Source organism: Streptomyces sp. NPDC059224 (genome assembly GCF_042754285.1).
Lineage (GTDB): Bacteria > Actinomycetota > Actinomycetes > Streptomycetales > Streptomycetaceae > Streptomyces.
The window spans coordinates 1-56,120 of sequence record NZ_JBHZAN010000009.1; the positions used below are offsets into that span (position 1 = coordinate 1).

Below are 56,120 nucleotides of genomic sequence, written 5' to 3' on the forward strand. Positions count from 1 at the left end.
CCCTGGTTCTCACGCCGGGTAACGTCAACGACTCCACCATGTTCGTTTCGGTGATGGACGCGATCCGCATCCCACGTGCCGGGCGGGGTCGTCCCCGTACCCGCCCGGACAGAGTCTTGGGCGACAAGGCGTACTCATCCCGGGCTATTCGCGCGTGGTGCAGACGTCACGGCATCGCCGCCACCATCCCGGAACGTCGAGACCAGCAGGCCAATCGGCTCCGCCGGGGCTCCCGGGGAGGCCGTCCGCCCGTCTTCGACGCACAGGCGTACAGACACCGCAACGTCGTGGAGAGATGCGTCAACCGGCTCAAACAGTTCCGCGCCGTCGCAACCCACTTCGACAAACTCGCCACCCGCTACCAGGCCGGACTCGAACTCGCCTCGCTCATCCTGTGGCTCCGCCAACCAGCATCGTGATCATTGTCAGACACGGCCTAGTGGTGATCGCCGCTGGTCAGTTCCCTGAACTCCTCCCGGGTCGGCTTCGGGACGTGGGTGTCCGGGCCGTACATGCCCTTCGCCAGGCTCGCGCGGACCCGCTGGACGAGGGTGACCCTGCGGCGTACCCCGTTCGCGTCCTCGGCCGGGCCGATCTCGTAGGGCGGGTTCTGTTCGTGCTGGGTGAGGACGAACAGGCTGCCCTGGCTGAGGGGTTCGTGGACCTCGATGTACTCGCCGTGCGGAAGCATCTTGATGAGGCCGGTCTCCCTGCCGTGCAGCACCTTGTCGCGGTCCCGGAGCTGCAGGCCGAGACAGATCCGCTTGGTGGTGACGAAGGCGAGGACGGGGGCGACGAAGACGGAGATCCGCACGAACCAGGTGATCGCGTTGATGGAGAGATGGAGATGGGTGGCGACGACGTCGTTGCCGCCGCCGATCAGCAGGACGCCGTAGATGCTGAGCCAGGCCACGCCGAGGGCGGTGCGGACGGGGACGTTGCGCGGGCGGTCGAGGATGTGGTGCTCGCGCTTGTCGCCGGTGATCCACGCCTCGACGAACGGGTAGACCCCGATGGCCAGCAGGAAGAGCGGGAAGACCGAGAAGGGGATGAAGACGCCCAGCTCCAGGGTGTGGCCCCAGGCGTTGATCTCCCAGCCGGGCATGACGCGGATCAGTCCCTCGGAGAAGCCGAGGTACCAGTCGGGCTGCGCGCCCGTGGTGACCAGGTCCGGGCGGTAGGGCCCGAACGCCCACACCGGGTTGATGGTGGCGATGGCGCCGATGATCGCGAGGATGCCGAAGGTGAGGAAGAAGAAGCCCCCGGCCTTGGCCATGTAGACCGGCAGGAAGGGCATGCCGACGACGCTCTTCTGATCGCGTCCGGGGCCGGGGTACTGGGTGTGCTTGTGGTAGAAGACCAGGATCAGGTGGGCCACCACCAGCCCCAGCATGATCCCGGGCAGCAGCAGGACGTGGATCGGGAAGAACCGGGAGATGATGTCGTGGCCCGGGAACTCGCCGCCGAACAGGAAGAACGAGATGTACGAGCCGACGATCGGGACCGACAGGATCGCGCCGTCGGCGAACCGGACTCCGGTGCCCGAGAGCAGGTCGTCCGGGAGCGAGTAGCCGGTCAGGCCGGTGAGGATGGCGAGGAACAGCAGGGTCCACCCGAACAGCCAGTTGACCTCGCGCGGCTTGCGGAAGGCGCCGGTGAAGAACACCCGCATCATGTGGACGAACATCCCGGCCACGAAGACCAGCGCCGCCCAGTGGTGGATCTGCCGGATCAGCAGTCCGCCGCGCACGTCGAAGCTGATGTGCAGGGTCGACTCGTACGCCTTGGTCATGACGATGCCGTTCATCGGCTCGTAGGAGCCGTGGTAGACCACCTCGGCGCCGCTGGGCTCGAAGAACAGGGTGAGGTAGATGCCCGTCAGGATCAGGATGAGGAAGCTGTACAGGCAGACCTCGCCCAGCATGAAGGACCAGTGGTCCGGGAACACCTTGCGCATGTTGGCCTTGGCCAGGCCGTATATCCCAAGGCGCCCGTCGGCCCAGTCCGCGAGCCTCTCACCCTTGCCGGGCGGGTTCACCCTGCCGGCCGAAGTCCCCGCCCGTACCGAGCCGTTCACCGTTCGTGCCGCGTCGTCCATACGTCGCGTCGCCTCCCCGCCGGATCACCCCTCAGGGTGGCACGCCGCGGCGCTACAGCCAACGGGGCCGCGTAAAGTCGGCCGGCTCAGTCGCCCCGCACGACGCCCGCCGCCCGCGCCGCCGCCAGCCATCGCGGGAACTCGCCGACGAGACGGTCGTACAGCTCACCGTCCGGCACCTTCCCCGGGTCCGAACCGGCGTGGAAGAAACCCGCGTTGTCCACCACGCGCTTGCCCGGCACCGCCAGTTCGTCGAGCTTGCGCAGGAAGTCGAACTGCCTGCTGTGCGGGTCGCCGAAGCCGACGAACTGCCAGAACAACGGCAGCCTGGCCGCCTTGCACAGGTAGCGTTCGGCGGCGGGCTTGTTGATCGGGCCGCCGTCGGTCTGGAAGACGACCAGGGCGGGCGCGGTGGCGCCGCTGTCCAGGTAGTGGTCGATGAGGGCGTCCATGGCCAGGTGGTAGCTGGTCTTCCCCATGTGCCCGAGCCCGGCCGCGATCTTCTCGATACGGCCCTCGTGCCCGGCGAGTTCGATGTCGGCGACCGCGTCGACGTCGGTGGAGAAGAAGACGACGGGCACCCGCCCGTCGTCGTCCAGGTGCGCGGAGAGGCCGAGGACCCGGTCGGCGAGCCTCTGCACGCTGCCGTCCGCGTAGTACGGCTTCATGGAGCCGGAGTAGTCGACGACCAGGTAGACGGCGGCGCGCAGTCCGTCGAGACCGTGTTTGGCGAGGGAGACCCCGGCGGAGCGGTAGGCGCCGACCAGCGCGGGCGCGGTCTCCTCCACCTTGCTGAGACTGATCGCCGCCATGCCCTGTTCCCCCTCGCCCTGGTTCAGGAGGCCGAGGTTACTTGACCGCGGAGACGCGGCGGCGCCTGCCCAGTCGTCCGGTCGGGGACTGTGGGGCAGGCGCCGTCACTGTTCCGTACGCCGTTGTACGGGAGTTTCTTCGGGGGTCAGACCGTCAGCGAACGGTCCGTCGGCCGGATCGGGGCCGGGAGTTCGCTCGCTCCGGTCAGGAAGCGGTCGACGCCCTTGGCGGCCGAGCGGCCCTCCGCGATCGCCCACACGATCAGGGACTGGCCGCGGCCGGCGTCACCGGCGACGAAGACGCCGGGCACGTTGGTCTGGAACTCTGCGTCGCGGGCGACGTTGCCGCGCTCGTCGAGGTCGAGACCGAACTGCTCGACCAGGCCGTTGTCCCGGTCGGTGCCGGTGAAGCCCATGGCGAGTGTGACCAGCTGGGCCGGGATCCGGCGCTCGGTGCCCGGCTTCGGCGTCAGCCTGCCGTCGACGAACTCCACCTCGGTGAGGTGCAGCCACTGGACGTTGCCGTCCTCGTCGCCCTCGAAGTGGGTGGTGGAGACGGAGTAGACCCGCTCACCGCCCTCCTCGTGCGCCGAGGTGACCTTGTACAGCATCGGGAAGGTCGGCCACGGCTGGTGCGCCGCCCGGTCCTCGCCCGGCCTGGGCATGATCTCCAGCTGGGTGACGGAGGCCGCGCCCTGGCGGTGGGCGGTGCCCACGCAGTCCGCTCCGGTGTCGCCGCCGCCGATGACGACCACGTGCTTGCCCTCGGCCGAGATCGGGGAGGTGACGTAGTCGCCCTCCTGGACCTTGTTCGACAGCGGCAGGTACTCCATCGCCTGGTGGACGCCGTTCAGTTCGCGTCCCGGGACCGGCAGGTCACGGGCGGTCGTGGCGCCGGCGGCGATCACGACCGCGTCGTACCGCTTCTTCAGGTCGGTCGCCTTGAGGTCACGGCCGATCTCGATACCGGTACGGAAGCGGGTGCCCTCCGCGCGCATCTGCTCGATACGGCGGTTGATGTGCCGCTTCTCCATCTTGAACTCGGGGATGCCGTAGCGGAGCAGACCGCCGACGCGGTCGGCGCGCTCGTAGACGGCGACCGTGTGGCCGGCCCGGGTCAGCTGTTGGGCGGCGGCCAGACCCGCGGGGCCCGAGCCGATCACGGCGACGGTCTTGCCGGACAGGCGCTCGGGGGCCTGCGGGGCGACGGTGCCCGCGTCCCACGCCTTGTCGATGATCGAGACCTCGACGTTCTTGATGGTGACGGCCGGCTGGTTGATGCCGAGCACGCACGCCGACTCGCACGGGGCCGGGCAGAGGCGGCCGGTGAACTCCGGGAAGTTGTTGGTCGCGTGCAGGCGCTCCGAGGCGGCCGTCCAGTCCTCGCGGTAGGCGAAGTCGTTCCACTCGGGGATCAGGTTCCCGAGCGGACAGCCGTTGTGGCAGAACGGGATGCCGCAGTCCATGCACCGGCTGGCCTGCTTGCTGATGATCGGCAGCAGCGAGCCGGGGACGTAGACCTCGTTCCAGTCCTGGACGCGTTCGGTGACGGGACGGCTCCGGGCGACCTCGCGGCCGTGGTTCAGGAAGCCCTTCGGGTCAGCCATTGGTCGCCGCCTCCATCATCTTCTCGGTGATCTCGGTCTCGGAGAGACCCGCTCGCTCGGCGGCGTCCTTGGCGGCGAGCACTGCCTTGTACGTGCTGGGGATGATCTTGCTGAATCGCCGTACGGCCGTGTCCCAGTCGGCGAGCAGCTTCTCGGCGACCGTGGAGCCGGTCTCCTCCGCGTGCCGGCGCACCACGTCGTGCAGCCACTGCTTGTCCGTGTCGTCCAGGGCCTCGACGGCGTCCACGTTGCCGATGTTGACGTTGTCGTGGTCCAGGTCGATGACGTAGGCGATGCCACCGGACATGCCGGCCGCGAAGTTGCGGCCCGTCTCGCCCAGGACCACCGCGTGACCGCCGGTCATGTACTCGCAGCCGTGGTCGCCCACACCCTCCGAGACCACCAGCGCACCGGAGTTGCGGACGCAGAACCGCTCGCCGGTACGACCGCGCAGGAACAGCTCGCCGCCGGTCGCGCCGTACGCGATGGTGTTGCCCGCGATCGTGGAGAACTCGGCGAGATGGTCGGCGTTGCGGTCGGGGCGCACGATGATCCGGCCGCCGGAGAGGCCCTTGCCGACGTAGTCGTTGGCGTCGCCCTCCAGGCGGAGGGTGACACCGCGCGGCAGGAAGGCGCCGAAGGACTGGCCCGCCGAGCCGGTGAACGTGATGTCGATGGTGTCCTCGGGCAGGCCGGCGCCGCCGAACTTCTTCGTCACCTCGTGGCCGAGCATGGTGCCGACCGTGCGGTTGATGTTGCGGACCTTGATCTGGGCACGCACCGGCTGGGCGTCGGTGGCGCTGGAGGCGGCCAGGGCGTCCGAGGCGAGCTTGATCAGCTCGTTGTCCAGGGCCTTCTCCAGGCCGTGGTCCTGGGCGACGGTCTGGTGCAGGGACGCGCCCTCGGGCAGCTCGGGCACGTGGAAGAGCGGGGCCAGGTTAAGGCCCTGCGCCTTCCAGTGGTTCACGGCACGGGTGACGTCGAGCGACTCGGCGTGGCCGACGGCCTCCTCGATGGAACGGAAGCCCAGCTCGGCGAGGATCTCGCGGACCTCCTCGGCGATGAACCGGAAGAAGTTCACGATGTACTCGGCCTTGCCGGAGAAGCGGTCGCGCAGCACCGGGTTCTGGGTGGCGACGCCGACCGGGCAGGTGTCGAGGTGGCAGACCCGCATCATGATGCAGCCGGAGACGACGAGCGGCGCGGTGGCGAAACCGAACTCCTCGGCGCCGAGCAGCGCGGCGATGACCACGTCCCGGCCGGTCTTCAGCTGGCCGTCGGTCTGCACGACGATCCGGTCCCGCAGGCCGTTGAGCAGCAGGGTCTGCTGGGTCTCGGCCAGGCCCAGCTCCCAGGGGCCGCCCGCGTGCTTCAGCGAGGTCAGCGGGGAGGCGCCGGTGCCGCCGTCGTGGCCGGAGATGAGTACGACGTCCGCGTGGGCCTTCGACACGCCCGCGGCGACCGTGCCGACGCCGACCTCGGAGACCAGCTTGACGTGAATCCGCGCCTGCGGGTTCGCGTTCTTGAGGTCGTGGATCAGCTGGGCCAGGTCCTCGATGGAGTAGATGTCGTGGTGCGGCGGCGGGGAGATCAGGCCGACGCCCGGGGTGGAGTGCCGGGTCCTGGCGACCCACGGGTAGACCTTGTGGCCGGGCAGCTGGCCGCCCTCGCCGGGCTTGGCGCCCTGTGCCATCTTGATCTGGATGTCGTCGGCGTTGACCAGGTACTCGGAGGTCACGCCGAAGCGGCCGGAGGCGACCTGCTTGATGGCGCTGCGCCGTGCCGGGTCGTAGAGCCGGTCCGGGTCCTCGCCGCCCTCACCGGTGTTGGACTTGCCGCCCAGCTGGTTCATGGCGATGGCGAGGGTCTCGTGGGCCTCGCGCGAGATGGAGCCGTAGGACATGGCGCCGGTGGAGAAGCGCTTGACGATCTCGGAGACCGGCTCGACCTCGTCGACGGAGATCGACGGACGGTCGCTCTTGAAGCCGAAGAGCCCGCGGAGCGTCATCAGCCGCTCGGACTGCTCGTTCACCCGGTCCGTGTACTTCTTGAAGATGTCGTAGCGGTTGGCCCGCGTCGAGTGCTGGAGGCGGAAGACCGTCTCCGGGTCGAACAGGTGCGGCTCGCCCTCGCGGCGCCACTGGTACTCGCCGCCTATGTCCAGGGCGCGGTGGGCCGGCGCGATGCCGGAGGCCGGGTAGGCCTTGGCGTGGCGGGCGGCCACCTCCTTGGCGATGACGTCGATGCCGACGCCGCCGATCTTGGTGGCGGTGCCGTTGAAGTACTTCTCGACGAACGCGGTGTCCAGGCCGACGGCCTCGAAGACCTGGGCGCCCCGGTAGGAGGCGACCGTGGAGATGCCCATCTTGGACATGACCTTCAGGACGCCCTTGCCGAGGGCGTAGATCAGGTTCCGGATGGCCTGGTCGGACTCCATGTCCGGCAGGAAGGTGCCCGCGCGGGTCAGGTCCTCGACGGACTCCATGGCCAGGTACGGGTTGACGGCGGCGGCGCCGAACCCGATCAGCAGGGCGACGTGGTGGACCTCGCGGACGTCACCGGCCTCGACGAGCAGGCCCACCTGGGTGCGCTGCTTGGTGCGGATGAGGTGGTGGTGGACGGCCGCGGTGAGCAGCAGCGAGGGGATCGGCGCGTGCTCGGCGTCCGAGTGCCGGTCCGACAGGACGATCAGCCGGGCGCCGTTCTCGATGGCCGCGTCGGCCTCGGCGCAGATCTCCTCGATGCGCGCGGCGAGCGCGTCGCCGCCGCCGGAGACCCGGTACAGACCGGACAGGGTCGCGGCCTTGAAGCCGGGCATGTCGCCGTCGGCGTTGATGTGGATGAGCTTGGCCAGCTCGTCGTTGTCGATCACCGGGAAGGGCAGCACGACCGAGCGGCAGGAGGCGGCGTTGGGGTCGAGCAGGTTGCCCGACGGGCCGAGGGAGGACCGCAGCGAGGTGACGAGCTCTTCGCGGATGGCGTCCAGCGGCGGGTTGGTGACCTGCGCGAACAGCTGGGTGAAGTAGTCGAAGAGCAGGCGCGGGCGCTCGCTCAGCGCGGCGATCGGCGAGTCGGTGCCCATGGAGCCGATCGGCTCGGCACCGGCCTTGGCCATCGGCGCGAGGAGGACCCGCAGCTCCTCCTCGGTGTAGCCGAAGGTCTGCTGGCGGCGGGTGACCGAGGCGTGGGTGTGCACGATGTGCTCGCGCTCGGGCAGGTCGGAGAGCTCGATCTCGCCGGCCTCCAGCCACTCGGCGTAGGGCTGGGCGGCGGCGAGGCCGGCCTTGATCTCGTCGTCCTCGATGATGCGGTGCTCGGCGGTGTCGACGAGGAACATCCGGCCGGGCTGCAGCCGGCCCTTGCGGACGACCTTGGCGGGGTCGATGTCGAGGACGCCGACCTCGGAGCCGAGGACGACCAGGCCCTCGTCGGTGACCCAGTAGCGGCCCGGGCGCAGACCGTTGCGGTCGAGAACGGCACCGACCTGGGTGCCGTCGGTGAAGGTGACGCAGGCGGGGCCGTCCCAGGGCTCCATCATCGTGGAGTGGTAGCCGTAGAAGGCGCGGCGGGCCGGGTCCATGGAGTCGTGGTTCTCCCACGCCTCCGGGATCATCATCAGCACGGAGTGCGGCAGCGAACGCCCGCCCAGGTGCAGGAGTTCCAGCACCTCGTCGAAGGACGCCGAGTCGGAGGCGTCGGGCGTACAGATCGGGAAGACGCGGTCGAGCTTGTCCTGCGGGCCGAACAGGTCGGAGACCAGCTGGGACTCGCGGGCGACCATCCAGTTCCGGTTGCCCTTGACGGTGTTGATCTCACCGTTGTGGGCGACGAACCGGTAGGGGTGGGCGAGCGGCCACGACGGGAAGGTGTTGGTGGAGAACCGGGAGTGCACGAGCGCGATCGCGGACGCGAAGCGCCGGTCGGACAGGTCCGGGAAGAAGGGCTCCAGCTGGCCGGTGGTCAGCATGCCCTTGTAGACGATGGTCCGAGCGGACAGCGAGGGGAAGTAGACGCCCCCCTCGCGCTCGGCGCGCTTGCGCAGCACGAACGCCTTGCGGTCCAGCGCGATGCCCTCGCTGGCGTGGTCCGTGACGAAGATCTGCCGGAAGACCGGCATGGTGGAGCGGGCGGTGGCGCCGAGCAGCTGCGGGGCGACCGGGACCTCGCGCCAGCCGAGGACCGTCAGGCCCTCTTCCGCGGCGATCGTCTCGATCCGTGAGACGGCGTCCTGGGCTCCCTCCTCGGGCAGGAAGGCGATACCGACGGCGTACGAACCGGCCGCCGGCAGCTCGAATCCGGCCACCTCACGGAAGAAGGCGTCGGGCACCTGGGAGAGCAGGCCGGCGCCGTCACCGGAGTCCGGCTCGGAGCCGGTCGCGCCGCGGTGCTCCAGGTTGCGCAGAACCGTGAGCGCCTGGTCGACCAGCGCGTGGCTCGCCTCGCCGGTGAGGGTGGCCACAAAGCCGACGCCACAGGCGTCGCGCTCGTTGCGGGGGTCGTACATACCCTGCACAGCAGGGCGAGCATCCATGAACGACCAGTTCAGGCCATTCGTGGAGTGCTGGGACGGCTGGCGCGGCGTACGCATCGGCTCTCCCGTCGTCGTCAGTGGCATATAGCAGGTGCCGAGGGACGACGCTGGCCCTCTGCGTTTTTGTTGCGAAATTTCACGCAGGTTACATGATGGAGCGGTTCTCGGGAACTGGATACACCGTTCCAACATGCGGACGCCGTAGGGGTTTACGGCCGGGTACCGCTGATGCGGCGAAGGTGATGGGGGACCGATCCGGACAGATCCGTGTCCATTGGTCCGCGGGGGCGGGGGTGAGCGTCGCCGACACCCCACAGGTACCCGTCAGGCGTCCTTGCCTGCGGTGCTTACGGCTCATGCCCAGTGGTTAAGCATTCGAAACCAGCGAGTAACGGCTACTTATGCGGTCCCTCGCATAAGTAGCGGCAGATCTATCCTACGGCGGTCCCGAACAGGCTGCCCAGGGCGTATGTCACACCGGCCGCGGCGCCGCCCAGCGCGAGCTGCCGCAGACCGCTGAACCACCAGCTCCGCGCGGTCACCTTGGCCACCACGGCACCGCAGCCGAACAGCCCGGCGAACGCGAGCAGCAGGGCGGGCCAGAGCGCGGCGGCGCCGAGCAGGTAGGGCAGTACGGGCAGCAGCGCGCCCAGCGCGAACGAGCCGAAGGACGACACGGCGGCGACCAGCGGCGAGGGCAGGTCACCGGGGTCGATGCCGAGCTCCTCGCGGGCGTGTATCTCCAGGGCCTGCTCCGGGTCGGCGGACAGCTGCCGGGCGACCTCCCGGGCGAGCGGGGCCTCGACCCCTCTCGCCTCGTAGAGGGCGGCCAGCTCGGCCTCCTCGTCCTGCGGATGCCTGCGCAGCTCCCCGCGCTCCACGTCCAGCTCGGCCTCGACCAGCTCGCGCTGCGAGGCGACGGAGGTGTACTCGCCGGCGGCCATGGAGAAGGCGCCGGCGGCCAGTCCCGCGAGGCCGGTGATGACGATGGTCCGATGGCTGACGGCTCCGCCGGCGACACCGGTGATCAGAGCGAGGTTGGAGACGAGCCCGTCCATGGCACCGAAGACCGCGGGCCGCAGCCACCCTCCGTTCACGTCCCGGTGGGTGTGGTTGTCGCGGTGCGCCTCGTGCAGCGTCGCCTGGGTGTCGATGACGGCCATGCGGATCCCCCAAAGATCTCTGAAGAAGGTCTCGACAGCCTCGAACAAGCCGAGGCAAAGCTAAGTCTGGACTGATTCCATCTTTTGACAACCTCGACACTATGCCTCGCCATTCCCCGCCGCCAGCAAGGAAAGGCTGGGCTAAGCTGCAGGTTTGCTTCTCGACGCTCACCTGCGCGATGTTGCGCACACATGTCGACCGGGTGATGTGAAGGTGCAGCAGGCTGCGGTCAACCGCCGTTGGTGGGACACATCCGCAAACGGTCCCGCGCTCCGGCGCGGGACCCCTCCCGGAGAGGCCCGCCCATGTCATCGATGGTCTGCACCCCCTCGGTCCCCGCCCCCGAAGAGCGCGCCTCCCCGCTGCCCGACCGGGCCCGGGGCGCACTGCTGGGCCTGGCCGTGGGAGACGCGCTCGGGGCGCCGGCGGAGAACATGAAGCCCTCCGAGATCCGCGCCCGCTGGGGCCGCATCACGGGGTACGTCGCCGAGCGACCGGCCGGCACGGACGACACCGAGTACGCGATCTTCTCCGGCCTGCTCCTCGCCCGCCACGGCTCGGCGCTCACCACCGCCCACGTCGAGGCGGCCTGGCACGAATGGATCGCCGACCGCGCCGAGGGCCCGTTCAAGGGCGCCGGCTTCAGCGAGCGCGGCACCCTGGAGAACCTCCGCAGGGGCCTCGCCGCCCCCATCTCCGCCCAGCACCGGCACGCCTGGAGCGACGGCCTGGCCATGCGGGCGGCCCCCTTCGGCGTCTTCGCGGCGGGCCGGCCGGCCGAGGCGGCCCGGCTGGTCGCGATCGACGGTTCGGTGAGCCATGAGGGCGAGGGCATCTACGGCGGCCAGGCCGTCGCCGCGGGGGTGGCAGCGGCGACGGCGGGCGCACCGCCGACCGCGGTGGTGGCGGCCGCGTTGGCGGTGGTACCGGACGACTCGTGGACGGCACGCTCCCTGCGGCGGGCGGTCTCGGTGGCCCACCGGGGCGAACGCGCGGTCCGCTCGGCGGTCGTCATCGGCGGCTACCCGTGGACCGACCTGGCCCCGGAGGCGGTGGCCCTGGCCTTCGGCGCGTACGCCGCGGCGGACGGCGACTTCCGGGAGGCGGTGCTGACGGCCGTCAACATGGGCCGCGACGCGGACACGACGGCGGCGGTGGCCGGCGCGCTGGCGGGAGCCACCCAGGGAGAGGCGGCGATCCCGAGGGAGTGGGCGACGGCCATCGGCCCGGCCCGTGGCAGCTGCCTCCCCTCGATGGCGGGGCACCACGTACTGGAGGTGGCGGAACTGCTGACAAGCGCGGCGGAGTCACGCCCCGCGACGTCGGCACCGGCCTCCCGGCCGACCGGACCGCACCCCTGCACGCCCGCCTCCCCGCCGGCCGGCGGTGGCGGTGGCCGGGCGGGGGACCTGGAAGCCCGGGAGGCCCGGGAGCTGACCCCCGTACGGGACGGCATCAGCGAGGGACAGCGGTGAAGCGGCGCCGTATCGAGGGGCTCCTGCTGGGCCTCGCCGCGGGCGACGCGGCCGGCTGGCCCGCCGCGCGCCACCGCGCCGCCCGCATGCCGGAGTGGACCCGCCGTCTCACCCGGGAGCTCGACACCTTCGCCGAGCAGAACGCGACCACCACCCTCCCCGTCCCCATCGCCCTGAACCAGCCCCCCGAGCCGCTCCGCCTCGGTCCCTCCGACGACGCCGAGTGGGCAGTCTTCGCCGCGGAGGCCGTCCTGCGCGCCGGCGACGACACCGCTCTCGCCGACCTCAGCCGTGAGCTGCGCACCCGCGCCGCCATCGACCTCACCTGGACCGCCGTCGCCTCCGAGGTCGCCGTCGCGGCCGAACGCGCCCCGGAGATCGAGTCGGCGGTACTGCCCCTGCGGGCCCGGATCTCCGTCCGCGCCGGCCTCGGCAACCTCGCCACCGGCCTGCGCCCGCCCGCCACCGGCCACGACAACCCGCACTACTTCGACGACGCCGCCTGCGTCCGCGCCTGCGCGCTCGCCGTCGCCCACCCCGGCGACCCCCAACGCGCCGCCGACCTCGCCGAGTTCGACGCCCGCTACACCCAGGACGGCGACGGGGTGCACGGCGCCCGCGCGATGGCGGCGGCCATCGCGCTCGCCCTCGCCGGCGCCGAGGTGGAGACCTGCGTGGCCGCCGCGCTGACCGAACTCCCCGCGGCCACCGAGATCGGCCGCAACGCCCGCCACGCCCTGACCCTCACCGGCACCGCCGACACGGCGTTCGCCATCGTCCCCCTCCTCGAACACCAAATCGTCGACCACGTCTACAGCTACGGCATCGCCGCCGCCGAGACCGTCCCGGTCGCCCTGGCCCTCGCCACCGCCGCCCACGGCCGGATCGCCGAGGCCGTCCCCGCCGCCGCCTGTCTCTCCCGGGTCGCCGACTCGGCCCCCGCCCTGGCCGGCGCGCTCACCGGCGCCCTCGGCGGCGGCGACTCGATCCCGCCGCCCTGGCGGGACGCCTGCCGCACCCTCTCGGGCTGCGCCCTCCCCCGCCTCACCGGCACCGACCTCGTGGAACTCGCCGAACTCCTGGAAGCCACACAACCGGCCCGTCCAGGTGGATGATTCGGTTCATGACGCCCAAAGCACAAGAAAGCACCGGACCTTCGCTGGACGAACGGATCACCGGAGCCCTCGTCGGGGCCGCGGTCGGCGACGCCCTCGGCGGTCCCGTCGAGGGCTACTCCGCCGACCAGATCCTGGAACGCCACGGGGGCCGCGTGCACGGCATCGTCGGCCCCTGGAACGGCGACGCCTGGCGCACCGCCCGCCCCATCGCCCCGTACCACAAGGGTGACGGGCACGTCACCGACGACACCTTGATGACCCATGCGCTGGTACGGGTGTACGACCGCGTCCGCGACCACCTCGACGCGTACGCGATCGCCGACCACCTGGTCCCGGACCTGATGACCAACCCCCGCTGGATCCCGGAACTGGAGACCGAGACCATCCCGCTCCACCGGGTCTTCCTCGCCGAGAAGTGGCTGGCGGCCCGCCTGCACTACGGCCACGTCGACCCCCGCGAGGCCGGCACCGGCAACATCGTCAACTGCGGCGCGGCGATGTACATGGCCCCGGTCGGCCTGGTCAACGCGGCGAACCCGCGGGCCGCGTACGCCGAGGCGCTGGACATCGCCGGCGCCCACCAGTCGTCCTACGGCAGGGAGGCGGCGGGCGTCTTCGCGGCGGCGGTGGCGGCCGCCGCCGCGCCGGGGGCGACACCGGACTCCGTCGTCGCCGTGTGCCTGTCCCTGGCGAAGGACGGCACGCGAACGGCGATCGAGGAGGTCTGTGAAGCGGCCGCGCACCACAGCGACTTCGAGTCCGCTCTCACCCCCCTCCGGGAAGCGGTCACCCCCTACGACACGGTCGGTGCCGACTACCGTGCCCCCTCGCTGGGGGCCCGCCGCCCCTCCCGACTCCACGCGATCGAGGAACTCCCGGTCGCGCTCGGCATGTTGCTGGTGGCCGGCGGCGACTACCGGCACGCCGTCCTCGGCGCCGTCAACTACGGCCGGGACTGCGACTCGATCGCGACGATGGCCGGTGCCATCGCCGGTGCGCTGGGCTCCGCCGTGCCCGAGGAGTGGTCGAAGCCCGTCGCCGAGGCGAGCCGCCTCGACCTCTGGGAGCCGCCCCGCGCGCTGGCCGCCGTGACCAGGGAGATCTTCACCCGCGACACGGAACGCCGACGCGCCCACGAGGAGTCCTTCGCCCGCCTCGGAGGCCCGAGTTGCTCCGCCTGACCTGGGTCCAGCCGGAGGACCTGCTGGGCCACGAGATCCGCCAGGCCCGCCAGGACGGGCGGGAGCCCGGCGCCGTCGAGGCACGCTGGAGGGCGGCGGGGGGCGCGGAGGCGCCGGACCGGGCGGGGGCGTCGCCGCACCGGGCGTCCCGCTATCTGCGCCAGCTGGCGGAGGACCTGCTGGACGAACTCGCAGACCTGCCGAGCGGGTTGAACGAGCCGACGGATCTGGAGGAGATCAAGGCGCTGTGTCCGCAGTGGCCGTACGCGCACGGGGGAGGGTCCTGCCAACCGTCGTGCGGCTGCGGCCACGCGGGCGCTGATCGCGCAGTTCCCCGCACCCCTGACGGGGCGCCCGTCCCCTCCCCCCGCGCCTACCACGCCGCCTGGCTCGGCCGGGCCGTCGGGTGCCTGCTCGGCAAACCCGTCGAGAAACTCCCCCTCCACGCCATCCGCGACCTCGCCCGGGCCACCGCCAACTGGCCCCTCCACCACTACTTCACCGCACGTGGCGTCCCCGCCGGCCTCCTCGCCGCCCACCCCTGGAACCGCCGCTCGGCCGCCACCTCCCTCGCCGAGAACATCGACGGCATGCCCGAGGACGACGACCTCAACTACCCCCTCCTCAACCTCCTCCTGCTCCAGCGCCGCACCCGGGGCTTCACCACCACCGACGTGGCCGCCCTCTGGCTCGACGAACTGCCCGCCGGACGCACCTTCACCGCCGAGCGCATCGCCTACCGCAACCTCCTCACCGGCGTCGAACCCCCGCACACCGCCCGCCACCGCAACCCCTTCCGCGAGTGGATCGGCGCCCTGATCCGCGCCGACGTGCACGGCTGGACCAACCCCGGCGACCCGGCCGCCGCGGCCGAACAGGCCCATCGCGACGCCACCCTCACCCACACGGCCAACGGCGTCTACGCGGCCATGTTCACGGCGGCCACCATCGCCACCGCCGCCGGGGGAACCCGCGACGTCCACGCCTGCCTGCGCTCCGGCCGCACGGTGATCCCGCCCCGCTCCCGGCTGGCGCAGGCGATCGACCGGGCGATCCGGCTGGCCGAGTCCCACGAGGACTTCGAGACGGTCGTGGACGAACTCCACCGCACCCACTCCCCCACCCACCACTGGGTGCACGCCGTCCCCAACACCGCGCTGATCGCCGCCGCCCTCACCCACGCGGACGGCGACTTCACCGGCTCCGTCTGCCGGGCGGTGAGCGGCGGCTGGGACACCGACTCGAACGGCGCGACGGCCGGTTCCGTCGCCGGACTGCTCGCCGGCGACCCCGAGGCCCTTCCCGACCGCTGGACGACCCCGCTCAAGAACCGGCTCGCCACCTCCGTCGGCGGCTTCGACGGGACCGGCTTCGACACCCTCGCCCACCTCATCCACCTGGAGGCGACCCGCCCATGACCCATATCGCCGTACTCGGCAGCACGAACATGGACCTCGTCGCGTACGTCGAGAAGGCCCCGCAGCTCGGCGAGACCGTGACCGGACGGGACTTCCGTACCGTCCCCGGCGGCAAGGGCGCCAACCAGGCGATCGCCGCCGCCCGCGCCGGCGCCACCGTCTCGATGATCGGCGCGGTCGGCCACGACGCCTACGGCGTCCGGATGCGGGAGACCCTCGAACACTCCGGCGTGGACACCGACTCGCTGCGCACGATCGAGTGCGCCTCCGGCACCGCGCACATCGTCGTGGACGAGGAGGGCGGCAACGCGATCGTCGTGATCCCCGGCGCCAACGGCACCGTCGACCATCTCGCCCCCGGCGACGAGGGTGTCATCGCCTCCGCCGACATGCTCCTGCTCCAGCTGGAGATCCCGCTGCCCGCGGTCGTCGCCGGTGCCCAGGCCGCCCGCCGGCACGGCGTCCGGACCGTTCTCACACCGTCCCCCACCCGCGCCCTGCCCTCCGAACTCCTCGACAACATCGACCTGCTGGTGGCCAACGAGCGCGAGGCCGCCGTCCTCACCGACCGCGCCGACCCGCGCGACGCGGCCGCCGCCCTGCTCAATCTGGTGCCGCAGGTCGTCGTCACCCTCGGCGCGGCCGGCAGCCTCTACCTCACCCACGACGCCGCGCCCCTGGTCATCCCGGCACCCCGGGTGACAGCCGTCGACTCGACGGGCGCGGGCGACACCTTCGTCGGCGCCCTCGCGGTCGCCCTGGCCGAGGAGAAGCCGATCCGGGAGGCCCTGTCCTGGGCGGCGGCCGCGGCCGCGCTCGCCGTGCAACGGGAGGGGGCGTCCACGTCCATGCCGTACCGTCAGGAGATCGAGGCCCAGTACACCGCATGAGTACGACAACACAGCCCCAGCCCCTCTCCGGGCTGCGCGTCCTCGACCTCGCCACCCTCTTCGCCGGCCCCCTCGCCGCGACCCTGCTCGGTGACTTCGGCGCCGAGGTCGTCAAGGTCGAGCACCCCGCCAAACCCGACCCCTCCCGCGGGCACGGCCCGGCCAAGCAGGGCATCGGCCTGTGGTGGAAGCTGCTCGGCCGCAACAAGCGGACGATCACCCTCGACCTGTCCAAGCCGGGTGGCCGCGCCACGCTGCTCCGGCTCGCCGCCACCGCCGACGTGATCGTGGAGAACTTCCGGCCCGGCACCCTGGAGAAGTGGGACCTCGGCTGGGAGGAACTCTCCGCCGCCAACCCCCGGCTGATCCTGACCCGGGTCACCGCCTTCGGCCAGTTCGGTCCCTACGCCCACCGCCCCGGCTTCGGCACCCTCGCCGAGGCGATGAGCGGCTTCGCGGCGATCACCGGCGATCCGGACGCCCCGCCCACACTGCCGCCGTTCGGGCTCGCCGACTCCATCGCGGCGCTGGCGACCGCGTACGCCGTGATGACCGCGCTCGCCGCCCGGGACCGCACCGGCGAGGGCCAGGTCGTCGACATGGCGATCATCGAACCGATCCTCACCGTCCTCGGCCCCCAGCCCACCTGGTACGACCAGCTCGGCTACGTGCAGGAGCGCACCGGCAACCGCTCCGCCAACAACGCCCCGCGCAACACCTACCGTACGGCGGACGGGACCTGGGTCGCCGTCTCCACCTCGGCGCAGTCGATCGCGGAACGCGTGATGGGGCTGGTCGGGCGCCCGGACCTGATCGAGGAGCCGTGGTTCGCGACCGGCGCCGACCGGGCGGCGCACTCCGACGTCCTCGACGCGGCCGTCGGCGACTGGATCGCCGTCCGCTCCCGTGCCGAGGTGCTGGCCGAGTTCGAGAAGGCGGAGGCGGCGGTCGCCCCCGTCCAGGACGTACGGGACGTGATGGACGACCCGCAGTACCTGGCGCTGGACACGGTCACCACCGTCCCCGACCCCGAACTGGGTCCGCTGCGCATGCAGAACGTCCTCTTCCGGCTCTCCTCGACCCCCGGCGCGATCCGCTGGACCGGCCGGCCGCACGGTGCCGACACCGACGAGGTCCTCGCCGAACTCGGGCTGACCCCGGCCCAGCTGCTGGCCCTGCGCGAGGAGGGCGCCGTATGACCCCCGCCCCCTTCCCGCTGACCTGGCTGTACGTTCCCGGTGACCGCCCGCACGTCGTCGCCAAGGCGCTGGGCTCCGGCGCGGACGTGGTGGTGATCGACCTGGAGGACGCCGTCGCCCCCGACCGCAAGGACTGCGCCCGCGCCGCCACCGCCGACCTCCTGGCCCACCCGCAGCCGGCGCCGGTGCATGTCCGGATCAACGGCCTGGACACCCCCTGGGCCGAGGCCGACCTCCGGGCCCTGCTGGGCCTCCCGGGCCTGGCCGGCCTGCGCCTGCCCAAGGTGACCGGCCCCGACGACATCCACCACGTCGCGGCCCGGGCCGCCGGCCTCCCGCTCTACGCACTGCTCGAATCCGCCCTCGGCATCGAGCACGCCTACGCCATCGCCACCGCCCACCCCGCCCTGCGCGGCATCTCGCTCGGGGAGGCGGATCTCCAGGCCGACCTGGGCGTGTACGACGACATCGGCCTCGACTGGTCCCGTTCCCGGATCGTGGTCGCCGCCCGGGCCGCGGGCCTCGCCCCGCCTCCCCAGTCGGTCCACCCGGACACCCGTGACCTCAAGGGCCTCGCCACCTCGTGCGCCCGTGGCCGCGCCCTGGGGTTCCTGGGCCGCGCCGCCATCCACCCCCGCCAGCTCCCGATCATCGAACGCGCCTACCTGCCCACCCATGCCGAACTGGAACAGGCCGAGAAGATCATCAAGGCGGCGACCACGGAACAGGGCGCCCAGGCCCTCCCGGACGGCAGCTTCATCGACGCGGCGGTCGTCGCCACGGCCCGCAGAACCCTGTCCCTGCTGAACCGCCGCTGATCCCCGCCGGCTCCCGCCGCCGGCCCGCACGCGAAGAGGGCGCCCGGTTCGATCCGGGCGCCCTCTTCGTCGTGTCGTGGCAGGTCAGCTCTTCTTTGCCGCCGACCCCGCCTCGTCCTTGGCGCCGTCCTCGGCCCCGTCCTCGGCCTCGTCCTCCTCCTTGGCGGACTCCGTCTCCGGAGCCTCCTCGGCCTCGGCGGTGTCGGTGGACCCGGTGGGCTCGGCGGACTCACCCGCACCGGCCTCACCGGCCTCCTCGGTGGCGGCGTCCGCCTCGGTCTCCCCGTCGGGGGCATCCGGCTCGACCACCGCCTCCAGGCCCGGCCGCTTCTTCGCGGACAGGACCAGGTACAGCACCGCGAGCAGGAACACGATCATCGCGGTCCAGTCGTTGAGCCGCAGACCGAGGACGTGGTGGGCGTCGTCGACGCGCATGTACTCGATCCAGCCACGGCCCACGCAGTACGCGGCGACGTACAGCGCGAACGCCCGGCCGTGCCCCAGCTTGAAGCGGCGGCCGGCCCAGATCACGAGGAAACCGACCCCGACGCACCACAGCGACTCGTACAGGAAGGTCGGATGGTAGTAGCCGGGAACCCGGCCGCCCTCGGACGAGGTGATGTGCAGGGCCCACGGCACATGCGTCTCGCGGCCGTACAGCTCCTGGTTGAACCAGTTGCCCCAGCGGCCGATCGCCTGCGCGAAGGCGATGCCGGGGGCGATGGCGTCGGCGTAGGCCGGCAGCGGGATGCCCCGGCGCCGGCAGCCGATCCAGGCGCCCACCGCACCGAGCGCGATCGCGCCCCAGATACCGAGGCCGCCCTGCCACACCTTGAAGGCGTCGACCCAGTCACGGCCCTCGCTGAAGTACAGCTCGTAGTCCGTGATCACGTGGTAGAGACGCCCGCCGACCAGGCCGAACGGTACGGCCCAGACGGCGATGTCGGCCACGGTGCCGGCCCGCCCGCCCCGGGCGATCCAGCGCCTGTTTCCGAGCCAGACGGCTACGAAGACACCGATGATGATGCAGAAGGCGTAGCCGCGCAGCGGAATGGGACCGAGATTGATCACTCCGCGCGAAGGGCTGGGAATGTAGGCAAGATATTCCATGGCAGGGTCGACGCTACCGTGCCGGACGGGGCCGACGGCAACCAGCCCGGCTACGGGTCCATAACAGGGGCGTGAGAAATGCTTACCCCGCTCACCCCTTGTTGGCGTCCTCCACGAGCTGCCGCAGCTTGGCCGGGGTCATGGTCTGGTCCTGGTAGATGTTCTTGCCGTCCAGCAGAACCGTCGGGGTGCCGCCGAACTTGGCCGCCTGGAAGGCCTCGTTGGACTTCGCGACCCAGGCGTCGTGCTTGCCGTCCCTGACACATTTCTGGAACGTCGGCGTGTTCAGGCCCTGTACCTTGCCGGCCAGCCCGATCAGCTTGTCGTTGTTCGAGAAGGCGTCGTCGGTCTCCTTCGGCTGGTTCTCGTACAGCGCGTCGTGGAAGTCGCGGAACTTGCCCGCGTCCTGGGCGCAGGCCGCCGCGTTGGCCGCGTTCCGGGAGCCGCTGCCGCCGAGGTTGCCGTCGATCAGCGTGACCAGGTGGTACTCGATCCTGAGCTTGCCGGAGTCGGTCAGCTCGTGGAGCGTCGGCCGGTACGCCGCCTCGAAGGCCTGGCAGGCCGGGCAGCGGAAGTCCTCCCAGACGGTGAGCGTGGCCTTGGCGTCGTCCTTGCCGACCGGGATCGCGAGGCTGTCCTTGCCCTGTGCTCCCGAGGGCGCCACGACCGGCCCGGAACTCTCGCTGCTCTTGTCCTTGCCCGCGTTCGCCGCGACCACGCCGATCACCGCGGCCAGGCCCAGGACGCAGACGACGCTCGCGCCCACGATCAGCGCGCGCCGCCGCTTCTCCGCGGCCTTCTGCTTCTCGCGGTCGGCCGCCAGCCGCTCACGGGCCGTCGGCTTTCCGTCACGATTCTTCTCGCTCACACCACCAGAACGAACCGGGGAGGCGCACCGCGCCTCCCCGGTCCCAGGTCCACCCGTTCGAGTGACCGACCGATGCGCGGTGTTCCTTACGCCGGTCCCCCGGCCTGTCCGCGCACGCCCCTGGCCAGGTCACCGGCCAGTTCCCGGACGGCCGCCAGGCCGGCGGCCTCGTCCGGCGCGTCCAGCATCCGCTTCACGAAGGCGGAGCCGACGATCACGCCGTCGGCGAAGCCGGCGACCTCGGCGGCCTGGGCCGCGTCGGAGACCCCGAGGCCGACGCAGACGGGCAGTTCCGTACCGGTGGCCCGGGTGCGTTCCACCAGGTCCTGGGCCTGTGCGCCGACCGACGCACGGGTGCCGGTGACGCCCATCAGGGAGGCCGCGTAGACGAAGCCGCTGCCGGCCGCCGTGATCTGCGCGAGCCGCTCGTCCCTGCTGCTGGGCGCCACGACGAAGACCGTCGCGAGGCCGTGCTTCTCCGCGTGGTCCCGCCACAGGGCGGACTCCTGGACGGGCAGGTCGGGCAGGATGCAGCCCGCGCCGCCCGCCTCGGCCAGCTCCGCGGTGAAGCGCTCGACCCCGTAGCGGTCGATGGGGTTCCAGTACGTCATGACGAGGACCGGCTTGCCGGTGGCCGTGTGGGCCTCCCTGACCGTGCGCATGACGTCAGCGATCTTGACGCCGCCGCGCAGGGCGATGTCGTCGGCCGTCTGGATGACCGGACCGTCCAGGACCGGGTCGCTGTGCGGCAGCCCGACCTCGACGACGTCCGCGCCGCCGTCCAGGACGGCCTTGATCGCCTCGATGCCGCCGGTCACGGTCGGGAACCCGGCCGGGAGGTAGGCGATGAGCGCCGCGCGGCCCTCGGACTTCGCACCGGCGAGGGTGTCGTTCAGCAGTCGCATGTTCCCGCTCACTTGGCGTCCCCCTCGATCTCGGCGGTGTCGGCGGCGTCGGCCGCGACCTCGGCGTCGGTGTCGTACAGCCCGAAGTAGCGTGCGGCGGTGTCCATGTCCTTGTCGCCGCGGCCGGACAGGTTGACGACGATCAGCCCGTCCTCGCCGAGTTCCCTGCCGACCTCCAGGGCGCCGGCGAGGGCGTGCGCGCTCTCGATGGCCGGGATGATGCCCTCGGTGCGGGACAGCAGACGCACGGCCTGCATGGCCGCGTCGTCGGTGACCGCGCGGTACTCGCCGCGGCCGGAGTCCTTGAGGTAGGAGTGCTCCGGGCCGATGCCCGGGTAGTCCAGACCGGCCGAGATCGAGTACGGCTCGGTGATCTGGCCCTCCTCGTCCTGGAGGACGTAGGACCGGGAGCCGTGCAGGATGCCGGGCTCGCCCGCGGTGAGGGTGGCCGCGTGCTCGCCGGTGGCGATGCCGTGGCCCGCGGGCTCGCAGCCGATGAGACGGACGCCCTCGTCCGGGATGAAGGCGTGGAAGAGGCCGATGGCGTTGGAACCGCCGCCGACGCAGGCGATCGCCGCGTCGGGGAGCCGTCCGGCGCGCTCCAGGAGCTGACGGCGGGCCTCGACGCCGATGACCCGGTGGAAATCGCGGACCATGGCCGGGAAGGGGTGCGGGCCCGCCACCGTACCGAAGAGGTAGTGGGTGCGGTCGACGTTCGCCACCCAGTCTCGGAACGCCTCGTTGATGGCGTCCTTCAGGGTGCGGCTGCCGGACTTCACGGCGATGACCTCGGCGCCGAGCATGCGCATCCGGGCCACGTTCAGGGCCTGGCGCTCGGTGTCGATCTCGCCCATGTAGATGGTGCAGTCGAGGCCGAACAGCGCGCAGGCGGTGGCGGTCGCGACGCCGTGCTGGCCGGCGCCGGTCTCGGCGATCACCCGGGTCTTGCCCATGCGCCTGGTGAGCAGGGCCTGGCCGAGCACGTTGTTGATCTTGTGCGAGCCGGTGTGGTTGAGGTCCTCGCGCTTGAGGAAGATCCGGGCGCCGCCCGCCTCCGCGCCGAACCGGGGGACCTCGGTGAGCGCGGACGGACGGCCCGTGTAGTTGAGCAGCAGGTCGTCGAGCTCGCGGGCGAACTCGGGGTCGTTCTTGGCCTTGTCGTACTCGACGGCGACCTCGTCCACGGCGGCCACGAGGGCCTCCGGGATGAACTTGCCGCCGAACGCGCCGAAGTAGCCCTCGACGCTGGGCACCTGGCCGGTGGGGTCAGGGAAGAAGAAATCGCTGGGCATGCGAAAACCTCACGGTGAGTGTGTGGGAAAAAGACACTGTTCGCCGTGGGGGCGGAGACATGTCGGATGGCCGCGAGCCGTCAGTGGTTGCTCGCGCCTGCGCGGCGTAGCCGCACATACTGCCCCGCGCCCCTGAGGGCGCGCTGCCATCGACGGCCGTTCACCTGCCCGGGTTCGTCACCGATGACGTACCGCACCCGGCGGCCGTGGACACGCCTCGCGGGGGCTCGGCAGCCCCTGGGGCGGCAGCCGCGCGCGAGGCGGGCGTGCCGGTCCATGGTCGTCGCGGTGGGAGTCATCACTGCCAGCCTAGCGGGTGATCAGCCCCGGCCGTGCCGCAGCGCGGGGTGTTCGCCCGCCGCCACCAGGTCGGCCACCGCCGACTTGGGGTCGCGGCCGGTCACCAGGGACTCGCCGACCAGGACCGCGTCGGCGCCCGCGTTGGCGTAGGCGATCAGGTCGTGCGGGCCGCGGACGCCGGACTCGGCGACCTTGACGACGGTGTCGGGGATCTCCGGGGCGACCCGCTCGAAGGTGGAGCGGTCGACCTCCAGGGTCTTCAGGTCACGCGCGTTGACGCCGATCACCTTGGCGCCCGCGTCGACCGCGCGCTCGATCTCGTCCTCGTCGTGCACCTCGACGAGCGGGGTGAGGCCGATGGAGACCGCGCGCTCGATCAGCGACTCCAGGGCCGGCTGGTCGAGGGCGGCGACGATCAGCAGCGCCAGGTCGGCGCCGTACGCGCGGGCCTCCCACAGCTGGTACGACGTGACGATGAAGTCCTTGCGCAGGACCGGGATGTCCACGCGGGACCGGACCGCCTCCAGGTCGGCCAGCGAGCCGCCGAATCGGCGCTGCTCGGTCAGGACCGAGATGACGGCCGCGCCGCCCGCCTCGTAGTCGGCGGCGAGCCCGGCCGGGTCGGCGATCGCGGCCAGCGCGCCCTTGGACGGGCTGGATCGCTTGACCTCGCAGATCACCTTGACGCCCTCGCCGCGCAGGGCGGCCACGCCGTCCTTGGCCGCCGGGGCCTTCGCCGCGCGTTCCTTGAGCTCGTCGAGGCTGACGCGCGCCTGCCGCTCCGCGAGGTCGGCACGGACTCCGTCGATGATCTCGTCGAGCACACTCACGCGAGCGGTCCCCTTCCGTTCCGGGCGGTTCTTCCGAGTGGGTCACAACCCGTGAGGGTCAAAACCCATGGTCATACCGATGGTATCCGCAGGAGGGCACCGACCTCGCATCCGGCCGCCGGCGGTCCCCTCTACCTGGACGTTCGCCAGTCGATCAAGGATGCAACCAGCCGCCGACCGGCAGGTTCCGGACAACGGTGAAGACCAGCAGCAACGCGCCCAGGGTCCACATCGGCACCGGTGTGAGTTCGATCCGCACCGGCCGGCCGCGTACCGCGCGCACCACCCAGACGGTCCACACCACGGCGAAGGCCAGATAGGCGGCCACGCCCGCCGCGTTGTCCCGCAGCGCGGCCAGGAGGTCGCCGTGGACGAAGGCGTGCGCGCTGCGCAGGCCGCCGCAGCCGGGGCAGTACAGGCCGGTGAGCCGGTAGAGGGGGCAGACCGGGTAGTGGCCGGCCTGGTTGGGGTCGACCGTGCCGACGTAGGCGAAGGCCCCGACGACGGCGGCCAGCACCCCGGCGGGCACGGCCAGCCGCGCGCGCAGGGAGGGCGGCGCCGGGGCGGCCGCGCTGGAGGTGTCGGCGTTCACGCCTCGCATTGTGCCCCCTACGGTCGGCACGCGCGCGCGAGGGGCGTCCCGACGGTTCGGGACGCCCCTCGCAAGACGCTGCTCGTCAGCTCTCGGCACCCACCGGCTCGCGGGTGGCGGCCGGGGCCGTACGCGTCACCAGAGCGGTCTGCTTCGGCATGCCGAGGCCCATGGCGCGCATGATCATGCCGACCACGCCGCCGAGGACCACGATCACCATGCCGGCCCAGAAGCCGAGCGGCTGGGCCATCACCATGAAGGCGCCCGCGACGCAGAAACCGATGAAGGCGATGGTGACGCCCGTCCAGGCGGCCGGGGTGTGACCGTGGCTGCTGCCCGCCATGACTTGCTCCTCGTTAGCTGGTGCGTGTCGTACGTGCCGTCCGTGGCCGCGCTCGTACGGGTCCGTTCCGGACGCTCTTGCTCCATTGTCCCGTACGCACGGGTGTGCCGGGAGCAGGGGTGGCGTCTGATGCGCCACATCGGTTTCCGGCGCCCGCGGGTCGGCGCCCTCGTGCCCTTGGACAAGGACGCCCCCGAACGAGGCGCTACGCGCCAGTGGGATCCTCGCCCCGGTCCAGGGCCTTCCAGATGTCCTCGGGACGGTCGGGATCGACCGGCTTGGGCGCGCGGCGCGGCCGCTGCGCACCCGTGCCGCGCTCGTAGCGGCCGGACATGGCCGGCCAGAGGCGGCCGTAGCGCAGTGCGAGCAGTCCGGCGATCAGGATGAGCGCGCCGCCGGCCACGGCGACGTAGGGCCAGCCGGTGTGGCTGAGGGCGTCGACCGTGGCGGAGGTGTCGCCGCTGGCCTCGGCGGCCCGCTCGTCCAGCGCGGAGCCGTCGGAGGCGCCCGCCAGGGCGGCGAGGACGATGCCGGCGCCGGAGAGGGCGAGGAGCCCGGAGACCAGGAAGCGGCCGGCCCTGCGGACGGCGAAGACGGCGACGAGCGCGGCGAGGCCCACTATGGCGAGGGCCGCGGGAACGCCCGTGACGTCGCTGCCCTTGGCGGTCAGCGGGAAGGCGCCACCGGCCACCGTCGCGGTGCCTTCCGCCCAGCGCTGCCGGGTGGACAGCAGGGCGACGGCCGCGCCGAGTGCGCCGAACAACAGCGCCACGGCGAGGCTGCGGCGGCCGGACCCGCTGTGCGCGGCGGCTTCGGAACGGGGGTGAGGAGCAGCAGTCACGTACTCCACTATGGCTTGAACCCCGGGCGAACGGTCACCCGGGGTTGGGTGAGAAGCGCCCTACTTGCCCAGTCTGTTGGCCGTGTGCACCGCGCGCAGCACCGCCGCGGCCTTGTTCCGGCACTCCTGGTCCTCCGCGTCCGGGTCGGAGTCGGCGACGATGCCTGCGCCCGCCTGGACGTAGGCGGTGCCGTCCCGCAGCAGGGCGGTACGGATGGCGATGGCGGTGTCGGAGTCGCCCGCGAAGTCGAGGTAGCCGACGCAGCCGCCGTACAACCCCCTTCTGGACGGCTCCAGTTCGTCGATGATCTGCATCGCGCGGGGCTTGGGGGCGCCGGAGAGGGTGCCGGCCGGGAAGCAGGCGGTGAGGACGTCGAAGGCCGTGCGGTCCTCGGCGACCTTTCCGGTGACCGTCGAGACGATGTGCATGACGTGCGAGTACCGCTCGACGGACATGAAGTCGACGACCTCGACGGAGCCCGGCTCGCAGACCCGTCCCAGGTCGTTGCGGCCGAGGTCGACGAGCATCAGGTGCTCGGCCCGCTCCTTGGGGTCGGCCAGCAGCTCGTCGGCGAGGTCCTGGTCCTCGCGCGGGGTGGCCCCACGCGGCCGGGTGCCGGCGATGGGGTGGACCATGGCCCGCCCGTCCTCGACCTTGACCAGGGCCTCCGGGCTGGATCCCACGACGTCGAAGCCCTCGAAGCGGAGCAGGTACATGTACGGCGAGGGGTTGGTGGCCCGCAGCACGCGGTAGACGTCCAGCGCGCCGGCCGTGCACGGGGTCTCGAAGCGCTGCGAGGGGACCACCTGGAAGGCCTCGCCCGCGCGGATGCGCTCCTTGATGTCCTCGACCGCCGCCTTGAAGTCGGGGCCGCCCCACAGGGCGGTGTACTCGGGAAGTTCGGAGGGGGGCAGGGCGGCCGGGGGCTGGGCGACCGGGCGGGAGAGGTCCGCCTCCATGGCGTCCAGGCGGGCGATCGCGTCGGCGTAGGCCTCGTCGACGCCGGTGTCGAGGTCGTTGTGGTTGATCGCGTTGGCGATCAGCAGGACCGAGCCCTCCCAGTGGTCCATCACCGCGAGGTCGCTGGTGAGGAGCATGGTCAGCTCGGGCAGCCCCAGGTCGTCCCGCTCCCCCGGGCCGATCTTCTCCAGGCGGCGCACGATGTCGTAGCCGAGGTAGCCGACCATGCCGCCGGTGAACGGGGGCAGGTCCTCCGTGTGCGGGGTGTGCAGGGCCTCGATGGTGGCGCGCAGGGCGGTCAGCGGGTCGCCGTCGACGGGAACGCCGACCGGTGGGGCACCGAGCCAGTGGGCCTGGCCGTCCCGGGCGGTGAGGGTGGCCGCGGAGCGGACGCCCACGAAGGAGTACCGGGACCACTGGTACGCCGTGCGGCCGTTCTCGGCGGACTCCAGCAGGAAGGTGCCGGGGCGCTCGGCGGCGAGCTTGCGGTAGAGCGCGACCGGGGTGTCGCCGTCGGCGAGGAGCTTGCGGGTGACCGGGATGACACGCCGGTCGGTCGCCAGCTTGCGGAAGGTCTCCAGTTCCATGGCGGCAGACCTTACTGACCGGAGGCCGGGACGCCGGAACCGGCGCCGTCCTCGAGGAGCACGTCGGCGTCGAAGCAGGTGCGGTCGCCGGTGTGGCAGGCGGCGCCCACCTGGTCGACCTTGACCAGCAGGGTGTCGGCGTCGCAGTCGAGGGCGACGGACCTGACCCACTGGAAGTGGCCGGAGGTGTCGCCCTTGACCCAGTACTCCTGGCGGCTGCGCGACCAGTAGGTGCAGCGGCCGGTGGTGAGGGTGCGGTGCAGCGCCTCGTCGTCCATCCAGCCGAGCATCAGTACCTCGCCCGTGTCGTACTGCTGGGCGATGGCGGGCACGAGGCCGTCGGCGCTGCGCTTGAGGCGGGCGGCGACCTCCGGGGCGAGGCCGCTGGGCGGGGGCGTACCGGTCGTACTGGTCATGGGTGCCATTGTGCCGCGCGGCGCCGACAGTCACGGACCGTGTCCACTGTCCGGACCGTGCGCGGGGCCTTAGGCTGGCAGCATGTCGACCTTCGCCAAGCGTGAACGGCTTCTGCTCGCCGACCTCTTGGAGACCGCCGGTCCCGAGGAGCCGACCCTCTGCGAGGGCTGGGTGACCCGTGATCTCGCCGCACACGTGGTGGTGCGCGAACGGCGGCCGGACGCGGCCGGGGGCGCGCTGCTCAAGCAGCTCGCGCCACGCCTGGAGAAGGTGACGGCCGAGTTCGCCGCCAAGCCGTACGAGGAGCTGATCCAGCTGATCCGTACCGGGCCGCCGCGGTTCTCGCCGTTCCAGCTCAAGCAGATCGACGAGGCGGCGAACACGGTGGAGTTCTACGTCCACACCGAGGACGTCCGCCGCGCCCAGCCGGACTGGTCGCCGCGCGAGCTGGACCCCGTCTTCCAGGACGCCCTGTGGTCCCGTCTGGAGCGCACCGCCCGGCTGCTGGGCAGGGGCGTGCCGACGGGTCTGGTGCTGCGCCGTCCGGACGGCCAGACGGCCGTCGCCCATCGCGGCGCCCCGGTGGTGACGGTGACCGGCGAGCCCTCCGAGCTGCTGATGTTCGCCTTCGGCCGGCAGAACGCGGCGAAGGTCGCGCTGGACGGCGACGAGAACGCGATCGCCAAGCTGCACGAGTCCAAGCAGCTGGGCATCTGAGGAGCCGGCGATGATCAAGGTCGCGATGACCAGCGTCTACGTCGACGACGTGGTCGCGGCGCACGCCTTCTACACCGATGTCCTCGGCTTCGAGACCCGCACCCGGCTGGACCTCGGCGGCGGCACCCTGTTCATCACGGTCGGCGCGCCCGGCGGCGCCCAGCCGGACCTCCAGCTGCTCCTGGAGCCCGGCCAGGGCGCCATCGCGGAGCCCTACCGCAAGGCCGTGTACGAGGCGGGCCTGCCGGCCATCGTCTTCTCGGTCGACGACATCAAGGCGGAGCACGACCGGCTGCGCGCCCTCGGCGTCCGCTTCGAGCACGAGCCCCAGGAACAGGGCCCGGTGATCGCAGCCGTCCTGGACGACACGGTCGGCAACCTGATCCAGCTCGCCCAGCCGAAGGACTGACACTCCCCCGGCGGGACGGCTCGCCGGGTGTCAGCGCACCAGGTGGCCCGCCGCGCGCAGGGTCTGCTTGACCTCGCCGATGCGCAGGTCGCCGAAGTGGAAGACGGAGGCTGCGAGGACGGCGTCCGCGCCCGCGCCGACGGCCGGGGCGAAGTCGGCCAGCTTGCCGGCACCGCCCGAGGCGATGACCGGGACGGTGACCTGCTTGCGGACGGCCGTGATCATCTCCAGGTCGTAGCCGTCCTTGGTGCCGTCGGCGTCCATCGAGTTGAGCAGGATCTCGCCCGCGCCCAGCTCGGCGGCCCGGTGCGCCCACTCGACCGCGTCGATGCCGGTGCCGCGGCGGCCGCCGTGGGTGGTGACCTCGAAGGTGCCCCCGGGGGTGCGGCGGGCGTCCACCGACAGGACCAGGACCTGCCGGCCGAAGCGTTCCGCGATCTCCCGGATCAGCTCCGGGCGGGCGATCGCCGCGGTGTTGACGCCCACCTTGTCGGCGCCCGCCCGCAGCAGCTTGTCGACGTCCTCGGCGGTGCGCACACCGCCGCCGACGGTCAGCGGGATGAAGACCTGCTCGGCGGTGCGGCGCACCACGTCGTAGGTGGTCTCGCGGTCGCCGGAGGACGCGGTGATGTCCAGGAAGGTCAGCTCGTCGGCGCCCTCCGCGTCGTACACCTTGGCCATCTCGACCGGGTCGCCCGCGTCGCGCAGGTTCTGGAAGTTGACGCCCTTGACGACCCGGCCGTTGTCCACGTCCAGGCAGGGGATGACTCGGACCGCGAGGGTCATGCCGTGGCCTCCCGCCGGTATGCCTCCACCTCGACCTCGACGACCAGGCTGGGGTCCACGAAGCCGGAGACGATGATCATGGATGCGACCGGCCGGACGGTGTCGAACAGCTCCTTGTGGGCGCGCCCGACATCGTCCACGTCCCGTGCGTGGGTGACGTACATACGCGTCCGCACCACATCGTCACGGCCGAGCCCCAGCTGCCCGAGCGCCGCGAACGCGACGTTGAAGGCGTTGACGGTCTGCTCGTAGGGACCGCCCCCGGCGATCTCGCCGTCCACTATCGAGGTGCAGCCGGCGACCAGCACCAGCCCGTTGGGCAGTTCCACCGCGCGGGAGTACCCGAAGGCATCCTCCCACGGGGCGCCCGTCACGACACGTCGCAGCTCACTCACGGGGCCACCGCCTCCAGTGCTTCTTCCAGGGTGAACGCCTTGGCGTACAGGGCCTTTCCGACGATGGCGCCCTCGACGCCGAGGGGCACCAGCCCGGCCAGCGCACGGAGGTCGTCCAGCGACGACACGCCGCCGGAGGCCACGACCGGCCGGTCCGTCGCCGCGCAGACGTTCCTCAGGAGCTCCAGGTTCGGGCCCTGGAGAGTGCCGTCCTTGGCGATGTCGGTGACGACGTACCGCGCGCAGCCCTCCTGGTCGAGGCGGGCCAGCGTCTCGTAGAGGTCGCCGCCGTCGCGGGTCCAGCCGCGGCCGCGCAGGGTGGTGCCCTTGACGTCCAGACCCACCGCGATCTGGTCGCCGTGCTCGGCGATGACCTTGGCGACCCACTCCGGGCTCTCCAGGGCGGCCGTGCCGAGGTTCACCCGGCGGCAGCCGGTGGCCAGCGCGGCGGCCAGCGAGGCGTCGTCGCGAATCCCGCCGGACAGCTCCACCTTGATGTCCATCGCGCGGGCGACCTCGGCGATCAGCTCGCGGTTGTCACCGGTGCCGAACGCGGCGTCCAGGTCGACCAGGTGCAGCCACTCGGCACCCGACCGCTGCCAGGCGAGGGCGGCCTCCAGGGGCGAGCCGTAGGAGGTCTCGGTTCCCGACTCGCCGTGCACGAGGCGGACGGCCTGCCCGTCGCGGACGTCGACGGCGGGGAGGAGTTCGAGCGTGCTCACAGTGTTCCGATCCAGTTGGTGAGGAGCTGGGCGCCGGCGTCGCCGGACTTCTCGGGGTGGAACTGGGTGGCCCACAGCGCGCCGTTCTCCACGGCGGCCACGAACGGTTTGCCGTGCGTCGACCAGGTCACGAGCGGGGCCCGCAGCGACGGGTTGTGCGTCTCCAGCGACCAGTCCCGGACGGCGTAGGAGTGCACGAAGTAGAAGCGGGCGTCGGCGTCCAGGCCCGCGAACAGCTCGGAGCCGGCCGGTGCGTCCACGGTGTTCCAGCCCATGTGGGGCACGATCTCGGCCTGCAGCGGCTCGACCGAGCCGGGCCACTCCTCGAGACCCTCGGTCTCCACGCCGTGCTCGATGCCGCGGGCGAACAGGATCTGCATGCCGACGCAGATGCCCATCACCGGCCGTCCTCCGGACAGCCGCCGGTCGATGATCCAGTCCCCGCGGACCCCGCGCAGGCCCTCCATGCAGGCGGCGAAGGCGCCGACGCCGGGCACCAGCAGCCCGTCCGCGTTCATCGCCTCGTCGAAGTCACGGGTGATCTCGACGTCGGCCCCGGCGCGGGCGAGGGCGCGCTCGGCGGACCGGACGTTCCCGAAGCCGTAGTCGAAGACGACGACCTTCTTGGCGGATCCGCTCAATTCCACACCTCCAGCCTCACGACGCCCGCCACCAGGCACATCGCGGCGCCGATCGACAGCAGCACGATCAGGCTGGTGGGCATCTTCTGCTTGACGAAGGAGATGATTCCGCCGACCAGGAAGAGGCCGACGACGATCAGTATGGTGGACAGCCCGGTCATGGCTTTACAGCGCGCCCTTCGTCGAGGGGAGGATGCCGACCGCGCGCGGGTCGCGCTCGGAGGCGTAACGCAGCGCCCTGGCGAGCGCCTTGAACTGGCATTCCACGATGTGATGTGCGTTGCGCCCATAGGGCACGTGCACATGGAGTGCGACCTGGGCCTGGGCCACGAAGGACTCCAGGATGTGCCGGGTCATGGTGGTGTCGTACTCACCGATCATCGGGGCCATCTGCTCCGGCTCCGTGTGGACGAGGTACGGGCGGCCGGACAGGTCGACCGTGACCTGGGCGAGGGACTCGTCCAGCGGGACCGTGCAGTTGCCGAAGCGGTAGATGCCGACCTTGTCGCCGAGCGCCTGCTTGAAGGCGGCGCCGAGGGCGAGGGCGGTGTCCTCGATGGTGTGGTGCGAATCGATGTGCAGATCGCCGTCGGTCTTCACGGTGAGATCGAACAGTCCGTGCCGGCCGAGCTGGTCGAGCATGTGGTCGTAGAAGCCGACACCGGTGGCGACGTCGGTCTTCCCGGTGCCGTCGAGGTCGATCTCGACCAGGACCGAGGTCTCCTTGGTGGTGCGCTCCACGCGCCCTACGCGGGTCATGCGTCCAGCTCCTTCTTGACTTCACGTACCGCGTCGAGAAACGCGTCGTTCTCCTCGGGGGTTCCGGCGGACACCCGCAGGAAGCCGGGCACGCCGTTGTCGCGGACCAGGACCCCGTGGTCGAGAATCCGCTGCCAGACGCGGTGCGGGTCCTCGAACCGCCCGAACTGCACGAAGTTGGCGTCGGACTCGGTGACCTCCAGGCCCATCGCCCGCATCTCGGCGACCAGCCGGTCCCGTTCGGTCTTCAGCTGCTCGACGTACTTCAGCAGCGTGTCGGTGTGCTCGAGGGCGGCCAGCGCGGTCGCCTGGGTGATCGCCGACAGGTGGTACGGCAGCCGGACGAGCTGCACGGCGTCCACCACCGCGGGGTGCGCGGCGAGGTAGCCGAGGCGCAGCCCGGCCGCGCCGAAGGCCTTCGACATGGTCCGCGAGACGACGAGATTCGGCCGACCTTCGAGCAGCGGCAGCAGCGAGTCGCCGTGGCTGAACTCGACGTACGCCTCGTCGACGATCACCATGGACGGCCGGGCCGCCTGGGCCGCGTCGTACAGCGCGAGGACCGTCTCGGCGGGCACCGCGTTGCCCGTGGGGTTGTTGGGGGTCGTGATGAACACGACGTGGGGCCGGTGCTCGGCGATCGCGCGGGTGCCGGCCGCCACGTCGAGGGTGAAGTCGTCCTCACGCGGTCCGGAGATCCAGCCCGTGCCGGTGCCGCGGGCGATCAGCGAGTGCATCGAGTACGACGGCTCGAAGCCGATCGCGGTCCGGCCGGGGCCGCCGAAGGTCTGCAACAGCTGCTGGATGACCTCGTTGGAGCCGTTGGCGGCCCACACGTTCTCCAGGGCGAGCGGGTGGTTGCCGGTCCTGGTCAGGTACCTGGCCAGCTCGGTGCGGAGCTGGACCGCGTCCCGGTCGGGGTAGCGGTTCAGGTCCCGGGCGGCCTCGCGCACCCGCTCGACGATCCGCTCGACCAGCGGCTCGGGCAGCGGGTAGGGGTTCTCGTTGGTGTTCAGCCGTACGGTGACGTCCAACTGGGGCGCGCCGTAGGGGGACTTGCCGCGCAGCTCGTCCCGTACGGGGAGATCGTCGATTCCGAAGTTCACTTGCTCGCCGGTACCTTCCACCCGAACCTCGCCTTGATCGCCGCGCCGTGTGCCGGCAGGTCCTCCGCGTCCGCCAGCGTGACCACGTGGTGCGCGACCTCGGCCAGCGCGTCCTCGGTGTAGTCGACGATGTGGATGCCGCGCAGGAAGGACTGCACGGACAGCCCGGAGGAGTGGCAGGCGCAGCCGCCGGTGGGCAGCACGTGGTTGGAGCCGGCCGCGTAGTCGCCGAGGGAGACCGGGGCCCAGGGCCCGACGAAGACCGCGCCCGCGTTGCGCACCCGGCCGGCCACCGCGGCGGCGTCGGCGGTCTGGATCTCCAGGTGTTCGGCGCCGTACGCGTCGACGACCCGCAGGCCCTCCTCGACGCCGTCGACCAGGACGATCGCGGACTGCCTGCCCCGCAGGGCCGGCACGATCCGGTCGTCGACGTGCTTGGTGGCCGCGACCTGCGGTTCCAGCTCCTTGGCCACCGCGTCGGCGAGGTCCAATGAGTCGGTGACCAGGACGGCGGCGGCCAGCGGGTCGTGCTCGGCCTGGCTGATCAGGTCGGCGGCGACGTGCACCGGGTCGGCGGTGGCGTCCGCGAGGACCGCGATCTCGGTGGGGCCGGCCTCGGCGTCGATGCCGATCCGGCCGGTGAAGTAGCGCTTGGCGGCGGCGACCCAGATGTTCCCGGGGCCGGTGACCATGGTGACGGGCGGGCAGGACTCGGTGCCGTACGCGAACATCGCGACGGCGGAGGCGCCGCCGGCCGCGTACACCTCGTCGACGCCGAGCAGGGCGCAGGCGGCGAGGATCGTGGGGTGCGGCAGCCCGCCGAACTCCGCCTGGGCGGGCGAGGCGAGCGCGATGGACTCGACACCGGCCTCCTGCGCGGGCACCACGTTCATGACCGCGGAGGACGGGTAGACCGACCGGCCGCCGGGCGCGTACAGCCCGACGCGCTCCACGGGCACCCACTTCTCGGTCACGGACCCGCCGGGCACGACCTGGGTGGTGTGGCTCGTACGGCGCTGCTCGCGGTGGACCAGACGGGCGCGCCGGATGGACTCCTCCAGGGCCGCGCGCACGGCCGGGTCCAGCTCCCGAAGCGCCTTGGCCAGGGCCTCGGCCGGGACCCGGACCTGCTCCAGGGTGACCCCGTCGAACTTCTCGGCGAAGTCGATCAGCGCCGCGTCGCCCCGATGATGCACGGCCTCGCAGATCGGACGCACCTTCTCCAGGGCGGCCGAGACGTCGAAGTCGGCTCGGGGCAGCAGGTCGCGCAGGGCGAGTCCCTCGGGGAGGGCGTCACCGCGCAGATCGATTCGGGAGATCACGGGCTCAATTCTCTCAGACGGCACTCGGGGCCCGTCCGCGCGTATCAATGGCTGATACAGAACGTGAGCCGACGGCCGGTACATAGCCTGGCCGGAACCCGGAAGATCACCTTCACTTCTTGTGTTCGAGGGGTGACGGACCGGGCATCACCGGTGGGCGAACACGCGACTGTCGAGTAGCCGAGGAAGAAGGAAGTGCCGTGACCGAGGGGGTCCGGGACGGAGAGCTGCCGGACGATCTGACCGCGGCCGAGGCCGGCATGTGGCAGGCCTTCCGCAACGGCAGTGTGTACGACCTGAGCAGCGGCGACGCGCAGACGGACGATCCGCACGGCGGCCACCCCTGGGGGCCGGAGCGGACCGTACGGGCGCGGATCGTCTGCTGGCTGCTGCTCGACGGGCCGCAGGCGCTGGCGGGGCGGGTGGCCGCGATGAAGCTGGCCGGTCTGCGGATCACCGGCGCCCTGGACCTGGCGGGCGGCACGGTCACTCCGTACGTGGAGCTGCGCGGCTGCCGGTTCGACGACGAGGTGCTGCTGCCGGAGGCGCACTTCACCACCGTGCGGCTGGTCGACTGCGCGGTCCCACGTCTGGAGGCGGCCCGGGTGCGCACCGAGGGCGACCTGCATCTGCCGCGCTGCCGCTTCCTCGGCGGGGTCCGGCTGACCGACGCGCACATCGGCACCGATCTGCTGCTGAACCAGGCGGTGGTCTACCGGGACCGCAGCGGACGGTCGATCGCGGCGGACGGCATGACGGTCGGGCAGGACCTGCAGGCGGAGCTCCTGGAGTCGTACGGGGAGCTGAGCCTGCGCAGCGCCAAGGTGGGCGTCTCGCTGAGCCTGCGCGGGGCGCGGCTGCGCAATCCCAACGGGCGGTTCGCGCTGAACGCGCCGCAGCTGACCGTCGGCCGCACGCTGTACCTGACCCCGGCCGGAGTGGGCGGCCCCTGGCTGAGCGGCACCACCCCGGCGCGCGGCACCCGGATCCAGCGCTTCGAGTGCCAGGGCGGGGTCCGGCTGGACGACGGACGGTTCGGGGACGCCGTCGACCTGGAGCGGGCGCGCTTCGCCTTCACGGACGACCATGAGCTGTCGCTGCGCCGGGTGCAGGCGCCGGAGCTGCGGTTCCTCGGGGAGGAACCAGAGCGCGGCCGGGTGGTGCTGTCGGGCGCCCGGACGGTGAACCTGGTGGACCGGGCGACCAGCTGGCCGGGGCCCGGCCGGCTGCACATGGGCGGCTTCGGCTACGAGAACCTGGTTCCGCAGGGACCGTTCCCGCTGACCCGGCGGCTGGACTGGGTGGCGGCGGCGACCGCCGAGTACAACCCGGAGCCGTACGAGCGGCTGGCGACCGTGCTGCGGGCCGCCGGCGAGGACGAGGACGCGCGCGAGGTGCAGCTCGCCAAGCAGCGCCGGCGCCGCGAGACGCTGCCGGTCGCCGCCAAACTGTGGGGGTACGTGCAGGACCTGACGGTGGCCTACGGCTACCGGCCGGGCCGGGCGGCGGTGTGGATGGCCGTGCTGTGGGCGGCGGGCACGCTCGCCTTCGCGCACGCCCCGCATCCGCCGATGACCGCCGGCGGGCATCCGGTCTGGGACCCCGCGCTGTTCGTCCTGGACCTGCTGCTGCCGGTGATCGATCTGGGCCAGGTCGGCCAGTGGCGCCTGAGCGGCGGCTGGCAGTGGGCGGCCGCCGTGATGATCCTGCTGGGCTGGATCCTGGCGACGACGGTCGCGGCGGGGGCCACGCGGCTGCTGAGGCGCGTCTAGCGCGACGGGTACGGCCGACAGGTACCCCACAGATGAGCACCAGTCACCTAGATGAGCACCAGTCACCTTTTGCCTTTCCTTGACCTGGAACGCTACAACTTTCACGGAATTGGCCTGGTGGTCTGGCGCCCGCCCGACCTGCCGACTTTCAATGGCGACACCATGGCTTCGCTGCGTGTGCTGTTCCGTTCCGCGCGGACGGCAAGGACCACCCCGCGCCCCGCCCTCGGCCCGCTGCCGGCCGACGACGAGGTATTCCTCGACGCGCCCGACGAGCGGCTCGCCCCCGTGCTGGTCGCGGCCGGCCGGGGCGAGTACCGGCCCGCCGCCCGGCTGCTGGCCGGCACCAGAGCCGCGGCCGAGTGGGAGGCCCGGGACCGGTACGTGCACCGGATCGCCCTCTTCGCCCGGTCCCGGGCCGAGTGGCTGGGCGACTGGGCCGCGGCCGCTCCGCACGACCCGGACCTGCTCCTGCTGCGGGCCCAGCTGGCGGTGGACCAGGCCTGGCCCTCCCCGGCCCGGACCGAGCTGCTACGCGCGGTGAGTCCACTGATCACGGCCGCCGCCCGCGGCGACGACCGCGACCCGGTGCCGTGGCGGGTGGCGCTCGACCACGCACGGGGCTCCGACGCCGGTCACAAGTACTTCGAGGAGCTGTGGGAGGCGGCGGTCCGGCGCGCCCCGCACCACTACGGCTGCCACGAGGCGGCGCTGCGCTATCTGGGCACGTACTGGCACGGCTCGCACGGCGAGTGCTTCGACTTCGCCGACCTGGCCGCCCAGGACGCCCCTGCCGACTCCCTGGTGCAGGCACTCCCGGCCCGGGCCGCGTTCGCCTACCTCGCCGACGGCTGCGGCCCCGAGGTGCCGCGCGCCCGCCTGGACGCCGCGGCGGACCGGGCGATCGCCCTCTCCGGCCGGTTCCCGGCGGCCGACCTCTGGCCGGCCGAGGTCCGCAACAAGCTGATGTACCTGCTGGTCCGGCTGGAACGCTGGGAGGCGGCCCGCACCCAGCTGCAGCTGATCGGCCCCTACGTCACGTCGTTCCCCTGGGACCGCCTCTCGGAGGACCCGCTGGGCCATTTCGTACGGCTGCGCGCGCACCTGCTGGCGGGGGAGGAACCGCTTGCCGAGACCGGGCCCGTTCCCTCCCGGCGGAGCGTGGGGCGCCCACGGGCCGAGCACGGCGGACATGTTCCCGCCGATGACCATTAGGCTGTGGCGCCGTGACCACCGTCCGTCTTCCCCTCTTCCCGCTGAACTCGGTGCTGTTCCCGGGGCTCGTGCTGCCGCTGAACATCTTCGAGGAGCGCTATCGCGCCATGATGCGTGATCTCCTGAAGACCCCCGAGGAGGAACCGCGCCGGTTCGCCGTCGTGGCGATCCGTGACGGCCTCGAGGTGGCACCGAGCGCGCCGGGCATGCCGGATCCGACGGCCCGGCCCGAGCGCGGCCCGGCGGCGGGCTTCGGTCCCGATCCCCTCAAGTCGTTCCACCGGGTGGGCTGTGTGGCGGACGCGGCGACGATCCGGGAGCGGGCGAACGGCACGTTCGAGGTGCTGGCGACCGGGACCAGCCGGGTGCGGCTGCTCTCCGTCGACACGTCGGGGCCGTTCCTGACGGCGGAGCTGGAGGAGCTGCCGGAGGAACCGGGCGACGAGGCGGGCGCACTGGCGGAGGGGGTGCTGCGGGCCTTCCGCCAGTACCAGAAGCGGCTGGCGGGGGCGCGGGAGCGTTCGCTGTCGACGGGCGTCGAGCTCCCCGACGAACCGTCCGTGGTCTCCTACCTGGTCGCCGCCGCGATGATGCACGACATCCCCACCAAGCAGCGGCTGCTCCAGGCTCCGGACACGGCGTCCCGGCTCCGCGACGAGCTGAAACTGCTTCGCTCCGAGACGGCGATCATCCGTAATCTGCCGTCACTGCCCGCGGCGGAGCTGACGCGGGCACCGACCAGCCTGAACTGAGCCGGGATCCCTGCCATGCCGAAGAAACAGAACAAGAAGCAGCAGTCCGGAGGCACACCGGCGACGGTGGCCCTGACCGCGGCGGGCGTGGACTTCACCGTCCACTCCTACGACCACGACCCGTCCCACCCGTCCTACGGCGAGGAGGCCGCGGAGGCGATGGGCGTCTCCCCCGACCGGGTCTTCAAGACCCTGGTCGCGGACGTGGACGGCGCGCTCACGGTCGCGGTGGTCCCGGTGGCCGGCAGCCTGGACCTGAAGGCCCTGGCGGCGGCCGTCGGAGGCAAGCGCGCGGCGATGGCGGACCCGGCGCTGGCCGAGCGCACGACGGGCTACGTCCGTGGCGGCATCTCCCCGCTGGGCCAGCGCAAGAAGCTCCCCACGGTGCTGGACGCGTCGGCCTCCTCGCACCCCACGATCTGCGTCTCGGCGGGCCGTCGCGGCCTGGAGGTCGAGCTGTCCCCGGAGTCCCTGGCCGGCCTCACGGACGCGACCGTGGCACCGATCGGGCGTGCGTGACCCCTCGACGCGGCTCCCGTTCTCGGTTAATTACGGAAGACATGTCGAAGAAGACACGCAAACGCAGGTGGCGCACGAAGAAGGGCCACGCGAACCACGGTCGCCGTCCGGCATAGCGGGCGGGGGTACGGGGGACTGCCGACCGCGGCCCGTCCCGGGCTGATCGCGCGGTTCCCCGCGCCCCTGGGTCGCTCAGGCCGGCGGAGCCGCGTACGGGCCGTTCTCGTAGGGCGGCTCCGGGTCCCGCGGGCCGAACAGCGCCGTCAGCCCGAGATGCACCAGCAACGCCGCCAGCGGCCATGCCAGCAACGCGCCCTTCGCCCCCAGCTTCAGCGGCGCCGAGAACGTGACCCCCTTGCCCACGGCCTTCGCGTGCGCGATCACGTCGTGTTCCGGCCCCAGCCACACCCCCAGCCGCCACGCCAGCAGCGACCCGAGCAGCCCGCCGACCCCCAGCGCCACCACCAGCGGCACGCCTCCGCGCCGCTGCCACAGGAACGCCACCGCCGCGCTCACCGCACCGAACGCCAGCGCCAGCAGCGTGAACGTTCCGTCCACCCCGACCGCCTGCTCACCCTCGCTGTCCTCCAGGTAGACCACCCAGCCCTTGGCGGTGTGGTCCCCCACCAGCGGGACGTGCGGCGCCAGCCACAGCCACAGCAGCCCGAGCAGCACCCCGCTCACCGCCACCGCGAGAACGATCACCCCGGCCTGACGCAGTTCGGTCTTCATTCCGGGACCGTCCTGTCCGTACTCTGCTTCGGCCGTCCCGGCAGGCGGCGGCGCCTGCCAGGCCTGGTGCGGGGACTGGTCGTGGGGCGGCGGAGGCGGCGTCAACGGTGCGGTCACCCTGACATCGTGCCAGGCCGGCCTGTGCGGCGCGTCACCGGACGGCGGCCCGGCGGTACGCCCAGGTGGCGACGGCGAGCGAGACGACCCCCACTCCGGCGCAGACGCCGAGGTCAGCGAGGACGACGGCCCAGTCGGGCCGGTCCCCGAAGGTCCGGGCGTAGGCCTCCACGCCGTACGTCGACGGCAGCAGGTCGCGCGCGAACTGAATGATCCCCGGCATCCGGTCGGGCGGCAGCACACCGAGCAGCAGCGCCGCCGACATGCCCAACTGCCCCAGCAGCGTGGCCAGTTCGGGCCTGGGCGCGAGCAGTCCGCAGGCGGCGCCGAGCCCGGACAGGGCGGCCCCCGCCAGCGGGATCACGGCCAGTAGAATCCACAGGTTGCTCAGCGGCAGTCCGAACAGCACACACCCGAAGACCGCCGTCACCAGCGTCCCCGGCACGGTGAAGGAGGCGTACGCCGCGGCCGCTCCGAGCACCACGGAGGCCGGCGGCACCGGCAGCGTGGCGTAGTGGTCGAGGCCGCCGCTGGCCCGCAGCTGCCCGAAGTACTGCGCGAGCAGGTTCAGGGCCACGTAGGCGACGACCACCACCGACGACCCCGCCACCACGGACTGGGCCTCGCCGCGGCTGTCCACCACACCGCGCATCATGATCATGATGCCGACGGACTGGAAGGTCGCGACGAACAGCAGCGGGATCCGCGCCACCCGGGCACGGGACAGCTGCGCCCGGTAGACGGCCGCCAGCGACGGCCACAGACGCGCGCGCGGGCCCAGCTCGGCCGCCGCGCCCGGCACCGTCTCCTCCAGGGCCAGGGCACCGCCCGGCAGAACCTCCGCGGGTACGACACTCACGTCGCGCAGCTCCTCTTCCCAACGGCATCCACGGCACCTACGGCCGCCGCGCCTTCCCGTACGGGCCCGGTCGTCCCGGCGTTCACGCTCATGCCTTCACCAGCCCCTGCCGTGCGGCGCCGCCCAGCGCCAGATAGACGTCCTCCAGGCTGGGAGTGGCGAGGGTGAAGTCGTCCAGGGCCGCGAAGGCGGCCCCGCCGGTCACGGTGGCGACGACGGCACGCGCCTCCTCGGGCGCGAGCCGCAGCGTCCAGCGCCGGCCGGACTCGACGGCACGCTCCCGCAGGACGGCCACCTCGGGCACGTCCAGGGGGGCCCGGTCCCGCCAGACCAGTTCCACCCGTACCTCGCCCGCGACCCGTTCCTTGAGCCCGGCCGGGGTGTCGCAGGCGATGACCCGCCCCTGGTCGAGCACGGCGACCCGGTCGAGCACCGTCTCGGCCTCGATCACGTTGTGGGTGACCAGGACGACGGTCGCGCCGTGCTCGGCCCGCCGCCGGTCGACGGCGGCCCACACGGCCCGCCGGGCCACCGGATCCATTCCGGTCGTCGGCTCGTCCAGCACCAGCAACGGCCGCCGGCCGACCAGCGCCGCGGCGAAACAGGCCAGCCGCCGCTGCCCGCCGGAGAGCTTCTTGATCGCCCGCCCGGCGAGCGGTCCGAGCCCCAGCTCCTCCAGCACCGCGTCCCGTTCGGCGCGGGCCTGCCGTACGTCCAGGCCGCGCAGTCGCCCGGTGGTCTCGGCGGCGAGGGACACGGTCAGCTCGTCGAGGGCGCTGGACTCCTGGCCGAGGTAGGCGAGGATCCGCGCGGCCCGCTCCGGATGCCGCACGATGTCGTGCCCGAGGATCTCGACGGTGCCGGTGTCGGGCCGCAGCAGCCCGGTGAGCTGCCGTACGAGGGTCGACTTGCCCGCGCCGTTCGGTCCGAGCAGCCCGAAGATCTCCCCGCACCGGACGTCGAGGTCGACCTCGTCGGTGGCCCGGACCTCGGGCACCGCGGGAGTCCCGCGCCGTCCCCTGACCGCGGCGTACGTCTTGGTCAGCCCACGCACGGCACACGCCACGTCACCCTGCCGCCGAAGTGCCCGACCCACGCCCGTACTCACAAGGGACGAGACTACGGGGTCGGCCCCGTTCACTCGCCTTCGGGGCCGCCGGCCGCACGTTTCGGGGGCGTGCGCTCATTCGGCCGGCGCGTGCTCCGTCGCCCCCGCCGGAACGTCGATCTCCCTCCAGAACCCCGCCCGGATGGCGTACCGGTCGTGTTCGTCGATCTGGTCGTCCTTGTGCGCCAGCAGCCCGAACCGGGCCGCGTACCGCAGCAGCTCCCCGTCGATCCGATGCGGAATCCGCGGATACATCCCGGACAGCTTCTGCACGTGGTTCTGTTCGCCCAGCCGTGAGATCCACCGCCGCGCGAACACTTGTCCGACCTCGTAGGGATCCCCGCCGACGGTCGTGATGTCCTCCTCCCGGTCGGCCCACCGCTGCTCCGCGCTCGTCAGCTGTGCCAGCGTCGGCATGGAGGCGGCCTCGGCCGGCTCGGCGACGGCGCCCGGCCGGTCCACCCACCCCTTGTCGGAGGACCACCGCAGGGTCGCCGTGGCCGGATGCTGCACCGGCTGCGCACCCGGCGCCCGCAGCGCGGCGAGATCCTTCGGGGTGGGTACCCCCTTGGGCGCCGGCACCCGCTCGGCCGACCCGTTCTCCGCCGCGCCCGGCACCGGTGCCCGCTCGGCCTCGGCGGCCACCGGCTCGGCGGCTGCCGCGAGCCCCGAGTCGGGCAGCGGCGCGGAGAGGATCGCGGCGATCTCCGGCCGCGGCGCGGGCGGCGGTGCGCAGACCCCGGTCAGCTCCTTCGCCCGGACCGCCTGGGTGATCCACGCGCGGTCCAGGACCCGCCGCTCGTCGGCCTCGGCGACCAGGTCCTCGGACTGGTTGTAGTCCCCGTCGGCGGCCTGCACGGCCCACAGGTGGACGGCGACCCCGTGCTCCTTGGCCGCCATCATGCCCGGCAGCAGATCGCCGTCGCCGGTCACCAGGACGACGTCCGAGCAGGCGCCGTTGCGGGCCAGTTCGGTCAGCTCCGCGTGCATGGCCGCGTCCACGCCCTTCTGCGCCCAGCGGCCGTCGCTCCGGGTCAGGGCACCGAGCCGGACGGTCACCCGGGGCATCACGCGCAGCCGACGGTGTTCCGGCTGCGGGACGCGGTCGGGGGCGCCGTCGAACCAGTAGATGCGCAGCAGTGGACGCTCGGTGTCGGATTCCGCGCGGTCGCGCAGCGCCTGGATGAGCGCGGCGTGGTCGACGGTGATCCGGGATCGGGAGGGCTCGCCGGCGAGGAGACTGGCGGCGGCACCCAGCAGATACCCGGCGTCCACCAGGACAATGCAGCGGTCCACGCGACTCACCCTCTTTCCGGGAGGTTTGCTTTCGGGGCTTCCTTCGAGTCTGCCCGACGCCACGGGGGTTAACGGCCCGAACTCGATCTTCGGCGTGGCGTTTCGGCACCTTGCTCTCCGACAAACCCTGTCACACACGGTAATTATCCGAAATGCGTCTGTTGTCAGCCTATGTGAATCTGAATTCGGCCCCTAGATCCCCCACAGGAGGCAGATCACCATGGCCAAGAACAAGAACCGCAAGCAGGGTGGCTCCCAGAACCGCGCGGCGCAGACCGAGCAGGGTCTCGAGCACGCGCAGCGTACGCCGTCGGAATCCCACGAGTCGCCGGTGTCGCACATCCAGGGCAGCCCCGCGGATGTTGCTCGTAAGAAGCAGAAGAGCTTCGGCCACAACTGACCGGACTCACCAGGTCCGCCAGGGCGGTTGAAGCCCGAGCACGACGAAGGGGCGTACCCGAGGCGGGTGCGCCCCTTCCGCGCGCTCCGGGCCGGGCCGGGCAGAAGCCCTGTCCGGCCCGGCAGGGCACCTATCCGGCCAGGCAGGACGGGCCGAGCAGTACCTTCAGGTCGCCGAACAGGGCCGGGTCCGGCTTCACCCGGTGCCGGTCCAGGCGCAGCACGGTCGTCTTGGTCGGGCCCTGGAGCTTGATGCGGACCTCGCTGTCGCCCTTGTGATGGCTGAGGATCTCGCCGAGGCGGCTGACCATCGGCGGGGTGATCCGGGTGGCGGGGATGGTGAGGACCACGGGTGCGTTGGCGCCCGCGGCGGACAGGTCCGGGATCGCCAGCTCCATCGCCACCAGGCGGGGCACGTCCTCACGCTTGTCGAGGCGGCCCTTGACGAAGACGACCGCGTCCTCGACGAGTTGGGTCGAGATGAGCTGGTAGGTCGCCGGGAAGAACATGCACTCGATGGAGCCCGCGAGGTCCTCGACGGTGGCGATCGCCCACGCGTTGCCCTGCTTGGTCATCTTGCGCTGGAGGCCGGAGATGATGCCGCCGATGGTGACGACCGCGCCGTCGGCGTGCTCGCCGCCGGTCAGCTGTGCGATGCCCGCGTCGGCCTTGTCGGAGAGCACGTGCTCCAGGCCGAAGAGCGGGTGGTCGGAGACGTACAGACCGAGCATCTCCCGCTCCTGGGCGAGCAGATAGGTCTTGTCCCACTCGTCGGTGGTGAACTCCACGTCCAGGCCGAACCCGGGCTCGCTGCTGTCCTCCTCGCCCATCCCGCCGAAGAGGTCGAACTGGCCCTCGGCCTCCTTGCGCTTGACCTGCACCACGTTGTCGATCATCGGCTCGTACTGGGCGGTGAGGCCCTTGCGGGTGTGCCCGAGGGCGTCGAAGGCGCCCGCCTTGATGAGGGATTCCGTGGTCCGCTTGTTGCAGGCGGTGGCGTCGACCTTGTCCAGGTAGTCGGGGAAGGAGGCGAACTTCCCCTTGGCCTTGCGGGCCTTGATGATCGACTCGACGACGCCCGTGCCGACGTTGCGCACGGCCTCCAGGCCGAAGAGGATCACGTCGTCGCCCTGGGCGGCGAAGTTGTGCACCGACTCGTTGACGTTCGGCGGGAGCACCTTGATGCCCATGCGGCGGCACTCGTTGAGGTAGACGGCCGACTTGTCCTTGTCGTCCTTGACCGAGGTGAGCAGCCCGGCCATGTACTCGGCGGGGTGGTTCGCCTTGAGGTAGGCGGTCCAGTAGGAGACCAGGCCGTACGCGGCGGAGTGCGCCTTGTTGAACGCGTATCCGGCGAAGGGCACCAGCACGTCCCACAGGGCCTGGATGGCCTCGTCGCTGAAGCCCTTGTCGCGGGCGCCCTTCTGGAAGAGGACGAAGTTCTTCGCCAGCTCGTCGGGCTTCTTCTTGCCCATCACGCGGCGCAGGATGTCGGCCTCGCCGAGCGAGTAGCCGGCGATGATCTGCGCGGCCTTCTGCACCTGCTCCTGGTAGACGATCAGGCCGTAGGTGACGGCCAGGACCTCTTCCAGGGGCTCCTCCAGCTCCTTGTGGATCGGGGTGATCTCCTGGAGCTTGTTCTTGCGCAGCGCGTAGTTGGTGTGCGAGTCCATGCCCATCGGGCCGGGACGGTAGAGCGCGGAGACGGCGGAGATGTCCTCGAAGTTGTCGGGCTTCATCAGGCGCAGCAGGGAGCGCATGGGCCCGCCGTCGAACTGGAAGACGCCGAGGGTGTCGCCGCGCTGGAGGAGCTCGAAGGTCTTCGGGTCGTCCAGCGGCAGGGCCAGCAGGTCGAGGTCGATGCCCTTGTTGGACTTCACCATCTTGACGGCGTCGTCCATGATCGTCAGGTTGCGCAGGCCGAGGAAGTCCATCTTCAGCAGGCCGAGCGACTCGCACTGCGGGTAGTCCCACTGCGTGATGGTCACGCCGTCGGTGTGCCGCACCCAGATCGGGGCGTGGTCCACGATGGGCTCACTGGACATGATCACGCCGGCCGCGTGCACACCCATCTGCCGGACCAGGCCCTCGACGCCCTTGGCGGTGTCGATGACCTTCTTGACGTCCGGCTCGTTCTCGTACATCCCGCGGATCTCGCCCGCCTCGTTGTACCGCGGGTGCGAGGGGTTGGTGATGCCGTCCAGGTCGATGCCCTTGCCGAGGACGTCCGCGGGCATCGCCTTGGTGAGGCGGTCGCCCATCGCGTACGGGTAGCCCAGCACGCGCGCGGAGTCCTTGATGGCGTTCTTGGCCTTGATCTTGCCGTAGGTGCCGATCATGGCGACCTTGTCGGCGCCGTACTTCTCGGTCACGTACCTGATCACCTCGACGCGCCTGCGCTCGTCGAAGTCGATGTCGACGTCAGGCATGGAGACGCGCTCGGGGTTGAGGAACCGCTCGAAGATCAGACCGTGCGGGATCGGGTCGAGGTCGGTGATGCCCAGGGCGTACGCGACGATCGAGCCGGCCGCGGAGCCTCGGCCGGGGCCGACCGCGATGCCGTTGTTCTTGGCCCACATGATGAAGTCGGCGACCACGAGGAAGTAGCCGGGGAACCCCATCTGGATGATGACGTCCAGCTCGTACTCGACCTGCTTCTGGCGGTCCTCCGGGACGCCGCCGGGGAAGCGGCGCGCCATCCCGCGGCGGACCTCCTCCTTGAACCAGGTGACCTCGGTGTAGCCCTCGGGGATGTCGAACTTCGGCATGAGGTTCTTGGCCTCGAACATGCCGGTGGTGTCCACCATCTCGGCGACGAGGAGGGTGTTGGCGCAGCCCTGCTGCCAGGCGTCCGAGGAGTCGATGGCGTACATCTCGTCCGTGGACTTCAGGTAGTAGCCGGTGCCGTCGAACTTGAAGCGGTCCGGGTCGGAGAGGTTCTTGCCGGTCTGGATGCACAGCAGGGCGTCGTGGGCGGTCGCCTCGTGCGCGTACGTGTAGTGCGAGTCGTTGGTGACCAGCGGCGGGATGCCGAGCTTCTTGCCGATCTCCAGGAGGCCGTCGCGGACCCGGTGCTCGATCTCGATGCCGTGGTCCATCAGCTCCAGGAAGTAACGGTCCTTGCCGAAGATGTCCTGGTAGTCGGCGGCCGCCTTCAGTGCCTCGTCGTACTGGCCGAGACGGAGCCTGGTCTGGAGCTCGCCGGAGGGGCAGCCGGTGGAGGCGACGATCCCCTCGGACCACTGGGCGATGGTCTCCTTGTCCATCCGGGGCCACTTCTGCAGCCAGCCCTCGGCGTAGGCGTCGGAGGAGAGCCGGAAGAGGTTGTGCAGGCCGGTGCTGTTCACCGCCCACATCGTCTTGTGGGTGTAACCGCCGGAGCCGGAGACGTCGTCCCGCTTCTGGTGCGGCTGGCCCCACTGGATCTTGCGCTTGTTGCGCCGGGATTCGGGGGCGACGTACGCCTCGATCCCGATGATCGGGGTGACTCCGGCCTTCTGCGCGGTGTGGAAGAAGTCGTACGCCCCGTGCAGGTTGCCGTGGTCGGACATGGCGATGTGCGTCATGCCCATCTCGTTGCAGGCGTTGAACATGTCCTTCAGCCGCGCGGCACCGTCCAGCAGCGAGTACTGGGTGTGGACGTGCAGGTGCGTGAACGGCGGCTTTGACACGGTTTCGGCCTCCAGAGGAAACAGGCGTCGACGATCTTCCGACCGACTGCGGACCGACTGCGGACAGTCTGGTGGGACGGCGAAATCCTATGCCTCGGCACTGACAATCCGCCCACCGCCCCGCGTACCTTCAGGCGAAGAAGGCGGGCACTCCCCCGGACCCTCGCACGTTGGCCCGGAGGAGAGATCCGCCCCACATGTCACGCATCACCCGTACCAGGAGGCACCCAGCGATGTCGGTCCCCCAGCTCAACGACGAGCAGCGCGGCGAGGAGATCCTCGCCGTCTTCGACACCGCCTTCGGCGAGCTCCTGGCCGCCGACCCGGCCGCGTTCCGCGTGAAGTTCCGGAAGATGGCGGCCTCGGCCTTCGCCTTCTACCGGGGCTCGGCGGCGCTCTTCTACCACGACGTGGACGCCGAGAACGCCGGGCGGGGCGGTGGGCGGCCGTACAGCGGGCCGTTCCTGGACGAGCGCACCTCGCGTGTGTGGATCCACGGTGACCTGCACGCGGAGAACTTCGGCACGTACATGGACTCCAACGGCCGCCTGGTCTTCAACGTCAACGACTTCGACGAGGCCTACGTCGGCCCCTTCACCTGGGACCTCAAGCGCTTCTCCGCCTCCATCGCGCTGATCGGGTACGCGAAGGCGCTCAGCGACGAGCAGATCACCGAGCTGGTGGAGGTGTACGCGGGCGCGTACCGGGAGCGGATCCACTCGCTGGCGACCGGCGCCAAGAGCGACGAGGTCCCGCCGTTCACCCTGGACAGCGCCGAGGGCCCGCTGCTCGGCGCGCTGCGCGCGGCCCGCTCGCTGACCCGCTTCGAGCTGCTGGACTCGATGACGGAGATCCGCGACTGGGAGCGCCGCTTCGCCGCCGGCGGCGGCTCGATCGAGCTGGACGCCGCCACCCGCTACAAGGTCCTCGCGGCCTTCGACGGCTACCTGGAGACGCTTCCGGAGTCGTCCCTGTCCCGCCCGGACTCCTACCGCGTGAAGGACGTCGTCGGCCGCCGCGGCATCGGCATCGGCTCGGCCGGCCTGCCGTCGTACAACATCCTCCTGGAGGGCGCCACGGACGCCCTGGAGAACGACGTCGTGATCTACATCAAGCAGGCCCAGACCCCGGCCGTCTCCCGGCACATCACGGACCCGGCGATCGGTGACTACTTCCTGCACGAGGGCCACCGCACGGTGATCTCCCAGCGTGCCCTCCAGGCGCACGCCGACCCGTGGCTGGGCTGGACCGAGCTGGACGGCTCGGGGCAGCTGGTCGCCGAGGTGTCGCCGTACGCGGTGGACCTGGACTGGGCCGACATCGACGACCCGGAGGAGATCGCGACGGTCGTCGCGGACCTCGGCCGGGCCACGGCGTCGATGCACTCCGCGGCCGACGACACCTCCGGCGAGTCGCTGGTGCCGTTCTCCACCGAGCGGGCCATCGACGCGGCGATCGCGGCGGACCCCGACAACGGCGCGGGCTTCGACCGGCTCCTCGTGGACTTCGCGCACAGCTACGGCGCACGCGCGCGGGCCGACCACCAGATCTTCGTCGACCTGTTCCGCAACGGCCGGATTCCAGGCCTGTAACCTTCGCGGATTCACAGGGACCTTTTAGGGGTCCCCTACATGAGTACGTGACAGACTCTCCACCGCTATGGACATATCCGGGACCCAGCTCAGAGCCGTGCGCGCGGCGCTGTTCACGGCCTTCGTCGTGACGCTCAGCACCGCGTCGCACGTGCTGCTGTCCCGGGCCCCGCTGCCGTTGACCACGGTGGCAGCGGTCGCCGCCGGCGTGTTCCTCACGGCGTACGCGCTGGCGGCCCGCGAGCGCGGCTTCGGCCGGATCGCGGCCCTGCTGGTCCCGCTGGAGCTGGCCGCCGACACGGTCTTCACCACCGGCCAGCACGCCTGCTACGGCCGGGCGGGCGGCCCCGTCGCCGGCCCGCTGCGCGCGGTCGGTCTCGACGTGCTGTGCCACGGCGGCGCCGTCGGCACCCCGCTGGCGCAGATGACCGGCGGCTCCCGGGCCGCCGCGGCCCTCGCCCACGCCGACCCGACCGCCGCCTGGCTGCTGCTGGCCGCGCACGTCGGCGTCGGCCTGCTGGCCGCCGCCTGGCTGCGCCGCGGCGAGCGCGCCCTGACCCAGCTGCTGCGCGCGGTCGCCGCCACCACCTTCCGCCCGCTGCTCCTCGCGGTCGCCGCGGGCACGGTGCGGCCGGCTCCGGTACGGCGGCTGCCGCGTCCGGCGCCGCGCACGGCCACCGCCCGCAACCCGGTCCTCGTGCACTCCCTGGGACGGCGTGGACCGCCGTGCTCCCGGGCGCTCGCGCCGTCCTTCGGCTGAGCGTCCTCCGGCTTGAGCACACCCCTCGTTCGAGCACGACGAGTCCCCCACACGTATCCCGCGTACGACATGTGCGCGTCCCATATGGAGATCACCAACATGAGCAAGCGGAACAGCGCGGCTGCCAAGAACGCGGCCCGGGAGCGACTGCGCGTCGAGCGCGAGAAGCAGGCCAAGCGCGCCAAGGTCAAGCGCCAGGTCATCGTGGCCTGCTCGGTCGTGGCCGTGCTGGCCGCGGCGGGCGGCATAGGTTACGCCGTCGTCCAGGCCAACAAGCCCGGCTACTGGGAGGACGAGAGGTCCGCCAAGGTGGTCGCCCCGGCCAACACCACGGGCACCGACGGCACCACGGTCGTGATCGGCAAGTCCACCGCCCCGAAGACCCTCAAGGTCTACGAGGACCCGCGCTGCCCGATCTGCGCCCAGTTCGAGCAGACCGTCGGCCCGACGGTGAAGAAGGACATCGACGACGGCAAGTTCAAGATCCAGTACATCGGCGGCACCTTCCTCGACGGCGACTCGCTCGGCAAGGGCAAGATCGGTACACGCGGCGAGGGATCCAAGAACGCATTGAGCGCCATGGGCGCCGCACTGAACGTCAGCGACGAGGCCTTCCTGGAGTACAAGACCGCGCTGTACTCGACGAAGTGGCACCCGTCGGAGGACGAGGACAAGTTCAAGAGCGACAAGTACCTCATCGAGGTCGCCGACACGGTACCGGCCCTGAAGAACAACAAGTCCTTCCAGGACGCGGTGAACACTGGTAAGTACGACGCCTGGGCGCTGGCCATGTCGAAGACGTTCGACACCAACAAGGACGGCGTGACGGGCACCCCGAGCTTCGTCATGAACGGCAAGATGCTCACGGCCGACTCCAACGGCAACCCGCCGATGACGGTCGAGGCCTTCAACTCCGTGGTGGACGCGGCCCTCAAGGCGTGAACAGGGCGGTTGTGCACAGGCCCGGCACCAGCTCCGGGTGAAGAGCAGGCGAACTTTCACCGGTTCGCCTGCTCTTGTTCGTACCAGTCAGTAACCTGACCGGACGTGACCAGTCGATACAGATCAACTCAGGCTTCTGAGGGTGTCAACTCCCTCTCCCCGCGCCGCCGTACGGTCGTCAAGGCCGCGGCGGCGACGGCTGTCCTGGCCGCCCCGCTCGCCGCCGCGCTGCCGGCCCGGGCCGCCTCCGACGCCCCCGCCTTCCTGCACGGCATCGCCTCCGGCGACCCGCTGCCCGACGGCGTCCTGCTGTGGACCCGGGTGACCCCGAGCGCCGACGCCACCCCGGGCTCCGGTGCGGGCGCCGACACCGAGGTCAGCTGGGTCGTCGCCACCGACAAGGCGCTGACCCACGTGGTCTCCCGCGGCTCCGTCACCGCGACCGCCGCCTCCGACCACACCGTCAAGGCCGACATCCGCGGCCTCGCCCCCGCCACCGACTACTGGTTCCGGTTCTCGGCCGGCGGCACCGACACCGCCGTCGCGCGCACCCGCACCGCACCGGCCGCCGACGCCGCCGTCTCCGGCCTGCGCTTCGGAGTCGTCTCCTGCGCCAACTGGGAGGCCGGCTACTTCGCCTCCTACCGTCACCTGGCGGCCCGCGGCGACCTGGACGCGTGGCTGCACCTCGGCGACTACATCTACGAGTACGGCACCGGCGAGTACGGCACCCGCGACACCGTGGTGCGCCCACACGCGCCGACCCACGAGATCATCACCCTCGCCGACTACCGCATACGCCACGGCAAGTACAAGACCGACACCGACCTGCAGGCCCTGCACGCCAAGGCGCCGGTCATCGCGATCTGGGACGACCACGAGTTCGCCAACGACTCCTGGTCCGGCGGCGCCGAGAACCACACCGAGGGCGCCGAGGGCGCCTGGACGGCCCGTCAGGCGGCCGCCAAGCAGGCCTACTTCGAGTGGATGCCGGTCCGACCGGCCATCGCCGGCACCACCTACCGCCGGCTGCGCTTCGGCAAGCTCGCCGACCTCTCCCTGCTCGACCTGCGCTCCTTCCGCTCCCAGCAGGTCTCCACCGGCAGCGGTTCGGTCGACGACCCGGACCGCACGATCACCGGCCGCGCCCAGCTCGACTGGCTGAAGGCCGGTCTGAAGGCCTCCGACACCACCTGGCGCCTGGTCGGCAACTCGGTGATGATCTCGCCGTTCGCCATCGGCTCGCTCTCCGCCGACCTGCTGAAGCCGCTCGCCAAGCTGCTCGGCCTGCCGCAGGACGGCCTCGCCCTCAACACCGACCAGTGGGACGGCTACACCGACGACCGCCGCGAGCTGCTGGCCCACCTGCGCTCCAACGCGATCGGCAACACGGTGTTCCTGACCGGCGACATCCACATGGCGTGGGCCAACGACGTGCCGGTGGACGCCGGCACGTACCCGCTCTCCGCCTCCGCGGCCACGGAGTTCGTGGTCACCTCGGTGACCTCCGACAACCTGGACGACATCCTCAAGGTCTCCCCCGGTGTCGTCTCCACCGTCGCCGCGCCGATCATCCAGCTGGCCAACCGCCACGTGCACTGGGTCGACACCGACCGGCACGGCTACGGCATCCTGGACATCACCGCGGCCCGGGCGCAGATGGACTACTACGTCCTCTCCGACAGGACGAAGGCCGACGCGACCTCGTCCTGGGAGCGTTCGTACCGCACCCGCAGCGGCACCCAGAAGGTCGAGCGCACCTACGACCCGGTGTAGCCGTCCCCTACAGCGTGTCGAGGAAGCCGAGCGCCACCCGCCAGGTGGCCTCGGCGGCCTCCTCGTCGTAGTCGGGCAGCCCGGCGTCGGTGTAGAGGTGGCCGGCGCCCGGGTACCGGTAGATCTCCACATCGGCGCCGGCCCGGCCCATCTGCAGATACCAGGCGCTCAGCCAGTCGTCCGTCTCGAAGGCGTCCGGCTCGGCCACGTGCAGCTGTACCGGCAGCTCGTCCACCGCGACGTTCGGCGCGATGTCCGAGGTGCCGTGCAGGAGCAGCAGCCCGCGCGCCCGCTCGTCGCCGAGCGCCAGCGTCTGCGCGACCGAGGCGCCCAGCGAGAACCCCGCGTACACCAGTCCGCGCTCCGAGTAGGGCGCCGCCGCCAGCACGGCCCGCTTCAGCAGTTCGTCCTTGCCGATCGACTCGTTGAACTCCATGCCCTCCTCGACGGTGTCGAACGTGCGCCCTTCGAAGAGGTCCGGCGTCCACACCTCGTGCCCCGCGGCACGCAGCCGGTCCGCGGCCTCGCGCACCGCGGGCCTGAGGCCATAGGTCGAGTGAAAGAGCATGATGTTCATGCGCCCATGGTGCCAGCCCGCCCGGACGGTCCGTGTGACGCCCTCGACACCGTCCGGCATGTTCAGGACCCCGCCGTTCTGGTTACGTTCGACCCCATGGACATGGAGAACGCACTCCGCCCGCTGATCGTCGTCGGCGGCGCCGTCGTCCTCACCCTGCTGATCGGCTGGGCGACCGACCTGCTGCTGCGCAAGGCCGACGACCGCCACACCGAGACACCGTTGTGGGGTCTGCTGCGCCGCGCCCGCATCCCCTACCAGCTGGTCCTCTGCGCCGCCCTGCTCAGAGGCTCCTACGACCAGGCCGAGCTGCTCCTGGGCCACCGGGTCGCCGTCGGCCAGTTGCTGACCCTGGTGCTGATCGGGTCGGCGGCCTGGCTGGTGGTGCGGATCGCGGCGGCGATCGTCGAGTCCTCCTACACCCGCTACGCCCGCGGCCACACCGACGCGGCCCGGGTCCGCCGGGTGCGCACCCAGGTCTCGCTGATCATGCGGGTGGTGACGGCGGTCGTCGGCGTGGTGGCCGTGGCGGCGATGCTGCTGACCTTCCCCGCGATGCGCGCGGCCGGCGCCTCGCTGCTGGCCTCCGCCGGAATCCTCGGCATCGTCGCCGGTGTGGCCGCACAGTCCACGCTGTCGAACATGTTCGCGGGGCTGCAGATCGCCTTCGGCGACATGGTGCGCCTCGGCGACACGGTCGTGGTCGACGGCGAGTGGGGCACGGTCGAGGAGATCACCCTGACCTTCCTGACGGTACGGACCTGGGACGAACGACGGATCACCATGCCGGTGTCGTACTTCACCTCCAAACCCTTCGAGAACTGGTCCCGGGGCACCCCGCAGATGACCGGCGTCGTCTACTGGCACCTCGACCACACGGCACCGGTCGAGCCGATGCGCGAGAAGCTCCGGGACATCCTGCGCGACTGCCCCGCCTGGGACGGGCGGGACTACAGCCTGGTCGTCACCGATTCCACGCCGAACACGATCCAGGTGCGGGCGCTGGTGACCGCCAAGGACTCGGACGACGTCTGGAAGGTCCGGGTCACCGTCCGCGAACAGATGATCACCTGGCTGACCGCCGAGCACCCCTACGCCCTGCCCCGGGTCAACACGGCCGACGCGGTCCTGCCCCCGGGCGGGATCATCCCCTCCCAGGACGGGACGGCCCCCCGGCGCCTGCACGAGCCGCCCCGGACCGGCCGCGGCGCCTGACCGCTGCCCTCCCCGTCAGTGGCCGCGCTCGGCGCCGCCGTTGACCTGGACGATCTGCGAGGTGACGTGCCCGGCGGCCGGGGAGGCCAGCCAGTGCAGGGTGGCGGCGACGTCACCCGGTATGCCGGCCCGCCCGGTCGCCGTCTCGGCGACGAGCCGGGCCCGCCGCTCCTCCTCGAGGGGGCCGCCGAAGAACCCGGTGTCCTCGACGTAGCCGGGCGCGACCACGTTCACGGTGACCCCACGCGGCCCCAGCTGCCGCGCCAGATCGTGGGCGTAGGGATGCAGGGCCGCCTTCGCGGCCGCGTAGGACCCGGACCCCGAGCCCCGGTAGGCGGCGATGGAGCTGAGGAACAGCACCCTCCCGCCGGGGTCGGCGAGCCGGTCCTTGAGCGCCTCCGTGAGCAGGACGGCGGAGAGCGTGTTCTGCCGGAAGTTGCCCGTCCAGGTACGGGCGACGGCGTCCAGCGGGTCCCCGGCCTCCGCGTCCGGCGCGAACGCAGCGTTGCCGCCGGCACTGTGGATCAGCACGTCCACGGTGCCGATCTCGTCGGCGACGTACCGTGCCACATCCCGGACGTCGGCGGGCTCGGCCAGATCGGCGGCACGCCACTCGGCTCCCGGCACCCCCGCCCGCTCCAGCACCTCTCTGCGCCGCCCGAGCAGCAGCACCCGGTCCCCGTCGGCGGCGAACACCCGCGCCGCGGCGAGCCCGATCCCCGTTCCTCCACCACTGATCACAATGTTCCGAGCCATGATCCGAGACTACGAGGGCCCCGCCGACCCCGCCTTCGGATATCCACAACCGCCGTACGTTCGTATGACCGTCAGGTGATCAGCGCAGACTGCGGACGTCCAGGTGCCGCAGCACCCGGTCCACGATCTCCGGATCGGCCCCCTGCTCGCTCCGCGCCGCCAGCACCTCGTGCCGGGCCGCGCTCAGCATCTCCTGCTGGATCCGCCGCAGCCGCTTCAACCGCTTCGCCCGCTTGTCGTGGCCCTCGCGCCGCTCGCCCTCCACCACCTCGGGACTGATCCGGAATCCGATCTCGAAGGCCCGCCGCAGCATCTGCTCCGTCACGTCCTCCGGCAGGTCCTCGACCTGCTCGATCTCCTTCAGCCGCCGCCGTGCGGCCTTCGCCGCCCGCAGCGCAAGTTCCTTCTCGAACTTCTTCTCCTGGTCGGTGTCGGCCCGCACCCCCAGCCGCTTCACCAGCCAGGGCAGGGTCAGCCCCTGGAGGACCAGGGTCGCCATGATCACACCGAACGCGATGAAGACGATCTCGTCCCGGTCCGGGAAGGGGGATCCGTCGTCGGTCTTCAGGGGAATGGCCAGGGCCAGCGCCACCGACGCCACTCCGCGCATCCCGGACCACCACATCACCACCGTCTCCCGCCAGCCGGTCGGGATCTCCTCGTCGTAGTCCCGCCGGGCGTGCAGCCGCTTGGTCAGCCAGGTCGCCGGCAGCAGCCACACCAGCCGGACCACGACGACCACGCCCACCGTCGCGGCCGCCCAGCCGAGCAGCTCGCCCCAGCGGCCGGACGCCGTACGGATCGCGTTGTGCAGCTCCAGGCCGATCAGCCCGAACGCGACGCCGGTGACCAGCGTGTCGACGATGTCCCAGAAGGTGTATCCGGCGAGCCGGGTCAGTACGTCGTCGGCGTCGGTGGCGTACTCGGCGATGAACAGCGCCGTGGTCAGCACGGCGAGCACCCCGGAGCCGTGCAGTTCCTCGGCGAGGACGTAGGAGACGTACGGGACCAGCAGGGTCAGGCCGATCTGGAGGGTCGCGTCGCCGAGCACGGCCATCAGCTTGTTCGCGCCCCAGCCGAGCGCCAGCCCCACCGCGACCGCGACCACGGCGGAGAGGAGGAAGTCCAGTCCGGCCCCCCAGGGCGAGAACGTGCCGCTGACCACGGCGGCGATCGCCACGTGGTAAAGGACGATGGCCGTGACGTCGTTGAAGAGGCCTTCGCCCTCCAGGATCGACACCAGCCTGCGCGGCAGGCCGAGCTGCCCGGCGACGGCGGTCGCGGCGACCGGGTCGGGCGGGGCGACCAGCGCGCCCAGCGCCACGGCGGCGGCGATCGGCAGCCCGGGCACGATCGCGCCGGCGACGACGGCCACGCACACCGTGGTGACGAACACCAGGGCCACCGCGAGCAGGAAGATCGGCCGCTTGTTGGCCGTGAACTGGCGCCAGGAGGTTCGCCGCACGGCGGCGTAGAGCAGTGGCGGCAGCAGGGCGGGCAGGATCAGCTCGGGCGGGATGTTCACGTTCGGCACGAAGTCGGCCACCGCGAGGACGATCCCGAACAGGGTCATCAGCACGGGCGCCGGCAGCCCCAGCCGGTCTCCCACCGGGACGCTCACCAGAGCCCCGAGCAGCAGCACGAACAACAGGGCCAACTGATCCACGGCCAGCGCTCCGGGAGTCGACGATCACACGGCGGGCCTCCAGCCTGCCACGCGGTCTCCCGGCACGGGCTGCGCTACAGGGCGCGCCGCATCCCCTGGTGCGGGATGCCCGCCTCCTCGTACTCCGGGCCGTAGGGCTCGTAGCCCAGCCGTTCGTAGAAGCCCAGCGCGTGCGTCTGCGC

General features: G+C 71.6%; 53 protein-coding genes (1 of these 53 running past the window's edge). 20 read left to right on the forward strand and 33 right to left on the reverse strand.

Annotated elements, in window-relative coordinates:
• Nucleotides 1–419, forward strand: a 419-nt coding sequence (locus tag ACFXI4_RS11270; RefSeq protein WP_384989512.1) for a transposase, incomplete at its 5' end; no start/stop codon positions are given.
• Nucleotides 420–436: 17 nt separating this feature from the next.
• On the opposite strand, the gene ACFXI4_RS11275 is transcribed toward ACFXI4_RS11270, so the two are convergent.
• From ACFXI4_RS11275 to ACFXI4_RS11295, 5 genes are all read right to left on the reverse strand, one after another.
• Nucleotides 437–2,098: a cytochrome bc complex cytochrome b subunit gene (locus tag ACFXI4_RS11275; protein WP_384989514.1), complete on the reverse strand. Its 1,662-nt coding sequence runs from the start codon at nt 2,096–2,098 to the stop codon at nt 437–439.
• 86 nt (nt 2,099–2,184) lie between these two features.
• Nucleotides 2,185–2,910, reverse strand: a complete 726-nt coding sequence (locus ACFXI4_RS11280; RefSeq protein WP_384989516.1) for a VWA domain-containing protein — start codon at nt 2,908–2,910, stop codon at nt 2,185–2,187.
• 146 nt (nt 2,911–3,056) lie between these two features.
• Nucleotides 3,057–4,517, reverse strand: coding sequence for a glutamate synthase subunit beta (locus tag ACFXI4_RS11285; protein ID WP_384989517.1), 1,461 nt, complete (start codon nt 4,515–4,517; stop codon nt 3,057–3,059).
• Nucleotides 4,510–9,105 carry a glutamate synthase large subunit gene (gene gltB, locus ACFXI4_RS11290; RefSeq protein ID WP_384989518.1) on the reverse strand — a complete coding sequence of 1,532 codons (4,596 nt, stop codon included), beginning with the start codon at nt 9,103–9,105 and terminating at the stop codon, nt 4,510–4,512. The genes ACFXI4_RS11285 and gltB overlap by 8 nt, the downstream gene beginning before the upstream one ends.
• Before the next feature lie 374 nt (nt 9,106–9,479).
• Nucleotides 9,480–10,211 (reverse strand): VIT1/CCC1 transporter family protein, encoded by a 732-nt coding sequence (locus tag ACFXI4_RS11295; RefSeq protein ID WP_384989519.1) that lies wholly within the window; start codon nt 10,209–10,211, stop codon nt 9,480–9,482.
• A 306-nt stretch (nt 10,212–10,517) separates the two neighbouring features.
• On the opposite strand from ACFXI4_RS11295, the gene ACFXI4_RS11300 reads away from it, so the two are divergent.
• Genes ACFXI4_RS11300 through ACFXI4_RS11330 form a run of 7 tightly spaced genes read left to right on the forward strand, consistent with a single transcriptional unit; the run spans nt 10,518 to nt 18,311 of the window.
• Nucleotides 10,518–11,687: an ADP-ribosylglycohydrolase family protein gene (locus ACFXI4_RS11300; protein WP_384989520.1), complete on the forward strand. Its 1,170-nt coding sequence runs from the start codon at nt 10,518–10,520 to the stop codon at nt 11,685–11,687.
• On the forward strand, nt 11,570–12,802 hold the full coding sequence (locus tag ACFXI4_RS11305; protein WP_384989790.1) for an ADP-ribosylglycohydrolase family protein: 1,233 nt from the start codon (nt 11,570–11,572) through the stop codon (nt 12,800–12,802). The genes ACFXI4_RS11300 and ACFXI4_RS11305 overlap by 118 nt, the downstream gene beginning before the upstream one ends.
• 8 nt (nt 12,803–12,810) lie before the next feature.
• Entirely contained in the window at nt 12,811–13,986 is a 1,176-nt protein-coding gene (locus ACFXI4_RS11310) for an ADP-ribosylglycohydrolase family protein (protein WP_384989521.1), read from the forward strand.
• Nucleotides 13,974–15,404 (forward strand): ADP-ribosylglycohydrolase family protein, encoded by a 1,431-nt coding sequence (locus ACFXI4_RS11315; RefSeq protein WP_384989523.1) that lies wholly within the window; start codon nt 13,974–13,976, stop codon nt 15,402–15,404. The genes ACFXI4_RS11310 and ACFXI4_RS11315 overlap by 13 nt, the downstream gene beginning before the upstream one ends.
• Complete coding sequence (gene rbsK / locus ACFXI4_RS11320; protein ID WP_384989524.1) at nt 15,401–16,294, forward strand: ribokinase; 894 nt, start codon at nt 15,401–15,403, stop codon at nt 16,292–16,294. Before ACFXI4_RS11315 ends, rbsK begins: the two co-directional genes overlap by 4 nt.
• A complete protein-coding gene (locus tag ACFXI4_RS11325; protein WP_384989526.1) occupies nt 16,291–17,493 on the forward strand; it encodes a CaiB/BaiF CoA transferase family protein in 1,203 nt (400 codons plus the stop codon). The genes rbsK and ACFXI4_RS11325 overlap by 4 nt, the downstream gene beginning before the upstream one ends.
• Entirely contained in the window at nt 17,490–18,311 is an 822-nt protein-coding gene (locus ACFXI4_RS11330; RefSeq protein ID WP_384989528.1) for an HpcH/HpaI aldolase/citrate lyase family protein, read from the forward strand. The genes ACFXI4_RS11325 and ACFXI4_RS11330 overlap by 4 nt, the downstream gene beginning before the upstream one ends.
• A gap of 84 nt (nt 18,312–18,395) precedes the next feature.
• Here the strand turns inward: ACFXI4_RS11330 and lgt are convergent, their stop codons facing one another.
• The 11 genes from lgt to hisI form a co-directional block, all read right to left on the reverse strand.
• Complete coding sequence (lgt, locus tag ACFXI4_RS11335) at nt 18,396–19,421, reverse strand: prolipoprotein diacylglyceryl transferase (RefSeq protein WP_384989530.1); 1,026 nt, start codon at nt 19,419–19,421, stop codon at nt 18,396–18,398.
• A 91-nt stretch (nt 19,422–19,512) separates the two neighbouring features.
• On the reverse strand, nt 19,513–20,289 hold the full coding sequence (locus ACFXI4_RS11340; RefSeq protein WP_384989532.1) for a DsbA family protein: 777 nt from the start codon (nt 20,287–20,289) through the stop codon (nt 19,513–19,515).
• A gap of 86 nt (nt 20,290–20,375) precedes the next feature.
• Nucleotides 20,376–21,206, reverse strand: coding sequence for a tryptophan synthase subunit alpha (trpA, locus tag ACFXI4_RS11345; RefSeq protein ID WP_384989534.1), 831 nt, complete (start codon nt 21,204–21,206; stop codon nt 20,376–20,378).
• Complete coding sequence (trpB, locus tag ACFXI4_RS11350; RefSeq protein ID WP_384989536.1) at nt 21,203–22,486, reverse strand: tryptophan synthase subunit beta; 1,284 nt, start codon at nt 22,484–22,486, stop codon at nt 21,203–21,205. The genes trpA and trpB overlap by 4 nt, the downstream gene beginning before the upstream one ends.
• 80 nt (nt 22,487–22,566) lie before the next feature.
• Nucleotides 22,567–22,785, reverse strand: a complete 219-nt coding sequence (gene trpM / locus ACFXI4_RS11355; protein ID WP_384989538.1) for a tryptophan biosynthesis modulator TrpM — start codon at nt 22,783–22,785, stop codon at nt 22,567–22,569.
• 21 nt (nt 22,786–22,806) lie between these two features.
• On the reverse strand, nt 22,807–23,616 hold the full coding sequence (trpC, locus tag ACFXI4_RS11360) for an indole-3-glycerol phosphate synthase TrpC (protein ID WP_362728530.1): 810 nt from the start codon (nt 23,614–23,616) through the stop codon (nt 22,807–22,809).
• 154 nt (nt 23,617–23,770) lie between these two features.
• Entirely contained in the window at nt 23,771–24,217 is a 447-nt protein-coding gene (locus ACFXI4_RS11365) for a DUF2752 domain-containing protein (protein ID WP_384989540.1), read from the reverse strand.
• Between the two features lie 76 nt (nt 24,218–24,293).
• Nucleotides 24,294–24,551, reverse strand: coding sequence for an HGxxPAAW family protein (locus ACFXI4_RS11370; protein ID WP_384989542.1), 258 nt, complete (start codon nt 24,549–24,551; stop codon nt 24,294–24,296).
• Between the two features lie 205 nt (nt 24,552–24,756).
• Entirely contained in the window at nt 24,757–25,401 is a 645-nt protein-coding gene (locus tag ACFXI4_RS11375; RefSeq protein WP_384989544.1) for a TIGR02234 family membrane protein, read from the reverse strand.
• A gap of 51 nt (nt 25,402–25,452) precedes the next feature.
• A complete protein-coding gene (locus ACFXI4_RS11380) occupies nt 25,453–26,940 on the reverse strand; it encodes an anthranilate synthase component I (RefSeq protein ID WP_362727061.1) in 1,488 nt (495 codons plus the stop codon).
• A gap of 11 nt (nt 26,941–26,951) precedes the next feature.
• Nucleotides 26,952–27,356, reverse strand: coding sequence for a phosphoribosyl-AMP cyclohydrolase (hisI, locus tag ACFXI4_RS11385; RefSeq protein WP_362727064.1), 405 nt, complete (start codon nt 27,354–27,356; stop codon nt 26,952–26,954).
• A gap of 82 nt (nt 27,357–27,438) precedes the next feature.
• Here hisI and ACFXI4_RS11390 point away from each other — a divergent pair, with 82 nt between their 5' ends.
• Together ACFXI4_RS11390 and ACFXI4_RS11395 are read left to right on the forward strand one after the other, a co-directional pair.
• Nucleotides 27,439–28,074, forward strand: coding sequence for a TIGR03085 family metal-binding protein (locus ACFXI4_RS11390; protein ID WP_384989546.1), 636 nt, complete (start codon nt 27,439–27,441; stop codon nt 28,072–28,074).
• Between the two features lie 10 nt (nt 28,075–28,084).
• The gene (locus ACFXI4_RS11395) at nt 28,085–28,483 is read left to right on the forward strand and encodes a VOC family protein (protein ID WP_384989547.1); all 399 of its coding nucleotides are present in this window, start codon (nt 28,085–28,087) and stop codon (nt 28,481–28,483) included.
• A 30-nt stretch (nt 28,484–28,513) separates the two neighbouring features.
• Here the strand turns inward: ACFXI4_RS11395 and hisF are convergent, their stop codons facing one another.
• The 8 genes from hisF to hisD are packed head-to-tail and all read right to left on the reverse strand — an operon-like array spanning nt 28,514 to nt 34,214.
• The gene (hisF, locus tag ACFXI4_RS11400) at nt 28,514–29,269 is read right to left on the reverse strand and encodes an imidazole glycerol phosphate synthase subunit HisF (RefSeq protein ID WP_384989549.1); all 756 of its coding nucleotides are present in this window, start codon (nt 29,267–29,269) and stop codon (nt 28,514–28,516) included.
• Nucleotides 29,266–29,664: a RidA family protein gene (locus ACFXI4_RS11405; protein ID WP_384989551.1), complete on the reverse strand. Its 399-nt coding sequence runs from the start codon at nt 29,662–29,664 to the stop codon at nt 29,266–29,268. The genes hisF and ACFXI4_RS11405 overlap by 4 nt, the downstream gene beginning before the upstream one ends.
• Nucleotides 29,661–30,386, reverse strand: coding sequence for a bifunctional 1-(5-phosphoribosyl)-5-((5-phosphoribosylamino)methylideneamino)imidazole-4-carboxamide isomerase/phosphoribosylanthranilate isomerase PriA (gene priA / locus ACFXI4_RS11410; RefSeq protein ID WP_384989552.1), 726 nt, complete (start codon nt 30,384–30,386; stop codon nt 29,661–29,663). The genes ACFXI4_RS11405 and priA overlap by 4 nt, the downstream gene beginning before the upstream one ends.
• On the reverse strand, nt 30,383–31,033 hold the full coding sequence (gene hisH, locus ACFXI4_RS11415) for an imidazole glycerol phosphate synthase subunit HisH (protein WP_384989553.1): 651 nt from the start codon (nt 31,031–31,033) through the stop codon (nt 30,383–30,385). Before hisH ends, priA begins: the two co-directional genes overlap by 4 nt.
• Nucleotides 31,024–31,188 carry a hypothetical protein gene (locus tag ACFXI4_RS11420; protein ID WP_351732562.1) on the reverse strand — a complete coding sequence of 55 codons (165 nt, stop codon included), beginning with the start codon at nt 31,186–31,188 and terminating at the stop codon, nt 31,024–31,026. The genes hisH and ACFXI4_RS11420 overlap by 10 nt, the downstream gene beginning before the upstream one ends.
• Before the next feature lie 4 nt (nt 31,189–31,192).
• Nucleotides 31,193–31,786 carry an imidazoleglycerol-phosphate dehydratase HisB gene (gene hisB, locus ACFXI4_RS11425; RefSeq protein ID WP_384989555.1) on the reverse strand — a complete coding sequence of 198 codons (594 nt, stop codon included), beginning with the start codon at nt 31,784–31,786 and terminating at the stop codon, nt 31,193–31,195.
• A complete protein-coding gene (locus ACFXI4_RS11430) occupies nt 31,783–32,892 on the reverse strand; it encodes a histidinol-phosphate transaminase (RefSeq protein ID WP_384989556.1) in 1,110 nt (369 codons plus the stop codon). Before ACFXI4_RS11430 ends, hisB begins: the two co-directional genes overlap by 4 nt.
• A complete protein-coding gene (gene hisD / locus ACFXI4_RS11435) occupies nt 32,889–34,214 on the reverse strand; it encodes a histidinol dehydrogenase (protein WP_384989558.1) in 1,326 nt (441 codons plus the stop codon). The genes ACFXI4_RS11430 and hisD overlap by 4 nt, the downstream gene beginning before the upstream one ends.
• 260 nt (nt 34,215–34,474) lie before the next feature.
• Here hisD and ACFXI4_RS11440 point away from each other — a divergent pair, with 260 nt between their 5' ends.
• The 4 genes from ACFXI4_RS11440 (at nt 34,475) to ybaK (ending at nt 38,472) form a co-directional block, all read left to right on the forward strand.
• Nucleotides 34,475–35,986: an oxidoreductase gene (locus ACFXI4_RS11440; protein ID WP_384989791.1), complete on the forward strand. Its 1,512-nt coding sequence runs from the start codon at nt 34,475–34,477 to the stop codon at nt 35,984–35,986.
• Nucleotides 35,987–36,148: 162 nt separating this feature from the next.
• Nucleotides 36,149–37,201 carry a hypothetical protein gene (locus tag ACFXI4_RS11445; protein ID WP_384989560.1) on the forward strand — a complete coding sequence of 351 codons (1,053 nt, stop codon included), beginning with the start codon at nt 36,149–36,151 and terminating at the stop codon, nt 37,199–37,201.
• An 11-nt stretch (nt 37,202–37,212) separates the two neighbouring features.
• Nucleotides 37,213–37,953: an LON peptidase substrate-binding domain-containing protein gene (locus tag ACFXI4_RS11450; RefSeq protein WP_384989562.1), complete on the forward strand. Its 741-nt coding sequence runs from the start codon at nt 37,213–37,215 to the stop codon at nt 37,951–37,953.
• A 15-nt stretch (nt 37,954–37,968) separates the two neighbouring features.
• The gene (ybaK, locus tag ACFXI4_RS11455) at nt 37,969–38,472 is read left to right on the forward strand and encodes a Cys-tRNA(Pro) deacylase (RefSeq protein WP_362730435.1); all 504 of its coding nucleotides are present in this window, start codon (nt 37,969–37,971) and stop codon (nt 38,470–38,472) included.
• Between the two features lie 192 nt (nt 38,473–38,664).
• Here the strand turns inward: ybaK and ACFXI4_RS11460 are convergent, their stop codons facing one another.
• From ACFXI4_RS11460 to ACFXI4_RS11475, 4 genes are all read right to left on the reverse strand, one after another.
• Nucleotides 38,665–39,321, reverse strand: a complete 657-nt coding sequence (locus ACFXI4_RS11460) for an AAA family ATPase (RefSeq protein ID WP_384989563.1) — start codon at nt 39,319–39,321, stop codon at nt 38,665–38,667.
• Between the two features lie 34 nt (nt 39,322–39,355).
• Nucleotides 39,356–40,180 (reverse strand): ABC transporter permease, encoded by an 825-nt coding sequence (locus ACFXI4_RS11465; RefSeq protein ID WP_384989565.1) that lies wholly within the window; start codon nt 40,178–40,180, stop codon nt 39,356–39,358.
• Nucleotides 40,181–40,268: 88 nt separating this feature from the next.
• Nucleotides 40,269–41,288: an ABC transporter ATP-binding protein gene (locus tag ACFXI4_RS11470; RefSeq protein WP_384989566.1), complete on the reverse strand. Its 1,020-nt coding sequence runs from the start codon at nt 41,286–41,288 to the stop codon at nt 40,269–40,271.
• 75 nt (nt 41,289–41,363) lie between these two features.
• The gene (locus ACFXI4_RS11475; RefSeq protein WP_384989568.1) at nt 41,364–42,584 is read right to left on the reverse strand and encodes an NYN domain-containing protein; all 1,221 of its coding nucleotides are present in this window, start codon (nt 42,582–42,584) and stop codon (nt 41,364–41,366) included.
• Between the two features lie 220 nt (nt 42,585–42,804).
• Between ACFXI4_RS11475 and ACFXI4_RS11480 the strand changes: the two genes are divergently transcribed.
• Nucleotides 42,805–42,984 carry a hypothetical protein gene (locus ACFXI4_RS11480; protein WP_384989569.1) on the forward strand — a complete coding sequence of 60 codons (180 nt, stop codon included), beginning with the start codon at nt 42,805–42,807 and terminating at the stop codon, nt 42,982–42,984.
• 130 nt (nt 42,985–43,114) lie between these two features.
• On the opposite strand, the gene dnaE is transcribed toward ACFXI4_RS11480, so the two are convergent.
• Nucleotides 43,115–46,654, reverse strand: coding sequence for a DNA polymerase III subunit alpha (gene dnaE, locus ACFXI4_RS11485; protein ID WP_362724842.1), 3,540 nt, complete (start codon nt 46,652–46,654; stop codon nt 43,115–43,117).
• Nucleotides 46,655–46,887: 233 nt separating this feature from the next.
• Between dnaE and ACFXI4_RS11490 the strand changes: the two genes are divergently transcribed.
• From ACFXI4_RS11490 to ACFXI4_RS11505, 4 genes are all read left to right on the forward strand, one after another.
• Nucleotides 46,888–48,246 carry a DUF2252 domain-containing protein gene (locus ACFXI4_RS11490; protein ID WP_362724839.1) on the forward strand — a complete coding sequence of 453 codons (1,359 nt, stop codon included), beginning with the start codon at nt 46,888–46,890 and terminating at the stop codon, nt 48,244–48,246.
• A 67-nt stretch (nt 48,247–48,313) separates the two neighbouring features.
• Entirely contained in the window at nt 48,314–49,006 is a 693-nt protein-coding gene (locus ACFXI4_RS11495) for a hypothetical protein (protein WP_384989571.1), read from the forward strand.
• Between the two features lie 99 nt (nt 49,007–49,105).
• Nucleotides 49,106–49,948 (forward strand): thioredoxin domain-containing protein, encoded by an 843-nt coding sequence (locus ACFXI4_RS11500; RefSeq protein WP_384989573.1) that lies wholly within the window; start codon nt 49,106–49,108, stop codon nt 49,946–49,948.
• A gap of 105 nt (nt 49,949–50,053) precedes the next feature.
• Nucleotides 50,054–51,724 carry an alkaline phosphatase D family protein gene (locus ACFXI4_RS11505; RefSeq protein WP_384989575.1) on the forward strand — a complete coding sequence of 557 codons (1,671 nt, stop codon included), beginning with the start codon at nt 50,054–50,056 and terminating at the stop codon, nt 51,722–51,724.
• A gap of 7 nt (nt 51,725–51,731) precedes the next feature.
• On the opposite strand, the gene ACFXI4_RS11510 is transcribed toward ACFXI4_RS11505, so the two are convergent.
• A complete protein-coding gene (locus ACFXI4_RS11510) occupies nt 51,732–52,301 on the reverse strand; it encodes a dienelactone hydrolase family protein (RefSeq protein WP_362720012.1) in 570 nt (189 codons plus the stop codon).
• A gap of 102 nt (nt 52,302–52,403) precedes the next feature.
• Between ACFXI4_RS11510 and ACFXI4_RS11515 the strand changes: the two genes are divergently transcribed.
• Nucleotides 52,404–53,516, forward strand: coding sequence for a mechanosensitive ion channel family protein (locus ACFXI4_RS11515; protein WP_384989793.1), 1,113 nt, complete (start codon nt 52,404–52,406; stop codon nt 53,514–53,516).
• Nucleotides 53,517–53,531: 15 nt separating this feature from the next.
• On the opposite strand, the gene ACFXI4_RS11520 is transcribed toward ACFXI4_RS11515, so the two are convergent.
• From ACFXI4_RS11520 to ACFXI4_RS11530, 3 genes are all read right to left on the reverse strand, one after another.
• Entirely contained in the window at nt 53,532–54,272 is a 741-nt protein-coding gene (locus ACFXI4_RS11520; RefSeq protein WP_384989577.1) for an SDR family NAD(P)-dependent oxidoreductase, read from the reverse strand.
• Nucleotides 54,273–54,351: 79 nt separating this feature from the next.
• Entirely contained in the window at nt 54,352–55,938 is a 1,587-nt protein-coding gene (locus ACFXI4_RS11525; protein WP_384989578.1) for a Na+/H+ antiporter, read from the reverse strand.
• A 74-nt stretch (nt 55,939–56,012) separates the two neighbouring features.
• A protein-coding gene (locus ACFXI4_RS11530) for a GNAT family N-acetyltransferase (RefSeq protein WP_362720019.1) crosses the window boundary here: on the reverse strand, nt 56,013–56,120 show its 3' end. Its footprint extends 363 nt past the window's final position; 108 of the gene's 471 nt are visible here — the last part of the coding sequence; the start codon falls outside the window, past its right edge; its stop codon occupies nt 56,013–56,015.

What these genes read in the sequence shown, in the direction of transcription:
- ACFXI4_RS11275 (WP_384989514.1), bottom strand. Translation starts at nt 2,098, where the DNA reads ATGGACGACGCGGCACGAACGGTGAACGGCTCGGTACGGGCGGGGACT.
- ACFXI4_RS11280 (WP_384989516.1), bottom strand. Translation starts at nt 2,910, where the DNA reads ATGGCGGCGATCAGTCTCAGCAAGGTGGAGGAGACCGCGCCCGCGCTG.
- ACFXI4_RS11285 (WP_384989517.1), bottom strand. Translation starts at nt 4,517, where the DNA reads ATGGCTGACCCGAAGGGCTTCCTGAACCACGGCCGCGAGGTCGCCCGG.
- gltB (WP_384989518.1), bottom strand. Translation starts at nt 9,105, where the DNA reads ATGCGTACGCCGCGCCAGCCGTCCCAGCACTCCACGAATGGCCTGAAC.
- ACFXI4_RS11295 (WP_384989519.1), bottom strand. Translation starts at nt 10,211, where the DNA reads ATGGCCGTCATCGACACCCAGGCGACGCTGCACGAGGCGCACCGCGAC.
- ACFXI4_RS11300 (WP_384989520.1), top strand. Translation starts at nt 10,518, where the DNA reads ATGTCATCGATGGTCTGCACCCCCTCGGTCCCCGCCCCCGAAGAGCGC.
- ACFXI4_RS11310 (WP_384989521.1), top strand. Translation starts at nt 12,811, where the DNA reads ATGACGCCCAAAGCACAAGAAAGCACCGGACCTTCGCTGGACGAACGG.
- rbsK (WP_384989524.1), top strand. Translation starts at nt 15,401, where the DNA reads ATGACCCATATCGCCGTACTCGGCAGCACGAACATGGACCTCGTCGCG.
- ACFXI4_RS11325 (WP_384989526.1), top strand. Translation starts at nt 16,291, where the DNA reads ATGAGTACGACAACACAGCCCCAGCCCCTCTCCGGGCTGCGCGTCCTC.
- ACFXI4_RS11330 (WP_384989528.1), top strand. Translation starts at nt 17,490, where the DNA reads ATGACCCCCGCCCCCTTCCCGCTGACCTGGCTGTACGTTCCCGGTGAC.
- lgt (WP_384989530.1), bottom strand. Translation starts at nt 19,421, where the DNA reads ATGGAATATCTTGCCTACATTCCCAGCCCTTCGCGCGGAGTGATCAAT.
- trpB (WP_384989536.1), bottom strand. Translation starts at nt 22,486, where the DNA reads ATGCCCAGCGATTTCTTCTTCCCTGACCCCACCGGCCAGGTGCCCAGC.
- trpM (WP_384989538.1), bottom strand. Translation starts at nt 22,785, where the DNA reads ATGACTCCCACCGCGACGACCATGGACCGGCACGCCCGCCTCGCGCGC.
- ACFXI4_RS11365 (WP_384989540.1), bottom strand. Translation starts at nt 24,217, where the DNA reads ATGCGAGGCGTGAACGCCGACACCTCCAGCGCGGCCGCCCCGGCGCCG.
- ACFXI4_RS11370 (WP_384989542.1), bottom strand. Translation starts at nt 24,551, where the DNA reads ATGGCGGGCAGCAGCCACGGTCACACCCCGGCCGCCTGGACGGGCGTC.
- ACFXI4_RS11380 (WP_362727061.1), bottom strand. Translation starts at nt 26,940, where the DNA reads ATGGAACTGGAGACCTTCCGCAAGCTGGCGACCGACCGGCGTGTCATC.
- hisI (WP_362727064.1), bottom strand. Translation starts at nt 27,356, where the DNA reads ATGACCAGTACGACCGGTACGCCCCCGCCCAGCGGCCTCGCCCCGGAG.
- ACFXI4_RS11390 (WP_384989546.1), top strand. Translation starts at nt 27,439, where the DNA reads ATGTCGACCTTCGCCAAGCGTGAACGGCTTCTGCTCGCCGACCTCTTG.
- ACFXI4_RS11395 (WP_384989547.1), top strand. Translation starts at nt 28,085, where the DNA reads ATGATCAAGGTCGCGATGACCAGCGTCTACGTCGACGACGTGGTCGCG.
- hisF (WP_384989549.1), bottom strand. Translation starts at nt 29,269, where the DNA reads ATGACCCTCGCGGTCCGAGTCATCCCCTGCCTGGACGTGGACAACGGC.
- ACFXI4_RS11420 (WP_351732562.1), bottom strand. Translation starts at nt 31,188, where the DNA reads ATGACCGGGCTGTCCACCATACTGATCGTCGTCGGCCTCTTCCTGGTC.
- hisB (WP_384989555.1), bottom strand. Translation starts at nt 31,786, where the DNA reads ATGACCCGCGTAGGGCGCGTGGAGCGCACCACCAAGGAGACCTCGGTC.
- ACFXI4_RS11440 (WP_384989791.1), top strand. Translation starts at nt 34,475, where the DNA reads ATGTGGCAGGCCTTCCGCAACGGCAGTGTGTACGACCTGAGCAGCGGC.
- ACFXI4_RS11445 (WP_384989560.1), top strand. Translation starts at nt 36,149, where the DNA reads ATGGCTTCGCTGCGTGTGCTGTTCCGTTCCGCGCGGACGGCAAGGACC.
- ybaK (WP_362730435.1), top strand. Translation starts at nt 37,969, where the DNA reads ATGCCGAAGAAACAGAACAAGAAGCAGCAGTCCGGAGGCACACCGGCG.
- ACFXI4_RS11480 (WP_384989569.1), top strand. Translation starts at nt 42,805, where the DNA reads ATGGCCAAGAACAAGAACCGCAAGCAGGGTGGCTCCCAGAACCGCGCG.
- ACFXI4_RS11490 (WP_362724839.1), top strand. Translation starts at nt 46,888, where the DNA reads ATGTCGGTCCCCCAGCTCAACGACGAGCAGCGCGGCGAGGAGATCCTC.
- ACFXI4_RS11495 (WP_384989571.1), top strand. Translation starts at nt 48,314, where the DNA reads ATGGACATATCCGGGACCCAGCTCAGAGCCGTGCGCGCGGCGCTGTTC.
- ACFXI4_RS11500 (WP_384989573.1), top strand. Translation starts at nt 49,106, where the DNA reads ATGAGCAAGCGGAACAGCGCGGCTGCCAAGAACGCGGCCCGGGAGCGA.
- ACFXI4_RS11510 (WP_362720012.1), bottom strand. Translation starts at nt 52,301, where the DNA reads ATGAACATCATGCTCTTTCACTCGACCTATGGCCTCAGGCCCGCGGTG.
- ACFXI4_RS11515 (WP_384989793.1), top strand. Translation starts at nt 52,404, where the DNA reads ATGGAGAACGCACTCCGCCCGCTGATCGTCGTCGGCGGCGCCGTCGTC.
- ACFXI4_RS11520 (WP_384989577.1), bottom strand. Translation starts at nt 54,272, where the DNA reads ATGGCTCGGAACATTGTGATCAGTGGTGGAGGAACGGGGATCGGGCTC.